The 56,375-nt window shown below is 62.4% G+C and carries 53 protein-coding genes and 1 riboswitch (2 of these 54 running past the window's edge); of the genes, 34 read left to right on the top strand and 19 right to left on the bottom strand.

Going from position 1 to position 56,375, the window contains the following annotated elements; all coding sequences use genetic code 11:
* On the top strand, window positions 1-178 hold the end of the coding sequence (locus tag D5400_RS04445; protein WP_126008053.1) for a Crp/Fnr family transcriptional regulator. 542 nt of this gene lie to the left of the window's left edge; the window shows 178 of its 720 coding nt (coding positions 543-720); its start codon lies off the left edge, out of view; the stop codon is at window positions 176-178.
* A gap of 4 nt (window positions 179-182) precedes the next feature.
* Here D5400_RS04445 and D5400_RS04450 read toward each other — a convergent pair whose 3' ends face one another.
* Both D5400_RS04450 and D5400_RS04455 read right to left on the bottom strand, forming a co-directional pair.
* Window positions 183-587: a hypothetical protein gene (locus D5400_RS04450; protein WP_126008056.1), complete on the bottom strand. Its 405-nt coding sequence runs from the start codon at window positions 585-587 to the stop codon at window positions 183-185.
* Between the two features lie 8 nt (window positions 588-595).
* Window positions 596-1,504, bottom strand: a complete 909-nt coding sequence (locus D5400_RS04455; RefSeq protein ID WP_126008058.1) for a TIGR02587 family membrane protein — start codon at window positions 1,502-1,504, stop codon at window positions 596-598.
* 263 nt (window positions 1,505-1,767) lie between these two features.
* On the opposite strand from D5400_RS04455, the gene D5400_RS04460 reads away from it, so the two are divergent.
* From D5400_RS04460 to D5400_RS04470, 3 genes are read left to right on the top strand one after another with little or no spacing between them, the layout of a single operon-like run.
* Window positions 1,768-2,718, top strand: coding sequence for a cupin domain-containing protein (locus D5400_RS04460; protein ID WP_126008060.1), 951 nt, complete (start codon window positions 1,768-1,770; stop codon window positions 2,716-2,718).
* 40 nt (window positions 2,719-2,758) lie between these two features.
* The gene (locus D5400_RS04465; RefSeq protein WP_126008062.1) at window positions 2,759-4,081 is read left to right on the top strand and encodes a lipopolysaccharide biosynthesis protein; all 1,323 of its coding nucleotides are present in this window, start codon (window positions 2,759-2,761) and stop codon (window positions 4,079-4,081) included.
* Complete coding sequence (locus D5400_RS04470) at window positions 4,078-5,253, top strand: GNAT family N-acetyltransferase (RefSeq protein WP_126008065.1); 1,176 nt, start codon at window positions 4,078-4,080, stop codon at window positions 5,251-5,253. Before D5400_RS04465 ends, D5400_RS04470 begins: the two co-directional genes overlap by 4 nt.
* Window positions 5,254-5,281: 28 nt before the next feature.
* Here the strand turns inward: D5400_RS04470 and D5400_RS04475 are convergent, their stop codons facing one another.
* The gene (locus D5400_RS04475; RefSeq protein WP_126008067.1) at window positions 5,282-6,079 is read right to left on the bottom strand and encodes a creatininase family protein; all 798 of its coding nucleotides are present in this window, start codon (window positions 6,077-6,079) and stop codon (window positions 5,282-5,284) included.
* Window positions 6,080-6,091: 12 nt separating this feature from the next.
* Window positions 6,092-6,478 carry a RidA family protein gene (locus D5400_RS04480; protein ID WP_126008069.1) on the bottom strand — a complete coding sequence of 129 codons (387 nt, stop codon included), beginning with the start codon at window positions 6,476-6,478 and terminating at the stop codon, window positions 6,092-6,094.
* Between the two features lie 201 nt (window positions 6,479-6,679).
* On the opposite strand from D5400_RS04480, the gene D5400_RS04485 reads away from it, so the two are divergent.
* The 7 genes from D5400_RS04485 to D5400_RS04515 all read left to right on the top strand — a co-directional run bounded on the left by D5400_RS04485 (window position 6,680) and on the right by D5400_RS04515 (window position 13,228).
* A complete protein-coding gene (locus D5400_RS04485; RefSeq protein ID WP_205665565.1) occupies window positions 6,680-7,711 on the top strand; it encodes an ABC transporter substrate-binding protein in 1,032 nt (343 codons plus the stop codon).
* A gap of 98 nt (window positions 7,712-7,809) precedes the next feature.
* On the top strand, window positions 7,810-8,589 hold the full coding sequence (locus D5400_RS04490) for an ABC transporter ATP-binding protein (RefSeq protein ID WP_425364909.1): 780 nt from the start codon (window positions 7,810-7,812) through the stop codon (window positions 8,587-8,589).
* Complete coding sequence (locus tag D5400_RS04495) at window positions 8,582-9,457, top strand: ABC transporter permease (RefSeq protein WP_126008074.1); 876 nt, start codon at window positions 8,582-8,584, stop codon at window positions 9,455-9,457. The genes D5400_RS04490 and D5400_RS04495 overlap by 8 nt, the downstream gene beginning before the upstream one ends.
* On the top strand, window positions 9,457-10,803 hold the full coding sequence (locus D5400_RS04500) for a cytosine deaminase (RefSeq protein ID WP_126008076.1): 1,347 nt from the start codon (window positions 9,457-9,459) through the stop codon (window positions 10,801-10,803). The genes D5400_RS04495 and D5400_RS04500 overlap by 1 nt, the downstream gene beginning before the upstream one ends.
* On the top strand, window positions 10,794-12,203 hold the full coding sequence (locus D5400_RS04505; RefSeq protein ID WP_126008078.1) for an FAD-binding oxidoreductase: 1,410 nt from the start codon (window positions 10,794-10,796) through the stop codon (window positions 12,201-12,203). The genes D5400_RS04500 and D5400_RS04505 overlap by 10 nt, the downstream gene beginning before the upstream one ends.
* Window positions 12,203-12,799, top strand: a complete 597-nt coding sequence (locus D5400_RS04510; protein WP_126008080.1) for an NAD(P)H-dependent oxidoreductase — start codon at window positions 12,203-12,205, stop codon at window positions 12,797-12,799. The genes D5400_RS04505 and D5400_RS04510 overlap by 1 nt, the downstream gene beginning before the upstream one ends.
* A gap of 30 nt (window positions 12,800-12,829) precedes the next feature.
* Window positions 12,830-13,228, top strand: coding sequence for a DUF4345 domain-containing protein (locus D5400_RS04515; RefSeq protein WP_126008082.1), 399 nt, complete (start codon window positions 12,830-12,832; stop codon window positions 13,226-13,228).
* Here the strand turns inward: D5400_RS04515 and D5400_RS04520 are convergent.
* Window positions 13,225-15,054: an ABC-F family ATP-binding cassette domain-containing protein gene (locus D5400_RS04520; RefSeq protein WP_280987954.1), complete on the bottom strand. Its 1,830-nt coding sequence runs from the start codon at window positions 15,052-15,054 to the stop codon at window positions 13,225-13,227. The two genes, D5400_RS04515 and D5400_RS04520, sit on opposite strands and share 4 nt — an antisense overlap.
* A 4-nt stretch (window positions 15,055-15,058) precedes the next feature.
* Window positions 15,059-15,733, bottom strand: coding sequence for a thiamine diphosphokinase (locus D5400_RS04525; RefSeq protein ID WP_126008085.1), 675 nt, complete (start codon window positions 15,731-15,733; stop codon window positions 15,059-15,061).
* Between the two features lie 63 nt (window positions 15,734-15,796).
* A riboswitch (TPP riboswitch) is annotated at window positions 15,797-15,903 on the top strand.
* Between the two features lie 40 nt (window positions 15,904-15,943).
* Between D5400_RS04525 and thiB the strand changes: the two genes are divergently transcribed.
* The 10 genes from thiB (at window position 15,944) to D5400_RS04575 (ending at window position 27,220) form a co-directional block, all read left to right on the top strand.
* Complete coding sequence (gene thiB / locus D5400_RS04530; protein WP_126008087.1) at window positions 15,944-16,957, top strand: thiamine ABC transporter substrate binding subunit; 1,014 nt, start codon at window positions 15,944-15,946, stop codon at window positions 16,955-16,957.
* A gap of 16 nt (window positions 16,958-16,973) precedes the next feature.
* Window positions 16,974-18,596, top strand: a complete 1,623-nt coding sequence (thiP, locus tag D5400_RS04535) for a thiamine/thiamine pyrophosphate ABC transporter permease (RefSeq protein ID WP_126008090.1) — start codon at window positions 16,974-16,976, stop codon at window positions 18,594-18,596.
* 11 nt (window positions 18,597-18,607) lie between these two features.
* Window positions 18,608-19,327, top strand: a complete 720-nt coding sequence (locus tag D5400_RS04540) for a thiamine ABC transporter ATP-binding protein (RefSeq protein ID WP_425364910.1) — start codon at window positions 18,608-18,610, stop codon at window positions 19,325-19,327.
* A 228-nt stretch (window positions 19,328-19,555) separates the two neighbouring features.
* Window positions 19,556-20,992, top strand: a complete 1,437-nt coding sequence (locus tag D5400_RS04545) for a M48 family metalloprotease (RefSeq protein ID WP_126008094.1) — start codon at window positions 19,556-19,558, stop codon at window positions 20,990-20,992.
* A gap of 193 nt (window positions 20,993-21,185) precedes the next feature.
* Complete coding sequence (gene fdxA / locus D5400_RS04550; RefSeq protein ID WP_126008096.1) at window positions 21,186-21,524, top strand: ferredoxin FdxA; 339 nt, start codon at window positions 21,186-21,188, stop codon at window positions 21,522-21,524.
* Window positions 21,525-21,919: 395 nt separating this feature from the next.
* A complete protein-coding gene (locus D5400_RS04555) occupies window positions 21,920-22,504 on the top strand; it encodes a CarD family transcriptional regulator (protein WP_126008098.1) in 585 nt (194 codons plus the stop codon).
* A 154-nt stretch (window positions 22,505-22,658) separates the two neighbouring features.
* Window positions 22,659-23,513 carry an RNA polymerase factor sigma-32 gene (locus D5400_RS04560; RefSeq protein WP_126008100.1) on the top strand — a complete coding sequence of 285 codons (855 nt, stop codon included), beginning with the start codon at window positions 22,659-22,661 and terminating at the stop codon, window positions 23,511-23,513.
* 113 nt (window positions 23,514-23,626) lie between these two features.
* Window positions 23,627-24,466 carry an AAA family ATPase gene (locus tag D5400_RS04565; RefSeq protein WP_126008102.1) on the top strand — a complete coding sequence of 280 codons (840 nt, stop codon included), beginning with the start codon at window positions 23,627-23,629 and terminating at the stop codon, window positions 24,464-24,466.
* A gap of 9 nt (window positions 24,467-24,475) precedes the next feature.
* A complete protein-coding gene (locus D5400_RS04570; RefSeq protein ID WP_126008104.1) occupies window positions 24,476-25,660 on the top strand; it encodes a vWA domain-containing protein in 1,185 nt (394 codons plus the stop codon).
* 102 nt (window positions 25,661-25,762) lie between these two features.
* Window positions 25,763-27,220 (top strand): NAD-dependent succinate-semialdehyde dehydrogenase, encoded by a 1,458-nt coding sequence (locus D5400_RS04575; protein ID WP_126008106.1) that lies wholly within the window; start codon window positions 25,763-25,765, stop codon window positions 27,218-27,220.
* Window positions 27,221-27,295: 75 nt separating this feature from the next.
* Here the strand turns inward: D5400_RS04575 and D5400_RS04580 are convergent, their stop codons facing one another.
* The 3 genes from D5400_RS04580 to D5400_RS04590 all read right to left on the bottom strand — a co-directional run bounded on the left by D5400_RS04580 (window position 27,296) and on the right by D5400_RS04590 (window position 30,723).
* Window positions 27,296-27,889, bottom strand: coding sequence for a histidine phosphatase family protein (locus D5400_RS04580; protein WP_126008108.1), 594 nt, complete (start codon window positions 27,887-27,889; stop codon window positions 27,296-27,298).
* 91 nt (window positions 27,890-27,980) lie between these two features.
* Complete coding sequence (locus D5400_RS04585) at window positions 27,981-30,257, bottom strand: xanthine dehydrogenase family protein molybdopterin-binding subunit (RefSeq protein ID WP_126008110.1); 2,277 nt, start codon at window positions 30,255-30,257, stop codon at window positions 27,981-27,983.
* A gap of 4 nt (window positions 30,258-30,261) precedes the next feature.
* Window positions 30,262-30,723 (bottom strand): (2Fe-2S)-binding protein, encoded by a 462-nt coding sequence (locus tag D5400_RS04590; protein ID WP_126008112.1) that lies wholly within the window; start codon window positions 30,721-30,723, stop codon window positions 30,262-30,264.
* 171 nt (window positions 30,724-30,894) lie between these two features.
* On the opposite strand from D5400_RS04590, the gene ispG reads away from it, so the two are divergent.
* A complete protein-coding gene (gene ispG / locus D5400_RS04595; protein ID WP_126008115.1) occupies window positions 30,895-32,157 on the top strand; it encodes a flavodoxin-dependent (E)-4-hydroxy-3-methylbut-2-enyl-diphosphate synthase in 1,263 nt (420 codons plus the stop codon).
* A gap of 33 nt (window positions 32,158-32,190) precedes the next feature.
* On the opposite strand, the gene D5400_RS04600 is transcribed toward ispG, so the two are convergent.
* Both D5400_RS04600 and D5400_RS04605 read right to left on the bottom strand, forming a co-directional pair.
* Complete coding sequence (locus D5400_RS04600; RefSeq protein WP_205665604.1) at window positions 32,191-34,668, bottom strand: hybrid sensor histidine kinase/response regulator; 2,478 nt, start codon at window positions 34,666-34,668, stop codon at window positions 32,191-32,193.
* 101 nt (window positions 34,669-34,769) lie between these two features.
* Window positions 34,770-35,690 carry a polyprenyl synthetase family protein gene (locus D5400_RS04605; RefSeq protein WP_126008117.1) on the bottom strand — a complete coding sequence of 307 codons (921 nt, stop codon included), beginning with the start codon at window positions 35,688-35,690 and terminating at the stop codon, window positions 34,770-34,772.
* Window positions 35,691-35,841: 151 nt separating this feature from the next.
* Between D5400_RS04605 and D5400_RS04610 the strand changes: the two genes are divergently transcribed.
* The 4 genes from D5400_RS04610 to D5400_RS04625 all read left to right on the top strand — a co-directional run bounded on the left by D5400_RS04610 (window position 35,842) and on the right by D5400_RS04625 (window position 38,178).
* Window positions 35,842-36,549 carry a biosynthetic peptidoglycan transglycosylase gene (locus tag D5400_RS04610; RefSeq protein WP_126008119.1) on the top strand — a complete coding sequence of 236 codons (708 nt, stop codon included), beginning with the start codon at window positions 35,842-35,844 and terminating at the stop codon, window positions 36,547-36,549.
* A 70-nt stretch (window positions 36,550-36,619) separates the two neighbouring features.
* On the top strand, window positions 36,620-37,261 hold the full coding sequence (locus D5400_RS04615; RefSeq protein WP_126008121.1) for a glutathione S-transferase family protein: 642 nt from the start codon (window positions 36,620-36,622) through the stop codon (window positions 37,259-37,261).
* A gap of 148 nt (window positions 37,262-37,409) precedes the next feature.
* Window positions 37,410-37,595, top strand: a complete 186-nt coding sequence (gene rpmF, locus D5400_RS04620) for a 50S ribosomal protein L32 (protein ID WP_126008123.1) — start codon at window positions 37,410-37,412, stop codon at window positions 37,593-37,595.
* Between the two features lie 169 nt (window positions 37,596-37,764).
* Entirely contained in the window at window positions 37,765-38,178 is a 414-nt protein-coding gene (locus D5400_RS04625) for a hypothetical protein (RefSeq protein WP_126008125.1), read from the top strand.
* A gap of 34 nt (window positions 38,179-38,212) precedes the next feature.
* Here the strand turns inward: D5400_RS04625 and D5400_RS04630 are convergent, their stop codons facing one another.
* Window positions 38,213-38,644, bottom strand: coding sequence for a GlcG/HbpS family heme-binding protein (locus tag D5400_RS04630; RefSeq protein WP_126008127.1), 432 nt, complete (start codon window positions 38,642-38,644; stop codon window positions 38,213-38,215).
* Between the two features lie 113 nt (window positions 38,645-38,757).
* Window positions 38,758-39,354, bottom strand: a complete 597-nt coding sequence (phaR, locus tag D5400_RS04635) for a polyhydroxyalkanoate synthesis repressor PhaR (protein WP_126008129.1) — start codon at window positions 39,352-39,354, stop codon at window positions 38,758-38,760.
* Between the two features lie 282 nt (window positions 39,355-39,636).
* Between phaR and D5400_RS04640 the strand changes: the two genes are divergently transcribed.
* The 4 genes from D5400_RS04640 to D5400_RS04655 all read left to right on the top strand — a co-directional run bounded on the left by D5400_RS04640 (window position 39,637) and on the right by D5400_RS04655 (window position 43,646).
* On the top strand, window positions 39,637-40,821 hold the full coding sequence (locus D5400_RS04640) for an acetyl-CoA C-acetyltransferase (RefSeq protein ID WP_126008132.1): 1,185 nt from the start codon (window positions 39,637-39,639) through the stop codon (window positions 40,819-40,821).
* 83 nt (window positions 40,822-40,904) lie between these two features.
* Window positions 40,905-41,627: a beta-ketoacyl-ACP reductase gene (gene phbB / locus D5400_RS04645; protein WP_126008134.1), complete on the top strand. Its 723-nt coding sequence runs from the start codon at window positions 40,905-40,907 to the stop codon at window positions 41,625-41,627.
* 157 nt (window positions 41,628-41,784) lie between these two features.
* Window positions 41,785-42,327 (top strand): TRAP transporter small permease, encoded by a 543-nt coding sequence (locus D5400_RS04650; protein ID WP_126008136.1) that lies wholly within the window; start codon window positions 41,785-41,787, stop codon window positions 42,325-42,327.
* Window positions 42,324-43,646 (top strand): TRAP transporter large permease, encoded by a 1,323-nt coding sequence (locus tag D5400_RS04655; RefSeq protein WP_126008138.1) that lies wholly within the window; start codon window positions 42,324-42,326, stop codon window positions 43,644-43,646. Before D5400_RS04650 ends, D5400_RS04655 begins: the two co-directional genes overlap by 4 nt.
* On the opposite strand, the gene D5400_RS04660 is transcribed toward D5400_RS04655, so the two are convergent.
* Window positions 43,640-44,536 carry a helix-turn-helix domain-containing protein gene (locus D5400_RS04660; RefSeq protein WP_126008141.1) on the bottom strand — a complete coding sequence of 299 codons (897 nt, stop codon included), beginning with the start codon at window positions 44,534-44,536 and terminating at the stop codon, window positions 43,640-43,642. The genes D5400_RS04655 and D5400_RS04660 overlap by 7 nt on opposite strands.
* 128 nt (window positions 44,537-44,664) lie before the next feature.
* Between D5400_RS04660 and pobA the strand changes: the two genes are divergently transcribed.
* Window positions 44,665-45,837: a 4-hydroxybenzoate 3-monooxygenase gene (pobA, locus tag D5400_RS04665; protein ID WP_126012736.1), complete on the top strand. Its 1,173-nt coding sequence runs from the start codon at window positions 44,665-44,667 to the stop codon at window positions 45,835-45,837.
* A 27-nt stretch (window positions 45,838-45,864) separates the two neighbouring features.
* On the opposite strand, the gene D5400_RS04670 is transcribed toward pobA, so the two are convergent.
* The 3 genes from D5400_RS04670 to D5400_RS04680 all read right to left on the bottom strand — a co-directional run bounded on the left by D5400_RS04670 (window position 45,865) and on the right by D5400_RS04680 (window position 51,454).
* On the bottom strand, window positions 45,865-47,046 hold the full coding sequence (locus D5400_RS04670; protein ID WP_126008143.1) for an MFS transporter: 1,182 nt from the start codon (window positions 47,044-47,046) through the stop codon (window positions 45,865-45,867).
* 111 nt (window positions 47,047-47,157) lie between these two features.
* The gene (gene pyc, locus D5400_RS04675; RefSeq protein WP_126008145.1) at window positions 47,158-50,622 is read right to left on the bottom strand and encodes a pyruvate carboxylase; all 3,465 of its coding nucleotides are present in this window, start codon (window positions 50,620-50,622) and stop codon (window positions 47,158-47,160) included.
* 91 nt (window positions 50,623-50,713) lie between these two features.
* Window positions 50,714-51,454, bottom strand: coding sequence for a LuxR family transcriptional regulator (locus D5400_RS04680; protein WP_245451431.1), 741 nt, complete (start codon window positions 51,452-51,454; stop codon window positions 50,714-50,716).
* A 251-nt stretch (window positions 51,455-51,705) separates the two neighbouring features.
* Here D5400_RS04680 and D5400_RS04685 point away from each other — a divergent pair, with 251 nt between their 5' ends.
* Window positions 51,706-52,272, top strand: a complete 567-nt coding sequence (locus D5400_RS04685; RefSeq protein ID WP_126008150.1) for a type 1 glutamine amidotransferase domain-containing protein — start codon at window positions 51,706-51,708, stop codon at window positions 52,270-52,272.
* Between the two features lie 58 nt (window positions 52,273-52,330).
* Here D5400_RS04685 and D5400_RS04690 read toward each other — a convergent pair whose 3' ends face one another.
* Complete coding sequence (locus tag D5400_RS04690) at window positions 52,331-54,025, bottom strand: phospholipase D-like domain-containing protein (protein WP_126008152.1); 1,695 nt, start codon at window positions 54,023-54,025, stop codon at window positions 52,331-52,333.
* A 205-nt stretch (window positions 54,026-54,230) separates the two neighbouring features.
* Between D5400_RS04690 and D5400_RS04695 the strand changes: the two genes are divergently transcribed.
* Both D5400_RS04695 and D5400_RS04700 read left to right on the top strand, forming a co-directional pair.
* The gene (locus tag D5400_RS04695; protein ID WP_126008155.1) at window positions 54,231-55,037 is read left to right on the top strand and encodes a CDP-alcohol phosphatidyltransferase family protein; all 807 of its coding nucleotides are present in this window, start codon (window positions 54,231-54,233) and stop codon (window positions 55,035-55,037) included.
* Complete coding sequence (locus D5400_RS04700; protein WP_126008157.1) at window positions 55,037-55,837, top strand: FkbM family methyltransferase; 801 nt, start codon at window positions 55,037-55,039, stop codon at window positions 55,835-55,837. The genes D5400_RS04695 and D5400_RS04700 overlap by 1 nt, the downstream gene beginning before the upstream one ends.
* On the opposite strand, the gene D5400_RS04705 is transcribed toward D5400_RS04700, so the two are convergent.
* A protein-coding gene (locus D5400_RS04705) for a lysylphosphatidylglycerol synthase transmembrane domain-containing protein (RefSeq protein WP_164527797.1) crosses the window boundary here: on the bottom strand, window positions 55,753-56,375 show its 3' portion. Its footprint extends 286 nt past the window's final position; 623 of the gene's 909 nt are visible here — the last part of the coding sequence; its start codon lies beyond the right edge, outside the window; the stop codon is at window positions 55,753-55,755. The two genes, D5400_RS04700 and D5400_RS04705, sit on opposite strands and share 85 nt — an antisense overlap.

Consider the following 56,375-nt stretch of genomic DNA (forward strand, 5'->3'; position numbering starts at 1 on the left):
ACTGAGCGACGCGCTGGGGCTCTCGACCGTTCACATGAATCGCACCATTCGGGATCTGCGTGAGCACGAGCTCGTGTCGTGGAAGGGCTCTGAGGTCACGATCCTCAACTGGGACCGGCTGGCGGAGCACGGTGACTTCGATGCGGCCTACCTCAATATTGGCCAGCAGGCGCGCTGACGCCTCACGGGTCCGCGTAACCTTCCACAAACACCTCGAATTCGACCGTGTCCTGCGGCAGAAAAAGCCCGCCGGTCTTGGTCGAGCCGGCCGAGATATGGTCGAGGTGCACCGAACGCTTTTGCATCTCGCCTGAGCCGTCATCGAAGGCAGCAGAGACGATAACATTGGCTGCGGCGCGTGTGCCATCGTTGCGAACGCTGAAGAGCAATTGGCCGGTCTCACCGAAATCGGCAGCCCGCTCGGTCGTCACGCTGAGGTTCGGTGCTCCGCCGGTGGCTGTGGCCCCACGGTGGACAAGAAATCCGACGATTGCGATGATGACAATCGCCGACACGATCCCGATGGCCCATTCGACCTGCTCGGCCCGTTTCTCGGCGCCGGTTGCTCTCTCGAACTTTTCGCGCATGAGTACCCTTACAGGATGAGGCGTGCAGCAGCAGCGCCAAGGGCCGCTGGAAACGCAAGAACGATCGTCGTCATGACGGTCGGAAGGATGGCCTCTCCGTCCAGCCGGCCGAAGCTCCACAGCACGAACAGGCTGATAAGAATGGCCAGCATGTAGCCGACGAGCGTGAAGCGCACGAAATCGCTGATCCAGGGCTCGTCGTTGGTGGGCAGCGCACTCCCCTTGAAGCCGACGGCATAGACGAAGCCGTGCATGACCAGAAGAGAAAGCGCCAGCAGCAGCACGGCATGCGTCGGCGTCATCATCTGGGCGATCATCGGCATCTCGTCGGTCGGCGCCACATTGAGACTGAGGAAAAGGGCGCCGACGGCCATGAGGAACATCTCGCCGCCATAGTCGCGCATGGGCGTGGTTGAGGACGCAGTTTCAGCGTTCTCCTTGTCCGACTCGCCACCCTCATTGCCGAGCTGGCTGCGACCAAGCAGTGCCCCGATACTGGCAGGAATTGCCTGCAGCACGATCTTACCGATCACCTCATCGAACGACATGCCAGGACCGATCACTTTGAAGACGGAAAGCACGACCGTGGCGGTGAGAAGACCGATGGCGAAGGCGACGCAGGCATCGCGCACGTCCTCCTGCCAGTCCCAGGTATCTTCGAAGCCGATCCGCCGCGCGAGGCCGACGAGCAGTGGCAATGTCACGACGACAAGCATCGCGAGGCGGAAACGGTCGAGCATGAAGCCCAGCCACCAGAGCTCCATCGTCATCAGCATCGGCAGCGAGAAGATCAGCGCGCCGCCAAAAGCACGCCCGATGCCAACGACCTTGGCGCGCAAAGGTGCGCGCTTTTCTTCGTCGTGCTGGTCATCTTTCGTACTGCCGTTGCGTGTCGACACGATTGCTTGGGTCCCCATCAGTGGCCGCGTAACAATCAGGGCCGCTTCGAGTTCCGCGAAGCTCATGTTGTGACCATTGACGACAATAGCACACGCAGCCGTAATCAGCGGTTAAGCATCAGGACGAATTGCGGCGGTGCTGCGCTATCCACACGCCCCGGTTTCAATGTCTGGTAATCGCTGACCCGTAGCGTCCCGCATGATTGACGGCATCCACTGCGGCCATCGATGCGAACCCGCGCGTCGTAACCGATCGATGTCTTGTGCTGAGGAGATGGCAGATGACGGATCTTTTCGCGAATTTCGGACCAGAAGCGCGTGCGCTTTGGGGACATCACGACGTGAAGCTGCGGCACCGGCTGCATGAACGTCCGCTGTTCGGTGACGAACAGCTCGGACGCGTTCTGGATGCAATCGAACCGCACCAGATGGCGATCAACACCATGGGCCGCGGTGGTCACGATGTGCGGACCTGGTCATACTGTCAGCGTGGCGATCTGAGCGGCAAGCAGCTGATCGACGCCGTGCGCCAGGGCCGCATCTGGATTAACGTCACCTCGGTCCACAATGTGGTGCCGGAATTCGGCGCGCTGCTCGACGAAATGTTTGCCGAGATCGGGGCGCAGGTGCCCGAGATGAAGGTCATCCGCAAGTCGATGGGCCTGTTGATTTCGTCGCCCAATGCGCAGGTTTTCTACCACGCCGACGTCCCCGGACAGTCGCTCTGGCAGATCCGCGGCGAGAAGCGGATCTACATCTATCCGAACGGCGAACCCTTCCTGAAGCCGAAGGATCTCGAAAACATTATCCGCGGGCGCACCGAGGAAGAGGTGCCGTACCAGCCCTGGTTCGATGCCCATGCGCGCATCTACGACCTCAAGCCTGGCGACATGCTGCACTGGCCGCTGAACGGGCCGCACCGCGTGCAGAATGCCGATTGCCTCAACATCTCGCTTACGACCGAACATTGGACACCGGCAATCCGCCGCCATTTCGGCGTGCAATACGGCAATGGACTGCTGCGCCAGCACGGCTATACGCCGCGTTCGGCTTCAACCGACGGCCTTGCAGCCTATGCCAAATGCGGCCTTGCGGTCGCATGGCGTCTTGCGGGCCAGCAGAAGCGGCAGAGCTTCAAGCGCGTGATGCGCTACAAGCTGGATTCGCGCGAGCCGGGCTTTCTGGTTCCGCTCGACCGCCAGCCCGAACCGATGTTGCAGGCGGCCGAGTAGGAGCACGGTCATTTCCAGACGCAGCGATATTCTGGCGCGATTGTTCGATGCCCGTCGGCGACAGGGGCTGACGGTCATCGGCGTGCGCGTGGTCGGGGCAGGGCTTGCGCTCGTCGCCCAGATCCTTGCGGCGCGCATGATCGGGCCGGAGGATTTCGGGCGGTATAGCCTGCTGCTCGTCTGGTTGCTGCTGATGGGCCATGGGGCAACGGTCGGCACCAACCAGCTTATCTGCCGCTTCCTCTCGCAGTATCTCGAGGCAGGCGAGCGGCATGCGGCTGCAGGGCTTCTGCGCGCAGTCTTCGGCGTGGTCGCCTGCCTTGCAGGCAGCCTGGCGCTCGGCGCGATCGGCATGCTTTGGCTCAACCCGTTCGGTTTCGATGGCGCCATGGTGGCGCTCGGCATGATCGCCTTCATGGCGGCGCCGCTTCTGACCCTGCAGGATTATCTCGAGGCGATCGCGCGCGGCATGGACAAGCCGACGCTCGGAATCGCGCCTGCTTATGTGATGCGGCATCTGGGCTTGATCGTCGGTCTTGTCGGTCTTCTGGCCATGGGCGAAAGTGCCGATGCCTTTACGGTGATGACGCTGACGATCGCCGGTCTCGCGGCGAGTTGCCTCCTCCAGTACGTCCTGATCCGCTCACATCTGAAAGAGGCGCTGCAAGGTGCTTCGCCTGCCTTCGGCGAACGGCGCAAATGGCTCCGCGCCGCCTTGCCGATCGCGCTCGTCGATGCGGCGGAGGTGCTGTTCCTCAATGCAGACGTTCTGATCCTCGGTCTCTTCCTGCCGCCGGAGCTCGTCGCATTCTATTTCGCCGCCACTCGTCTGGCGCAGGTGCTGGGTTACGTTCCCTATGGGGTCTCGGCGGTGACGGCACAGCGTTTCGCCGCCCTGTCCGCAAGGGGTGACCGGGCTGGATTGCAGACCATGGTCCGCCAGGCCGCTGTCATCTCCAGCACGCTGACGGCGATCGGCGCGATGGCGTTGAGCATCCTCGCGGCGCCGCTTCTCGGCCTCTTCGGGGAGGGCTTCGAGGCCGCTGCGCTCGTCGTGCCACTGCTTTGCCTCGGCACCGTCATCCGCTGCCTGCTCGGCCCCGGCGAGGACGTGCTGACGATGCTTGGCGAAGAACGCGCCTGCTCGCTCAGTTTCATGATGGCGCTTGCCCTCAACATCGCGCTGAGCTTTGCGCTCGTACCTCTGATCGGTCTCTACGGAGCGGCGATCGCCACTGCGGTGTCGATCACGATGCGCAGCGGCCTGATGGCCTATTTCGGTTACCGGCGGCTCGGCATCATTCTGCCGGTCGGTATCCCCGACAGCTTTGGCACTGCAGCCTTGAAAGGAAATCCGTCATGAGCCAGACGCAGGTCCTCGGCGGCAGCGCAACGCTCACAAACAAACGTCGCGCCCATGAGTTCGACTGGTCGATCGGCGATGCGCGCGCGCTGCTCCAGCTCGATGCGCAGGAATGGGATCATCTGTCCGAAGAGAGCCTCGTGGAGAACCCGTTTTACGCACGGTCCTACCTGCTGGCGGGTCTCGGTCGCGTGGAGCGGAAGGCGGGAAAGCGGGCGCTCGTCATGCGATCGCCCGGCGCCGGTATCGTCGGGCTCTTTCCGTTTCGGAATTTCGGCATCGCACCCTTCAACGTGGCGCGCGGTGCGGCGAATATCTATCAGGCGAGCGGAGCGCCACTCATTCACCGCCGCCACGGGGCGCGCGTGATCGCGCAGTTCGTGGACCTGCTTGCGGCCGGGCGCATCGCACCGCTTTTCATTCTTCGCCACATCGACATGAGTTCGGTCTTCGCTACGAGCCTGATGCAGGAGGCGCGCCGCGCCGGCCTGATCGTGGAGGAAACCCATCGCTACGATCGCCCGAAGCTGACCCGCATGGAGGGTGGTTTCGACAGCCATATAGATACCGTGCTCAGCCGCAGCCGCGCCAAGGACCTGCAGCGCAATCTGCGCCGATTGAAGGAAATCGGGACAGTCAGCTTCGAACGCGTGGATTGCCCCGAGGCTGTCGACCGGCGGCTTGAAGAGTTCCTGCGCATCGAGCATTCCGGCTGGAAGGGTGCGCGCCGCACGTCGTTTCTCGCCAATCCGCGCCATGCGGCATTCGCGCGGCTTGCCTATGGCGGCACGGCCGGGCTGAGCGTGATCGACAGCCTGCTGCTCGACGGCAAGCCCATTGCGGTGAGCATCAACATGGCCAGCGGCACCACGAATTTCACGCCGAAATGTGCCTATGACGAGACTTACAAGCGGTTCAGCCCTGGCCTGCTCCTGGAATACTTCGTCATCAAGGCGTTCTATGAGGACAAGCGATGGGAGCAGATGGATTCGGCGACCGGTATCCAGGACCACATCATCGGTGGCTTCTGGAACGACACGATGCCGATGGCGGATCTGGCACTTGCGCCCGACACGGTGCGCGGACGCCTGGCCGTTGCCACCCATCGCCAGACCTTGAACGGTATCTCGATTGCCAAGACTATGCGCGATCGCTACTGCCGCCGCGGCTGAAGGCCGTTCATCCAGCAGCGTGCCTTGCTCAATGGCCCGATGGGGCCGTGGGCAGGGGCCGGCGCCGGACCTCTTCGAGAAGGTCCAACATCCCCCGCACCTGATGGGCAGCGATCTGCCTGCCCTTGTCTGCCGTCGCTGCAGCGGCATTGCCCACCGCACCGGATGGCTGCACGTCGGTCGCGATCCAGGCGTAGGAGGGCATGCCGGTCGGGCGAAGATGCTTGTAGTGCGCCTCATCGGCAATGGCGACCGAGGTGAAATTCTCCGCCCGCTGCATGTCGACGAGGTGCGGCTTGAAGTGCAGCACCAGCGATGTCTCCACGTCGCCGCCATGAATCCCATGGCGCTGCTCGTCGTGGTCGATCAGCCCGTCCGGATAGCCGAAGATCCAGCCCGTTTTCACGACGAACATGCCGTGGCGCACGCGCAGTTCGCGGGCGACGATGCCCATGATGTCGACATTGCCGCCATGGGAATTGACGAAAACGAGCTTGCGGATGCCGGCGCGTGCCACGCTGTCGCCGATCTCCGTCCAAGCGTCGATCAAGGTCTTCGCCGTCTTCGTCACGGTACCCTTGGCGAAAAGGTGCTCGTTCGACTTGCCGACGGTCTGCACCGGCAGAATACGCAGATCGAGCGTTTTCGGTGTCGCGTCGATCAGTTCGTCGAGCAGGCCCTGGTTGATGATCGTGTCGGTGCCGACCGGCAGGTGCGGACCATGCTGCTCGATGGCCGCAATCGGCACAAGCGCGATCGTCGTTATCGGATCGCAATCGTCGAAGTCGCTGGCGAGAAAGTCGGTCCACCAGATCTTGCGGGCCATGCTGTGTCTCCTTCAGGCTTTGCCGGCCGCCACGAGTTCGATCTCCACGACGAATTCCGCACGGGCGAAACCAGAGACGATCATCAAAGTCGAGGCGGGATAGGGCGCAGCAAACAGTGTGTTTCGAACGCTCATATAGTCCGGCAGGTGGCTGCGATCGGTGACATAAGCGTTGATCCTGACGACGTCGGCCAAAGACAGGCCGTCTTCCCTGAGAATTGCCTCGGCGTTCGAAAAGCAAAGCCGCGTTTGGTCGGCGCAATCGCTGGGGATCGTTCCATCGGGCGCGATGCCTAATTGGCCGGAACAGAACACGATGCGGTGACCCTCGGGCACAACGACGCCGTGGCTGTAGGCGGAGAACGGTGGGTGGATGTCGGTGGGGTGGAGGCGCTTCATGCAGCGGACAATAATCGTGCCGTGTCACCATGCAATCGGGAAAAGAATGTCGACTGATTAATGTGCAGGCAAACCGGTGTTTGATGAATCTTTGGGCTTAACACCTGTTGGCGTTTCGATAGTCTCAGCGTCAAGCCGGACGGGCGAGCATGAGTGCTCTCATCGTAAGCGGCATGCCAAAAAAGGGGACGCATGATGCCAATGTTTGTGAGGTCGCTTTCGTTGAAGGGTTCTCTTGCCGCCGCGCTCGTTGCATCGACGATGCTGACGCTGCCTGCCGCCGCGCAGGACGCCGAGCTGATCGATGTCAGCTATGGCACCAACTGGCTGGCGCAGGCCGAGCATGGTGGCTTCTATCAGGCGGTCGCCGACGGCACCTATGAGGAATACGGCCTCAACGTCACCATCCGTCAGGGCGGTCCGCAGGGCGCGAACCGGGCGCTGCTCGTGGGTGGTCAGATCGATTTCTACATGGGTGGGGCAACCTCCGCGATCAACGCGGTCAAGGAAGGCATTCCGACGATCACGCTCGCGGCGATCTTCCAGAAGGACCCGCAGGTTCTGATCGCGCATCCCGACCAGGGGTTCGACACCTTCGCCGATCTTTCCGGCGCCAGCCAGCTGATCATGGGCCAGGAAGGGTTCACCACCTATTTCGAATGGATGAAGTCGAATTTCGAAGGCTTCTCGGACGAAATGTACACGCCCTACACCTTCAACCCCGCCCCCTTCATCGCGGACCCGAAAGCGGTGCAGCAGGGCTATCTGACATCGGAGCCGTTCGAGATCGAGCGTCAGGCTGGCTTCGAACCGGTCGTCTATCTGCTCGCGGACGAGGGCTTCGATCCCTATTCGACGACGATCGAGGCGATGAAGCCTTTCGTCGACGCGAACCCGGATGTCGCCAAGCGCTTCGTCGAAGCGACCGCGATCGGCTGGGCCAACTACCTGTATGGCGACAACACGGCCGCGAACGAGCTCATCAAGGCGGACAATCCTGAAATGACGGATGAGCAGCTCGCCTACTCGCTGGAGAAGATGAAGGAATACGGTATCGTCGTTTCCGGTGAGGCCGAGGAACAGGGCATCGGCTGCATGACCGACGCGCGCTGGCAGAACTTCTACGACAACATGGTCGAGGCCGGCGTGTTCGAAGCCGGGATCGATATCAGCCAGGCCTACACGACCGAATATGTCTGCCAGGGCGTCGGCGTCGATCTGATGGACCAGTAGGTCCAGGCCTGCGGGTGAGCGAAGAGGCGGGTGCCGTGAGTTTGGCGTTGAAGACACCTTCGGAACAGGTTGCTACCGGGCGTGCGGCTGCGCGCCCGGTGGTCGCTCTCACCAATGTGTCCAAGGTGTTTTCGAACGGGACGATGGCATTGTCGAACATGACGATGTCCGTGCGTCCCGGCGAGTTCGTCAGCCTGCTCGGCCCTTCGGGCTGCGGAAAGTCGACGGCGCTCCGCATCATCGCTGGCCTCGGGGCGCCGAGCAGCGGAACGATCGACTGGCCGTCGTCGCAGATCGACAGCCGCGGCCTGCCCGAGGGCGATGTCGGGTTCGTGTTCCAGGAGCCGACGCTGATGCCGTGGCAGACGGTGTTCGGCAATGTCTATCTACCGCTGAAGCTGCGCGGAAAGCCGAAGAATGCGGTGAAGGACCAGATCATGGAGACGCTGGCGCTCGTCGGCCTTCAGGATTTTGCCGATGCCTATCCGCGCGAGCTATCCGGCGGAATGAAGATGCGCGTCTCGATCGCGCGCGCCCTGGTCACCAAGCCGAAGCTCCTCTTGATGGACGAGCCCTTCGCGGCGCTCGACGAGATCACGCGGCAGAAACTCAACGACGACGTGCTCAAGCTTTGGGCACAGTCGGGTCTGACCGTCATCTTCGTGACGCACTCGGTTTTCGAGTCCGCCTATCTTTCCAGCCGCATCGTCGTGATGAAGGCAAGGCCTGGTCAGGTCTTCGCCGATATCGCGCTCGATCCGCCGCTTCAGAGGGATGACCATTTTCGAACGTCGGAAACGTATCGCGCCATTTGCGCGGAAGTGTCCGATGCGCTGCAGGCGGCGATCGTGAAGGGTGGAGGCGTGCACCATGGCTGATGCCGTCGAGCGCAATCCCGCAGCGGCGGCGCCGCTTGCCGACGAAGCTGCAACGGCGCCCGTTCCGGTGCGCCCTTCGGGTGTTCCGGACAAGGTTCTGCGCATCGTCGTGCCGCTCGGCATGTTCTGCCTCGCGATCCTTGCCTGGCATCTCTACGTCACCATCAACGAGGTTCCGCACTATATCCTGCCGAGCCCCGTACTTGTGGCGCAGGCCTTGTGGAACGACTGGGGTACGCTTGCTCCGGCTCTGTTCGTCACCATCAAGATCACCTTCACGGCGCTTTTTCTGGCGCTCGTCGGCGGGGTGGGGCTTGCGATCCTTCTCGTCCAGTCGCGCTGGATCGAGCTCGCCCTCTTTCCCTTTGCGGTCATTCTCCAGGTTACGCCGATCGTCGCGATCGCGCCGCTGCTCTTGATCTATGCGTCGGACACGCAGACGGCTTTGCTCATCTGTGCCTTCCTCGTCGCCTTCTTCCCGATCCTGTCGAACATGGTGCAGGGGCTGAAGAGCGTCGACCACAACCTGATCAACCTCTTCGAGCTCTATGGCGCCAGCCGCTGGCAGACATTGATCCATTTGAAGATCCCGGCATCTCTGCCCTATTTCATGGCGGGCCTGCGCATTGGTGGTGGGCTGGCGCTGATCGCCGCCGTTGTTGCCGAATTTGCAGCCGGCTCCGCCGGTGCCGGTTCCGGGCTCGCCTTCCGGCTGCTTGAAAGCCAGTATCGCCTCAATATTCCGCGCCTCTTTGCTGCGCTTGTCCTATTGACGGCCACGGGCGTCGCGATTTTTGCCTTGACCTCCTTCATCTCCTGGCTCTCGCTACGGCGTTGGCACGAGAGTGCAATCCGCCGGGAGAATTGATGACCGCCACGACTGCAACCGGGGCAAGCCGTCTTGTCCTGAGAAACGCGCGTCTGCCGGATGCGCTTGCCGGAAAACCGACATCCGGCGCAGTGCCGCGCGTCGACATCACCATCGCGGGTGGTCTTGTCACTGCCATCGAGCCCTCGCCAAAGGATGGTGCCGACGGGCTTAATGAAGCGGGCGCCGAAATCCACGACATGCGCGACGGGCTCGTGCTGCCTGCTTTCGTCGACATCCACACCCATCTCGACAAGGGCCATATCTGGCCCCGCAAGCCAAACCCCGATGGGACATGGATGAACGCGCTGCTTTCGGTCGCCGAAGATCGCGAGCGGCACTGGTCTGCGTCCGATGTCGAGCGGCGCATGGAATTCTCGCTTGCTGCGGCTTACGCGCATGGCACCGCGGCGATCCGAACCCATCTCGATAGCGCCCCGCCGCAGCACGGCATCACCTGGGACGTGTTCGAGAAGGTGCGCGAGCGCTGGGCCGACCGCATCGAGCTGCAGGGTGTGTCACTGCTCGGGCCGGACCATCTGCTCGACAAGGCTATCGTGACGGAGGTTGCCCGCCGCACCAAAGCCGGCAAAGGCGTCATGGGCGGCGCGATCGCCGATCATCCCGAGACGCGTCAGGCAATGCGCAACGTCGTGGAAGCGGCCGGCGAGGCTGGGCTTGATCTCGACATCCATTGCGACGAGACCGGAAGCCCGGACGCGTCCGCGCTCTACTGGCTTGCCGATGCGGTGATCGAACTTGGCTACACGGGCCGTGTCGCCGCAGGTCACTGCTGCGCGCTCGCCGTGCAGGACGAGACGACGTTCAACAAAACGGTCGAGCGCGTTGCAAAGGCCGGGGTCGCTGTCATCTCGCTGCCGATGTGCAACATGTATCTCCAGGATCGCGGCGAGAGCGGCGGGCGCAAGACGCCCCGCTGGCGCGGTGTCGCGCCGTTGCGCGAGCTGGCGGAAGCCGGCGTGCCTGTCGCCATTGCGTCCGACAACACGCGCGACCCGTTCTATGCCTATGGCGACCTCGACGGCATCGAGGTGCTGCGGGAGGGCGCGCGCATCCTCCATTTCGATCATCCGGCCGATGAAGCCTGGGCCTGGACCCAGAGCATGGGTGCCTGGCCTGCACGTTTCGCCGGCATGGCGACGCGCGCCGAAGTCGTCGTCGGCGCACCGGCCGATCTCGTTCTTCTTTCCGCGCGCAGCTGGTCGGAGATGATGGCGCGCCCGCAGTCCGATCGAAAGATCATGCGGGCCGGCCGTATCATTGATGCAAAATTGCCCGACTACCGCGACCTCGACGATCTCATGGGAGACACATCATGGACCTGACCGGCTTTCGTGCGGCGCTTGGCGATATCCCGATCGAAGATCACCCGAAGCTCGTGCAGCAGAAGAGCCGCGATCACTATTGGTATTCGCCAATCCTGAAGGCGCAGCTCGACCAGGTTACGGCCGATCTCGTCGTCATGCCGCGCAGTGTCGAGGATGTCGTGACGGTCCTTGCCGCTGCTTACAAGTTCGATGTTCCGATCACGCCGCGGGGCGCCGGCACCGGCAATTACGGCCAGGCCATGCCGCTTGCGGGCGGGGCCATGCTTGATCTGAAGAACATGGACAAGGTGCTGGAGATCAAGCCGGATCGCGTGCGGGCCGAAGCCGGTGCGATCATGGTGAAGATGGACGAGGAGACGAAGGCTGCCGTTGGGGCCGAGCTGCGGTTCCACCCCTCCACCTATCGCATGGCGACGATCGGCGGGTTCATCGCGGGCGGCTCGGGCGGCATCGGATCGGTGCGCTGGGGCGGCCTGCGCAATCTCGGAAACATCCTTGGCCTGAAGATCGTCACCTGCGAGGAAACTCCGCGCGTGCTGGACATCGCCGGCGCGGACATCATGAAGCTTGCCCATGCCTACGGCACCAATGGCATCATCGTGGAAGCGGAGATGCCGCTGGCGCCGGCCTATGACTGGGTGGAAGTCGTCGTCGGCTTCGACGAGTTCCTCGATTCCTGCCGCTATGCCGAGGCGCTTGCCGGTCAGGATGGCATCCTGCTCAAGGAAATCTCGCCGGTCGCCGCGCCGGTGCCCTACGACTATTTCGGCCGCTACCGGGATTTTCTGAGACAAGACCAGTCGGTGGTTTTGATCATGGTCGCGCCGAATTCCGTCGATGCGCTGACCCTCTTTACCTCTCACCATGGTGGCGAGATCCTGCACCGCAGTGACGTGAACGATCTCGATGCGGCGGGGCGCAAGCTGCCGCCGATCTATGAGTTCACCTGGAACCACACGACGTTGCGCGGCCTGAAGATCGATTCGACGATCACCTATCTCCAGACGCAGTATCCGACGCTGGAGCATCTTGAGAAAATCCATCGGATGCTCGGCGACGAGATGCCGATGCATATCGAGATGACGCGCTTCGACGGGCGCATTGTCTTCTCCGGCCTGCCGATCGTGCGCTACACCGGCGAAGAGCGGCTCGAGGAGATCATCCGCCTGCATGAGGAGAATGGTTGTCTCGTCTTCAATCCGCATCGCTACACGCTGGAAGAAGGCGGAATGAAGCAAACGGATCGCGCCCAACTTGCCTTCAAGAAGGAGGCCGATCCGAAAGGTCTTCTCAATCCCGGCAAGATGATCGCCTGGGACGACCCGGATTTCGATTTCGATTCCGGCCGCGTGTGGCTTTTCGCAGGATTGGCAGAACAGGCGCGAGGCGCTGCCTGATGCGCGTTCATGTCGTGCATGCCCATCCGGTCGAGACGAGCTTCAACCGGACGCTGTTCAATACCGTTTGTGAAACATTGCGGGGTGCCGGCCACGATGTGGACCCGCTCAGCCTCTATGACGAAGGTTTCGAGGCTGCGCTCTCGCGCGAAGAGCGGCTGAACTACCATGAGGTGCCGGGAAACGTGACGGACACGATCCGGCCCTATGTGGAGCGGCTCAACGCTGCCGACGCGATGGTGTTCGTCCATCCCGTGTGGAATTTCGGGTATCCGGCCATCCTCAAGGGCTATTTCGACCGCATCTTCGTACCGGGCGTCTCCTTCACCATGTCGGCTGGGGCCGATCGGGGTCGGCTGGTGCCGAACCTCACCCATATCCAGAAGGTCGTGTTCGTGGCGACCTATGGCGGCGACCGCTGGCGTGCCATGTTGATGGGGGATCCGCCGCGCAAGATGGCGCGCCGCTGGGCGTGGGCCACCTTCCGTGGCAAGCGTCCCCCGGACTATCTTGCGCTCTACGACATGAACAACAACGAAGCGCCCGAGCTCAATGGCTTCATCGAGCGCGTGCGGAAGCACTTCGAGCGGTTCTGATATCCAACTGAGCACTCATCAGGAGACGAGGTGACACAACGGCGTCTTCTGCAGCTGATTATCGCGGTCCTTGCGCTCGTGCCGATCAGCGCTGGTCTGGCAGGCGTCCTCACCGGACCGGGCTTCCTGACGACTTCGCCGCCCTGGTCGAACGATCTCGACAGTCATGTCCGCTTTCTGTCCGGCGTCTTTCTCGTGCTGGGCCTGGCGTGGTGGAGCTGTATTCCGCATATCGAGACGAAGACTGAGCGGATCAGGTTGCTGGGCGCTGCTACATTCGTTGGCGGATTGGCGCGCCTTTATTCGCTCATCCTCGTCGGCGCGCCAACGGCCGGTCATCTGGTCGGTCTCGGCCTCGAACTCGTCGCAGTGCCGCTCATCCTTCTCTGGCATTCGAGGCTAAGCACAGACCCAAGACGAGAGGCCTAGCCCTCGATTTCCTCGCGCAGAACTTCGAGCTCCAGCCATTCCTCTTCCATGCGATCGACATCGCCGCGCAGTGTTTCAAGCGCCTTGGCATCGCGGGCGAAGGCTTCGGCCTGCTTGGTGAAGTAATCGGGCTTTGCCATGCGCGCCTCGATCGCTGCGATCTCGGCCTGTTTCGTCTCGATTTCCTTCGGCAGTGTTTCGAGTGCGAACTTCTGCTTGTAGGAGAGCTTCCGGCTGGACGCCGCCGCGGGCTGCGCCTTGTCCCGGTTGCCTGCCGTAGCTGCTTTCTTTTCGGCGGTCGCCTTCTTGGCCGCGTCTGCGGACAATTTGCGCTGCGCCATCATGTCGGAGAATCCGCCGGCAAAGACCGTCCAGCGGCCATCCGGTGCGGAAAGATCGGCTGGCGCAATCACAGACGATACGGTGCGGTCCAGAAAATCGCGATCGTGGCTGACGAGGATCACGGTGCCTTCATAGCCCGCGACGAGCTCCTGCAGCAGATCGAGCGTTTCCATATCCAGGTCGTTGGTGGGCTCGTCGAGGACCAGCAGGTTCGACGGCCGCGAGAGGATGCGCGCCAGCATAAGGCGCGCGCGCTCGCCCCCTGACAATTCGCGGATGGGGGTGCGCGACTGTTCCGGCTGGAACAAAAAGTCCTTCATATAGCCGGTCACGTGCTTCTGCACGCCGTTGACGAGGAGCGTGTCGCCCCGTCCGTCGGTCAAATAGTGGGCAAGCGTGTCGTTCTCGTCGAGATCGTCGCGGCGCTGGTCGAGAACCGCGATATCGAGATTGGTGCCAAGGCGGACGAAGCCCGTGTCGGGTTCGAGCCGTCCCGTCAGCATGTTGAGCAACGTGGTCTTGCCCGCGCCGTTCGGGCCGACGAGACCGATGCGATCACCGCGATGGACCCGCAGAGAAAAGTTGGCGACGGCTGGCGTTTCGCCATAGGACTTGCCGATGGCTTCGGCCTCGATGACGAGCTTGCCCGATTGGGCGACGTCGCTTGCCTGGGCCTCGACACGGCCGGTCGGCCCGCGATGCGTGCGATATTCCTGGCGCATCGACTGGAGTTCGCCGAGCCTTCGCACATTGCGCTTGCGCCTCGCCGTCACGCCGTAGCGCAGCCAGTGCTCTTCACGCTCGATCGCGCGGCCGAGCTTGTGGAGGTTGCGCTCTTCCTCCTCCATCACCTGGTCGCGCCAGTCCTCGAAATGGGCAAAGCCGCGGTCGAGCCGGCGGGTCGTGCCGCGATCGAGCCAGACGGTGGCGCGCGAAACCTTTTCCAGGAACCGGCGGTCGTGCGAGATCGTGATTATGGCGCCGCGGAAACCGGAGAGCTCCGATTCCAGCCACTCGATGGTCGGCAGGTCCAGATGGTTGGTCGGCTCATCCAGAAGCAGGAGATCGGGCGCGGGAGCCAGTACACGGGCGAGCGCCGCGCGCCTGGCCTCGCCGCCTGAAAGGCGGGCCGGCTCTTCTTCGCCGGTCAAGCCGAGATGCTCGAGCAAATAGGTCACGCGATGGGGATCGTCGCCCGGTGCAAGGCCTGCCTCGGCATAGGACCGCACATCCGCAAAGCCGCCGAAATCCGGAGCCTGGAAGAGATAGCGGATCGTGGTCGAAGGATGGCGAAACACCTCGCCCGATTGCGGCTCGGCGAGGCCGGCGGCGATCTTCATCAGTGTCGACTTGCCCGATCCGTTGCGGCCCACGAGGCAGATGCGGTCGCCGGGCTCGACCTGCAGGTCGGCGCCATTCAGCAGCGGCGTCCCGCCAAAGGTCAGGTGGATGTCGTCGAGCTTCAGGATGGGTGGTGATGCCAAGGGGTCAGGCTCCAGAAAAGTCGTTCGGGCGGGCAAGCAGCAGGGCCGGGCCGCCCGTATGCCGGATCGTCACCGGCCCTTCCGCCACGTTGGATATGGTGCGTGTCGTGCCGAATGTGCAGTCGAAATCGTGGAGCGGATAGCGCGCGCCCTCGATCGTCAGGCGTGCGATATCGGCAAACGCCAGCACCGAGAAGAGGCTGCCTTTCGGCAGGTCGAAGGTCAGCGGGGCGCCGGGAAGGGGATACCCTTCCTCCTCGCCTGATGTCAGCGTGACATCGATGCCGCGTTCCTTGAGTTTTACCGCCAGCGCCATGTGCGCGAAGGCGTGGTCGGATCGTTCGCCGCCCAGCGCGCCGACGAGCAGGATCCGGCGCGCGCCACGCTCGATCGCCGTCTCGATTGCGATCTCACCATCGGTCGCGTTCTTTGCCGGTGGGTAGGGCTCCCGCCTGACATCCGGCCAGCTCTCGATCAGGCCCGCATCGGCCGAATCGAAGTCGCCGACCCAAAGTTCGGGTGTGACGCCGAGTGCCGCTGCATGGCGCATGCCGCTATCGGCTGCGATCACGCGGGCACCGTGAATCTGAGACTTCAGCCGTTCCGTCACGGTCACCTCACCGCTCAGGAGAACGGCAAAATGGGCATTTGCGTCGGTCGGGGTCGGTGTGGCCTGCATCGCCCGCTGCTCTAGCAGCTTTCACGCGCCTTGCCAGTGCTGCCGGCGGCGATTACACATGGAGTTGCTCTAACGGGGTGTTGTCCGGAAACGGACGGCTGAGAGGCGCATGCCAACCCGAAGAACCTGATCCGGCTCATACCGGCGGAGGGATTAGACGCGTCACAAAACGCCTATTCCCCTGACATTGCAAAAACGGAGGAGGCGTTGATGACGCTGAAGACATTCTTTCCCATCTTGCTTGCTACAAGTTTCCTGGCGCCCGTGTCGGCCGGAGCGCAGGAGGCGACGCGGTTGCTCACCGTCTACACCTACGACAGCTTCGTCGCGGAGTGGGGCCCAGGCCCGCTGATCGAAGAAGCGTTCGAGGCGACATGCGACTGCGATCTCATCTGGGTCGGCGCAGCGGACGGCGTGGCGCTTTTGAACCGGCTGCGGCTTGAGGGCGACCGGGCGGAAGCGGGCGTCGTGCTCGGGCTCGACACCAATCTCGTCGCGGAAGCCAAGGAAACCGGCCTCTTCGCTCCCCATGACATCGACACGAGTGCGATCGACGTGCCCGGCGGCTTCGAGGACGACGTCTTCGTGCCCTACGATTATGGCCACTTCGCCGTGGTCTACGACACCGAAGCGATCGACACGCCGCCGACGAGCCTGAAGGAACTGGTCGAGGGCGATCCGAACCAGAAGATCGTCATCCAGGATCCGCGCACATCGACGCCGGGGCTCGGGCTTCTTCTCTGGATCAAGTCGGTTTACGGCGACGATGCGCCTGCAGCCTGGGCCGAGCTCAAGGACCGCGTTCTGACGGTGGCGCCGGGTTGGTCGGAATCTTATGGCCTCTTCACCGATGGCGAAGCGCCGATGGTGCTCTCCTATACGACGTCGCCGGCCTACCACATGGTTTCGGAGGATACGGACCGCTATCAGGCGGCTGCGTTCTCCGAAGGGCATTATCTGCAGATCGAAGTCGCCGGCGTGCTCGCCTCTGCCCCCGATATCGAGCTTGCGCGCGAATTCATGAGCTTCATGACCGGCGAAGGGTTCCAGGATGCCATTCCGACCTACAACTGGATGATGCCTGCGGGCCCCACCAGTGAAGACCTGCCGGAAGCATTCTCGCGCCTGGTTCAGCCGGAAGAAAGCCTGCTCTTCTCGCCGGAAGAGGTTGCCGCCAACCGTCGCGCCTGGGTCGATGAGTGGTTGTCGGTGATGGCCGAATAGTCAAAGAGCAGCCGCGATGCGTGCCTACAGGGCCGATCCTCTGGATATCGCTTTCGGCATCGCGGCTCTTGCCATCATTCTCGGCATCGTTGCCTTTGCCGTCGCCGGACTTCTGGTGGCGGCAGGGACCGATGCGTCGCGGTCGACGGCATTCGATGCCTATACGGTGCGCGTCGTACGCTTCACGCTGTGGCAGGCGGGACTTTCGACGCTTCTCTCGCTGGCTTTTGCCTTGCCATTGGCGCGGGCGCTGGCGCGGCGACCGCATTTTACCGGCCGTGCCTGGATCCTGCGGCTCTTCGCCGTGCCGCTCGGCCTGCCGGCCATCGTCGCGGCCCTTGGCATCATCGCCATCTGGGGACGCCAGGGGGTCGTCAATGACGCCTATCGCTGGCTGGGAGCGGAGCAGCCGATTTCCGTCTACGGGCTCCCCGGTATTCTGATCGCCCATGTGTTCTTCAACATGCCGCTCGTCACGAGATTGCTGCTTGCAGCGCTGGAGCGCGTGTCGGCGGAATATTGGCGCAATGCCGCGCAATTGGGCCTTTCAGCGGGCACGGTGTTCAGATTGATCGAGTGGCCGGCCATGGCGCGGGTCATCCCGGGCATCGCGGGCCTCGTCTTCATGCTGTGCGCCACGAGCTTCACGCTGGTGCTTCTGCTGGGTGGCGGACCGGCAGCGACGACGATCGAGGTCGCGATCTACCAGGCGCTGCGGTTCGACTTCGATCCTCCGCGCGCGGTTACCCTGGCGCTGATCCAGATCGCGCTGACCGGTGCCCTTCTCGGCGTGCTCGCGCTTCTGCCCCGGCCCGAGGAGGGGCGCGGCGATGGCGCCTTGCCGCGCAGGTTCGATGCGAGATCACCACGTGCGCTGGCTCTCGACGTGCTGGTGATCGGTCTTGGCCTCGTCTTCGTCGTGGCACCGCTCGCCGCAACTCTTATTTCTGGGATTGCTGCCGATCTGATCGCGCTTCTGCGTGAAGCCTTGGTCCAGCGCGCGCTGGTGACGAGTCTCCTCATAGCGGGCGCTGCCGCATGTCTGTCTGTGGTGATGGCCGGCATGATTGCCCGGGCGCGCCACGCCGCCGGCGGCGCCCGTCGCCACCACTTGGCGGCCCGCGGGCTCCGAACGTCGCTTGCCGGGGCGGGATCGCTGATCCTTTTAGTGCCGCCGGTCGTGCTGGGCGCCGGCTGGTTTCTCGTCTTGCGGGATCATGTCGATCCGCTCGCTGCGGCGCCGGTCATCGTGGTGGTCGTCAACGCATTGATGGCGCTGCCCTTCGCGCTCAGGCTCCTGGAGCCGGCCTATGCCGGCCACATGGTGCGGACGGAGCGGCTCAGTCTCTCGCTGGGGCTTTCGAGAATGCGCCGGCTGTTGCGGGTCGACCTACCGGCGCTGGCCCCGACCATCGGCGCAGCGTTTGCGTTTTCCATGGCCCTGTCGCTCGGCGATCTCGGCGCGATCGCGCTCTTCGGAAGCCAGGATCTGGTTACGCTGCCCTATCTGCTGCTGCAACGGATGGGCAGTTATCGCACCGATGATGCGGCCGGGCTGGCGCTCATTCTCGGTTTTCTTTGCCTGCTGTTCATGATCGCCGGGACCCGCTATGGCGGCGGCAGTGTGCGGGAAAGATGAGCATGAGCGGAATGACGTCACCGGCGATCGAATTCGACGATGTCCGCTTCCGCTACGACCGGGGCGCGCCGGAGATGGCTTTCGACGCGATGATCCCGGCGGGCAGCATCACGGCCGTCATGGGTCCGTCCGGATCGGGCAAGTCCACGCTCTTTGCGCTTCTGGCGGGGTTCGAGCAGCCGCAGCGGGGTGAAATCCGCATCGGGACGATCGACATCACGCGGCTGGCGCCGGCCGAACGGCCGATTTCCGTGGTGTTTCAGGACAACAATCTCTTTGCACATCTCGATGTCGCCGCGAACATCGCGCTCGGACAGGGCGCACGCGAGGCCAAAACCACTGCCGGCAAGGAGCAGGTGTCCGATGCGCTGGCGCGCGTCGGCCTCGGTGGGTTCGAGCGGCGGCGGCCTGCGTCTCTTTCGGGTGGCGAGCGGCAGCGCGTCGCGATGGCGCGTGCACTGGTCCGAGCAAAGCCTGTGCTGTTGCTGGACGAACCTTTTGCCGCGCTCGGACCCGGTCTGCGCGAGGACATGCGGGCGCTGATCGCGAATCTTCACGTCCAGAATGCGCTGACGACGCTGATCATCACCCATCAACCGGAAGATTCGCGCGCCATCTGCGACCGCATTCTCTATGTCGAACAAGGCTCGATCCGAGCGAACGAACCGACTGAATCGATGTTCAGACGCGCTGATCTCGCCGGATGGCGGGACTATCTTGGTACAAATTAAGGGGTGCGATCGCCGATCCGGACAAAAATGTCACAGGTCGACCCGCGTCCTTGCGATGGAGCCAAGGTGGGCAAGATCGGCCTTTGAACCGACCTTTTGCTGTTGTAATGCTCCAGTCATCGGCTGGCATCCTGCGGGGCGACGAACCTGTTTCAATCGATTGCACATGGCTGGGGACCGCGTCGGCGGGGTGTAACGACTGCGAGCGGCAAGGCCGTTGCAGCGGCGATGCTGCTTGTCGGACTGGTCGTGCTGTCGGGATGCCAAAGCGTCATCAGCGAGCAGGATACCGTCGTTCTTGCGCCTTCCCAGAACCCGCAGACCGTGGAGCGCCTCGCGCGCAATGATCCACGGGCGCAGCTAGGTGCGCGTGAGCATCCACGTATCGTCGCGAGCTATGGTGGCGAATATCGCGACCAGCGCACCGAACTTCTGCTGGCACGAATCGTCGGGAAACTGACCGAAGTCTCCGAAAATCCGAGCCAGACCTATCGGATCACGGTACTGAACTCGCCGGCGATCAACGCCTTCGCCCTTCCGGGCGGCTATCTGTACATCACACGCGGCCTTCTGGCTCTTGCCAATGATGCGGCCGAAGTCGCTGCCGTTCTGTCGCACGAGATGGCGCATGTGACGGCCAATCACGGCATCGAGCGGCAGCAACGCGAAGAGGCCGAGGCGATTGCAGGCCGCGTGGTCTCGGAAGTGTTGTCGGGGGATATTGCCGGGCGCCAGGCGCTTGCGCGCGGCCAGTTGCGATTGGCCGCCTTTTCCCGCAACCAAGAACTCCAGGCGGACGTGATTGGTATCCGGATGCTCGGTGAGGCCGGCTACGATCCGTACGCGGCGGCACGTTTCCTGGAATCCATGGCGTCCTATTCGCGTTTTCGCTCGGCGGAACCGAACGACGACCCGCAGATGGACTTCCTTGCGAGCCACCCCACGGCGCCCCAGCGCATCGAACTCGCCCGTCGTCACGCGCGCGCATTCGGTCCAGAAGGCGTTGGCACGGCGGACCGGGATCTTTTTCTTGATGGCATTTCCGGTCTTCTCTTCGGCGACAGTCCGGAGGAAGGCTATGTCCGTGGGCGAAGCTTCCTGCATCCGAACCTGCGTATTCGTTTCGACGTCCCACAAGGCTTCGAAATCGACAACACGGCTGAAGCAGTGCTGGCGACGGGGCCGAACGACCTCGCGATCCGCTTCGACGGTGTCGACGATCCGGGCACGCCGCTTGCCGAATACATGCGCAGCGGCTGGGTCACCGGCCTCGACGAAGCATCGCTCAGGCCGCTCACGATCAACGGATTGGAAGCGCTCAGCGCGCGGGCAGCTGCGGATCGCTGGTCGTTCGACGTCACGATCGTCAAGGTCGACGACCAGATCTATCGTTTCCTGACGGCGGCGCCCCGTGGCAGCCGGGAGCTGGACAGTGCCGCAGACGTGCTGAAAACGACGTTCCGTCGCATGACGGCAGGGGAGGCGGTTGCCCTGCAGCCGCTCCGCCTGCGCGTCGTGACAGCTGGCGCCTCCGATACGGTCGCGTCGCTCTCCGCACGCATGGAAGGCGACGAACGCCGCGAGGAACTGTTCCGCCTGATCAACGCGCTTGGACCTACCGGTCAGGTGGCGTCAGGCATGCGGGTCAAGCTCATCACCCAGTAATGCGGGCGACGGCGCCGGTTGGGAGCGGGTATATGCTTTTGCATGGACGGCGCCCAAGAGCATGATTTTGCTCATCTCGGACCTGTCGTAACGCCACGCTTGCAATGGTGGCCGCGTGGCAAAGCGGCATCTTGCAATGGGGCTTCAAAGCCGCTACCCCACCACCACTCACGAAGGACGGCGTGGAGCACGCATGACGTATCTGGTCACCGACAACTGCATCAAATGCAAATATATGGACTGCGTGGAAGTCTGCCCCGTGGACTGTTTCTACGAGGGCGAGAACATGCTCGTCATCCATCCGGACGAGTGCATCGATTGCGGCGTCTGCGAGCCCGAATGCCCGGCTGATGCCATTAAGCCGGACACCGAGCCGGGTCTCGACAAGTGGCTTCAGGTGAACACCGAATTCGCTGAGAAATGGCCGAACATCACCGTCAAGCGCGACTCGCCCGCCGATGCTGCCGAGTTCGACGGCGTGGAAGGCAAATTCGAGAAATACTTCTCCGAAGCGCCTGGCGAGGGCGACTGAGACAATCTGCCGCGCATATTGGCTGTGGATGGCGATTCGCCCGCGCCGGCGATTCGATGTTGGCGCGCCGAGCGATCTGTCGTGCATGACGGATCGAGCAAATATTTGATTTCGGGTGATTTTTGTGTTAGATAAGCACAATTGTCGTCATGTGGCGGCAATGCGTCGACCGCAACGACACCACGAAAGAACGTTCCCTGTCTTTTCAGCTGTATAAGATGGCGACCCCGAGTTGGCCAGTGCCAACCTTGTTTCGCGGCGTGGCTGCGTCTCGCAGGTACTCACGACGAAATGAAACGGGATGGACATGATCGTCCATTTCACTGTCCGGCTCGACCGGGCCTCATGCTTGTCCCGGCCAGGCCGGGGCGCGTAACAGGGAGTCTCGAGAACGAATGACAATGCAGAATAAGAAATCCAATCAGCGTCAGGGCTTCAAGACAGGCGAAGCCATCGTCTATCCCGCTCATGGCGTCGGTACGATCGTCGCTATCGAAGAGCAGGAAGTAGCCGGTCACAAGCTCGAGCTTTTCGTCATCGACTTCGAGAAGGACAAGATGCGCCTGAAGGTGCCGGTCGCCAAGGCCATGAGCATCGGCATGCGCAAGCTGTCGGAAACAGATTTCGTCGAGCGCGCTCTCAAGGTCGTGCAGGGCCGTGCGCGCGTCAAGCGCACCATGTGGTCGCGCCGTGCGCAGGAATACGATGCGAAGATCAACTCCGGTGATCTGATCTCGATCGCTGAGGTCGTTCGCGATCTCTATCGTGCCGAGAACCAGCCCGAGCAGTCTTATTCGGAGCGCCAGCTTTATGAGGCGGCACTCGACCGGATGGCCCGCGAGATCGGCGCCGTCAACAAGATGTCCGACACCGAAGCCGTGCGCTTGATCGAGGTCAACCTCAACAAGGGTCCAAAGCGCGGCAAGGCCGTCGACGAGGACGAAGCTACGGACGAGGCTTCCCAGGACGAAGCAGCCTGATCGGCTTCATCGTTTGTTAGATTTCAGAAAAAGCTCGGGTTGCGGCCCGGGCTTTTTTTGTCGCATTCGATCAAATCGCACGAAACATTTGAATGATCCGCAACCTTTGGCTCTGCGTATTGTTTGCAGATAAGCCGACAAAGAGGGTCCGCTGATGGATAGTGCAGCCCGCAGGCATATGGTGAAGGCGGCTATGGCCGCGCCTTATCTCGAACGTGACGAAGAGCACCAGCTCGCCGTTCGATGGAAAGAGAAGCAAGACCAGGATGCTTTGCATCGCATTACGACCGCGCATATGCGGCTCGTGATCTCGATGGCCTCCAAGTTTCGCAACTTCGGCTTGCCCATGGGCGACCTGATCCAAGAAGGCCATGTGGGCCTTCTGGAGGCTGCGGCACGGTTCGAACCGGACCGTGAGGTGCGCTTCTCGACCTATGCAACCTGGTGGATCCGTGCGTCCATTCAGGACTATATCCTCCGCAACTGGTCGATCGTTCGCGGCGGTACCAGCTCTGCCCAGAAGGCACTCTTCTTCAATCTTCGACGTCTACGCGCGCGGCTGTCCCAGGGCAGCGAAATGTTGACCGAGAGCGCGATACACCAGGAGATCGCGACGGCACTCGGCGTTCAGGTCAAAGACGTCGCGGTCATGGATGCCCGCCTTTCGGGCTCCGATACGTCGCTCAACGCACCCGTCGGCGACGGCGATTCCGGCAGCGCCGATCGTGTGGATTTTCTGCGCTGCGACGCGCCGCTGCCGGACGAGCAGGTCTTGCAGTCGATCGACGACGAGCGACGCTCAGCTTGGCTGAAAGGTGCGCTGACGACGCTCAACGCGCGCGAATTGCGCATCATCCGCGAGAGGCGGCTGGCGGAAGAGGGGGCGACATTGGAGTCGCTCGGCTCAGAACTCGGCATTTCCAAGGAGCGCGTGCGGCAGATCGAAAGCCGTGCGCTCGAAAAGCTGCGTCAGGCTTTGTCCCACCAGTTGCCCGCGCTTCAGGCTTAAAGGAAGGCGTTTCGTCCGCAGGTCTCCCGACGCAATTGCGGCGGCAAGCTTGACGTCGTGGCTGCCACCGGGGCACTTACCGGCCCTTGAACGAGCCATGGAGTGGACTTGCGATGCGGTTTGACGGCACAGACGCCTATATTGCGGAAAAGGATCTGACGGTCGCTATCAATGCGGCGATCGCTCTGCAGAAGCCGCTGCTGGTAAAAGGCGAGCCGGGCACCGGAAAAACCGAACTCGCTCGCCAACTGGCCTCCGCACTCGGTCTCGATCTACTCGAATGGCATGTGAAGTCGACCACAAAGGCCCAGCAGGGTCTCTACGAGTACGATGCCGTATCGCGGCTGCGCGATAGCCAGCTCGGCGACGACCGCTTCAACGACATCGGTAATTATATTCGCCGAGGCAAGCTCTGGGATGCCTTCGATGCCGACAAGCGCGTCGTGCTTCTGATCGACGAGATCGATAAGGCCGACATCGAGTTTCCCAACGACCTTCTTCAGGAACTCGACCGGATGGAGTTCCACGTCTATGAAACGGGAGAGACGATCCGCGCGCGCCATCGTCCGATCGTCATCATCACGTCCAACAACGAGAAGGAATTGCCGGACGCCTTCCTGCGCCGTTGCTTCTTCCACTTCATCCGCTTTCCCGACATCGAGACGCTGCATCGGATCGTCGAGGTCCATTATCCGGGAATCAAGCAAAATCTTGTGCGCGCGGCGCTGACGCAGTTCTACGAGATCCGCGACGTTCCAGGCCTGAAGAAGAAGCCGTCCACATCGGAAGCGCTCGATTGGATCCGTCTGCTGGTTGCCGACGACGTGGCACCGGAAGATTTGCGCGGCGACGCCAAGAACGCACTTCCGCGCCTGCACGGCGCGCTCCTCAAGAACGAGCAGGACGTCCACCTCTTCGAACGCCTCGCCTTCATGGCGCGGCGTCAGGGTTAGCGCCCGGCCATGTTCCTCCCCTTCTTCCTCGAACTGAAAGCGGCGGGTGTGCCGGTTTCGCTGCGCGAGTATCTTGCGCTGCTCGAAGGGCTGGAGGCGGAGCTCGTCACCTATGACGTCGAGGGCTTCTACTACCTTGCCCGGGCGACGCTGGTGAAGGACGAGCGGTTCATCGATCGGTTCGACCGGGTGTTTGCCCACGCGTTTCGCGGGGTCGAGGCAGTTGCGGGCGAAGAGGGGCCTTCAAGCGTTGCCTTGCCCGAGGAGTGGCTGCGGCGGCTTGCCGAAAAACATCTGAGCGAAGACGAAAAGAAGCTCGTCGAGGCGCTGGGCGGTTTCGAAAAGCTGATGGAGACGCTGAAGCAGCGGCTCGAAGAGCAGAAGGGCCGTCACCAGGGCGGCTCGAAATGGATCGGCACGGCCGGCACCTCACCCTTTGGCGCCTATGGCTACAACCCCGAAGGTGTGCGTATCGGGCAGGATGGCAGCCGGCACCGTCGCGCGGTCAAGGTTTGGGACAAGCGCGATTTTCGCGATCTCGACGACCGGGTGGAGCTCGGCACGCGCAACATCAAGATCGCGCTGAAGCGCCTGCGCCGCTGGGTGCGGGCAGGCGCGGCCGAGGAGCTGGATCTCGGTGGCACCATCAAGTCGACCGCCGAACACGGCTATCTCGATGTGCGCACCCGGCCCGAACGGCGCAATGCGATCAAGCTTTTGATGTTCTTCGATGTCGGCGGGTCGATGGATGATCACATCAAGACCGTGGAAGAGCTCTTTTCCGCGGTGCGCGCCGAGTTTCGCCATATGGATTACTTCTATTTTCACAACTGCCTCTATGAGGGCGTGTGGAAGGACAACCGCCGGCGCCACGAGGCCGTGCTGCCCACCTATGATCTGATCCGCACCTATGGTTCCGACTATCGGGTGATCTTCGTCGGCGATGCGGCGATGAGCCCCTACGAGATCGTCTATCCGGGCGGGTCGGTCGAGCACTGGAACAAGGAAGCCGGGCAGGTCTGGCTGGAGCGGGTGCTTGCCCATTTCCCGAAGGCTGCATGGTTAAACCCCACCCCGCAGGCGCATTGGGGTTATACCCAGTCGATCGGGCTGATCCGGCAGATCGTCAACGACCGAATGTTTCCGTTGACGCTCGGCGGGCTTGAAGCCGCGACGCGGGAATTGACGCGCTGAGCCTAAAGTCGTTTGCTTGACGGAACGTGCCTGCTGCTATCCCCGTTTGAGGGACAACAGCCATCACCGAAAATCCACTTAAGAACGGACAGGGAGAGCGTCATGCTGACACGCACGAGCCAGTATCTGAAAGAAGCCAATCTCATCGATGGCGCGTGGGTCGGTGCCGACAGCGGCGAAACTATCGATGTGGTCAATCCGGCGACAGGCCAGCGGATCGGTTCGGTGCCGAAATCGGGCAAGGCTGAAACGCGCCGCGCCATCGACGCTGCGCATACGGCGTTTCTCGAATACCGCAAGACCTCGGCTGCCGAACGCGCCAAGCTGATGCGCGCGCTTCACGATGCCATCATGGACAACCAGGACGCGCTCGCCGAACTGCTCACCATGGAGCAGGGCAAGCCACTGGCCGAGGCCAAGGGCGAGGTCGGCATGTCGGCCAGCTACATCCTCTGGTACGCGGAAGAGGCGCGCCGGGTCTATGGCGACACGATCCCATCTTCATGGGCGGACCGTCGCATGATGGTCATCAAGCAGCCTGTCGGCGTCGTTGCGGCCATCACGCCGTGGAACTTCCCGTCCTCGATGCTGGCCCGCAAGATCGGGCCGGCGCTGGCGACGGGCTGCACGAGCGTCGTTAAGCCGGCGACCGCGACGCCCTATTCGGGCATTGCCTGGGGTGTTCTTGCGGAAGAAGCCGGCTTCCCGAAAGGCGTGATCAACGTGGTCACCGGCGGCTCGGGCGACATCGGCGGCGAGCTGACGTCGAACGAGAAGGTGCGCAAGATCACGTTCACCGGCTCGACCGAAGTCGGCCGCAAGCTGCTCGCGCAATCGGCGGAAACGGTGAAGAAGGTGTCGATGGAGCTTGGCGGCAACGCGCCGTTCCTCGTCTTCGACGATGCCGATCTCGACCGTGCCGTTGAGGGGGCCATCGCAGCGAAGTTCCGAAACACGGGCCAGACCTGCGTGTGCACTAATCGCTTCATCGTCCAGTCGGGCATCCATGACCGCTTCGTCGAGAAGCTGGCGGAGAAGGCGGCTGCGCTGAAGGTAGGCAACGGTCTCGATGACGGCACCACCCAAGGACCGCTGATCGACAAGGACCAGCTTGAAACGGTCGAAAAGTTCGTTGCCGACGCCAGGGAAAAGGGCGGCAAAATCCTGACCGGTGGCGAACGCCATGAACTCGGCGGCAATTTCTACAAGCCGACCGTGATTTCAGGCGCGACGAAGGAAATGCGCTTCACCAAGGAAGAGATCTTCGGCCCCGTCGCACCCGTCTACAAGTTCGAGACGGAGGAAGAAGGGGTCGCCTTGGCCAACGACACGATCTTCGGCCTTGCCGCCTATTTCTACACGCAGGATCTCGGCCGCACGTTTCGTGTCATGGAAGGGCTGGAATACGGCCTGGTCGGCGTGAATGAAGGGGTCATCACAGCCGTGGAAGCACCCTTCGGCGGGGTCAAGCAGTCAGGCCTCGGCAAGGAAGGCGGGCATCAGGGCATCGAGGAATATCTCGAGAGCAAATATGTCTGCCTGGGCGGTCTCGGCTTCTAAAAGCGTCTCCAGGTGAAGTGGACACCGGTTCACCGTCAGGAAGCGCGCAAGATCAAAATCTGAGGGCCGAAAGCGTCAGTTCAGAAGAATGCGTCCTACCACGGCCGGCTTGTCCGACCCTTCGGGAACCGGACCGACGATCACTGCCTCGCCGTCGCGCGGGGTGGTGCCCGTCAGGGCCTGCACAACGCCGCTGTGGGTGATGAAAAGCTGGTTGCCGGGGCCCCTGAAACCGTTGATGCGAGCGATGATGGCATCAAGCTGCTCTTCTTCGCTCATCTCGGTCTGGCCCAGAGGATCCAGTTCCTCGAGCACCTCGACGCTGTATGAGCCGAAGGCGAGATCGGCGGTCTCCTGGGTGCGGCAGTACTCGCTGCTATAGATGCCGTTGATCGTCACGGCGCGTGCGGCAAAGCGTGTTCCTTGACGCCGTGCCTGGGTGCGGCCCCTATCGGACAAAACTGCCTGCGTCGCGCAATCCTGAGGATCGACTTCGGACGCGTCTCCGCCAAGCGTCTGCGCGTGCTGGAGCAAGATCGTGTAGCCGCCGTTGGACAAGCGCACCCAAGCCGCTTCAGTGGCGAGTGCCGGGCCGGGAGCGATTGCCGATCCGGTGACCACGGCTATGGCTACTGCGGAGCCGGCGATAACGTTTCTGAGCTTTTTCATCCTGAACTATATCTAGGTGTAACGCCCCGGGATGTCAGCCCTTGATGTCGTGTATGAGCCGGCATGCGCCGAAATGCGCCATCTTGTCTTCTCAGACGAATGTCACGTCATGTGTGAAGGGCATGCGTCGAAGGCGCTCACCCGTCAGCGCAAAGATGGCGTTGCCCAGTGCGGCGGCCACGGGTGGTGTGCTCGGTTCGCCTGCGCCTCCCATGCGCGGGGCGTTCTGCAGGATCTCGACATGAATGGCCGGGCAGCGATCGATGCGCAGCGCATCGAAATCGTGGAAGTTGCTCTGCTGCACGCGGCCTTCGCTGAGCGTGATCTCCTGGCCGAGAGCGGCCGAGAGGCCGAAGACGATGCCGGACATCATCTGCGCTTCGAAGATCCCCGGATCCAGCACCGTGCCGGGATCTGCAGCGCACCAGACGTTTTCCACGCGGATGCCGCGATCATCGCGCGAGATTTCAACCACCTCGGCGACCCAGGTGCCGAAGGACAGCGTGAAGGCAAGGCCGCGCGCCCGTCCTTCCGCCGGCTGCGATCGCCAATCGGACATGTCGGCGACCTTCTCGAGAAGCGCGGTCGCGACCGGGTAGGACGCCATTAGCTTCAAGCGGTATTCGAGCGGATCCATGCCGCTTGAGGCTGCCAGTTCGTCCATGAAGCACTCATGGAAAAAGCCGTTGATGGAATTGCCGACCGAACGCCAGATACCCACCGGCACGCCGATATCGGCCTTGACGCCGGCGACGCGGTAATTGGCGATGGCATAGGGCTGGTTGAAGGCTCCGTCGACGATGCTCTTGTCCGGTCCCGGCAAGCTGATCGACGGATAGAAGCGTGATGCCATGGGCGAAAAGATCGGCGGGGCAGCCACCACGATGTCCAGGGCCTCCGGCAGACCATCGGCGCCGAGTGCCGCGCGCAGCCGTCCCGTCGCGGCCGGGCGATAATAGTCGTGGGCGATGTCTTCCTCGCGCGTCCAGATCACTTTGACCGGCCGACCGCCTGTTTCGCGCGCAATCAGGGCCGCATAGACGGCGACATCCGGCTCGACGCGGCGGCCGAAGCCCCCTCCGAGCGAGGTCGTGTTGACCGTGCAGTCGGCGGTCGGGATGTCCAGCGCCGCCGCTGCGACGGCCTGAATGAGATTCGGCGCCTGGTTCGGAAGCCAGAGGTCGAGCTTGCCGTCCGCAAAGCGCGCTGTGGCATTCATGGGCTCCATAGCGGCATGGGCGAGATAGGGCACATGGTATTCCGCCTCGACGATGCGGTCGCGGGCATGGTCGGCGAACACAATGTCCGTATCGCCATCGTCGCGCATCACATCGCGTGATCCGGCGCCGACGGCCGCCGCCAGAAGTTCGCTGACAGCCGCATCATCCAGGGTCGAGTTCGGCTTTTCCCATTCCACCGCAACGGCATCGGCCGCCATGAAGGCGCGCCAGGTGTTGTCGGCAATCACTGCGAAACCGCGTCCGAGTCGGTGATCGATCTCGATAATAGAATGGACGCCGCGGATCTGCCGGGCAGCCTCGGTGTCGAGCGCGAGCACGCCGCCGCCGAAATGAGGATTGATGCGCACCGTGGCGTGAAGCATGTCGGGCTGGGCGACATCGACGCCAAAAATCGGCGCGCCGATGACCTTGGCGCGCATATCGGTGCGCGGCTGCGACTTGCCGAGCAATTTCCAGTCCTCAGGCCCGCGCAGCGGGATGTCGCGCGAGACAGGTGCCTCAGCCGCTTCAGCGGCGAGTGTGCCGTAGGACAAGGTTTCGCCAGTGGAGGGATTGCGCACCGATCCGGCATTCGTCTCGAGATCCGCCGGCTGGACGCCCCAGCGGGTCGCTGCAGCCTGTTTCAAAGCCTCACGCGCGGTGGCACCGCCTTGGCGCATCTTCTCGAACGCATCGACGGTGGATGACGAGCCGCCCGTCACGTGGAGCGCCAGGAACTTGCCGGCAATCCCGACGCCGGAGCGGGCGATGGTCGCGATCGTCGACTCGTCATAGGTCGGGAATGGCAGGCCGTCTTCCAGCATCGCGATATTGGCATAGGCCTCGGACGCCGGCCCATGCTCGACCACGACACTCTCCAGCGAGACGTCGAGTTCTTCGGCCACCAGCGCCGCAAGTGTGGTGCTGACGCCCTGGCCCATTTCCGCGCGTGGCACGAAGATGGTGATCGTCTCATCCGGTGCGATGGTCAGATAGGGATTGAAGACGGCTTCTCCGTCATCGGCGCGCGCCGCCAGCGGATTGTCGGGCGGGCGCCGGTAGGCGTATGCGCCCACCGCGAGCCCGCCGGCGATCGCGGCCGTGCCGATGAGGAAAGTGCGCCGTGCAATTTTGCCGACCGATGCCATGGGCTCAGCTCCGCGCCGACTGTGTGGATGCCGCTCGCTTGATGGCGGTCCGGATGCGCGGATAGGTGCCGCAGCGGCAGAGGTTGCCGGACATCGCTTCGTCGATGTCCGCATCACTCGGCGCGGGATTGGACGCGAGCAGCGCTGTGGCCGACATGATCTGCCCGGCCTGGCAATAGCCGCATTGGGCGACCTGCTCTGCGATCCAGGCTTCCTGCACGGCCGTCAGGACGCCGTCACCCGAAAGCCCGTCGATGGTCGTGACTGCGCCTTCGACATATTGCACAGGCAGGGCGCAGGACCGTTCCGGCACGCCATCGATCAGCACCGTACAGGCGCCGCAGGCGCCGATGCCGCAGCCGAATTTCGGGCCCATCATGCCCAGTTCATCGCGCAGCACCCAGAGCAGCGGCATGTCGCTTTCGATGTCGAGCGAATGGCGTTGGCCGTTGACCGTCAATTCCATGGGAGTTCTCCGTCGCGGCTTGAAGCCTTGTCACAGGTAACGTCGGGTCGTGACGTTCACAAGGCAAGTGCGGCTTTCCAGCGCGAAGTGACGTTGACAATGAAGCGGTGCTATATCACCTGAAGCCAGCCGGTGGGCTCGCCTATCGGTCCATCGTTTGAAGGACGCGCCATGCTCGATCGCAGCCCGAATTCGGCTCAATCCTACCTGACGGCCCCACTCTCCCGGCGCGCTTCGATCGCGGTGGATGTCGGCGGCGTCATCGTCGGTGGCGGCGCGCCGGTGGTTGTCCAGTCCATGACGAACACCGATACGGCCGATATCGACGCAACGGTCGCCCAAGTCGCCGCGCTGAACCGCGCGGGATCGGAGATCGTTCGAATCACGGTCGACCGGCCGGAAAGTGCTGCCGCCGTGCCGCGCATTCGCGAGCGTCTCGATCGCCTCGGCATCGACGTGCCGCTCGTCGGCGACTTCCATTATATCGGCCACACGCTTCTCGCCGATCATCCCGATTGCGCCGCGGCGCTCGCCAAGTATCGCATCAATCCCGGCAATGTCGGTTTCAAGGACAAGCGCGACCGGCAATTCACGCAGATCATCGAGCAGGCGATCCGTTACGACAAGCCGGTGCGCATCGGTGTGAACTGGGGCTCGCTCGATCAGGAACTGCTGACGCGCCTGATGGACGAGAACCAGGCCAAGGGCTCGCCCATGACGGCGCGCGAAGTGACGCGCGAGGCGATCATCCAGTCGGCGCTTCTGTCGGCGGAGCTCGCCGAGGAAATCGGCCTGCCGCGCAACCGCATCATCCTGTCGGCAAAGGTCAGCCAGGTGCAGGATCTGATCGCCGTCAATCTCGAGCTTGCGCTGCGCACGAACCATGCGCTGCATCTCGGACTGACGGAAGCGGGCATGGGGTCCAAGGGTATCGTCGCCTCGTCGGCTGCCATGGGCATCGTGCTTCAGCAGGGTGTGGGCGACACGATCCGCATTTCGCTGACGCCGGAGCCGAATGGCGATCGCACCCGCGAGGTAATCGTCGCGCAGGAACTGCTGCAGACCATGGGCTTCCGCCAGTTCCTGCCTGTAGTCGCCGCATGCCCGGGCTGCGGGCGGACGACATCGACCGTGTTCCAGGAGCTTGCCCAGACGATCGAGGGCGATCTCAGACGCAACATGCCGGTCTGGCGGGACCGTTATCCGGGGGTCGAGAACCTGCAAGTCGCGGTCATGGGGTGCATCGTCAACGGCCCGGGTGAGTCCAAGCACGCCGATATCGGCATCTCCTTGCCGGGAACGGGCGAAAGCCCCGCTGCGCCGGTCTTCATCGACGGCAAGAAGGCCAAGACGCTGCGCGGTCCGAACATTGCCCAGGATTTCCAGGCGTTGGTCGCAGATTATATCGAGCAGCGCTTCGGTCGTTCAGCCTGAGCACGTTATCTCGGCTTAGTCGAGAGCGGCTGATCAGGCGCGCCGCAGTTCGCTCAGCTCTGCGAGCCAGTGATTGACCTTGGCGGCCAGCATGTCCGGTGAAATCGGCTTCGACATGTAGTCGTCCATGCCAACTTCCAGGCACTTCTCCCGGTCGCCTTTCAGCGCATGCGCCGTGATGCCGACGATCGGCGTGCGCGACAGGCCCAGCTGCAATTCGCGTCGGCGGATCGCTGCGGTCGCCTCGTGGCCGTTCATTTCCGGCATGGATACATCCATCAGGATCAGCGAGGGACGCAACGCTTCCCACTGCATCAGCGCCAGGCGGCCGTTGCCCACGATCTTGAAGGCGTAGGGCAATTCCTGCAGCGCCTGCGTGAAGACGATCTGGTTCACCTCGTTGTCTTCGGCGACGAGAATGTCGATTTGGTCCGTGTTGTTACGCGGGGCTTTCTGCCGCGTCTCCGGCATGGACTGCGAAGCTTGTTGCACGGGTTTCGGTGCCGGTATCTTGGGCTCGACTTGTGTCTGTCTCAAGCACACCACGGGCGTTGGCCTGGCAACGCCGCTGCGCGCGGCCTGGATGACGCTGGTCGCCGTTTCGAGCAGCAGCGAGGAGCGGGTCGGCTTGTTCAGATGCGCCTCGATGCCGAGTTCGCGCACGAAACGCATCTGCGTGTGCTGGTCCACAGACGAGAGCACGAGGATAGGAATATCGGCCAAATGCGTGTCGCCCCGCAGGTGGCGGGCGACATCGCCACCATTCATCTCAGGCATCTGATAGTCAAGCACGATCAGGTCGACCTTGGCACCGAGCGATCGGGCCTCCTGCAGGAACGCGATACCGGCCGGGCCGCTTTCGACCGCCACGCAGTCGAAATGCCAGCTCTGGAACTGCTCGATCAGGATGTCCCGGTTGATCGCGTTGTCCTCAATGATCAAAACGCCCGCGCCGCTCAGGTCCGTGGGCAGGATGCGCTGCGGCTTGGCGCCCTCCGCTTCGTGGATCGGTAACTCGATGGCAAAGGAGAAGCTCGATCCACGGCCGTAGGTGGACGCCACCGCAATGTCGCCGCCCATGAGGTTGATAAGGCGGCGCGCGATCGCGAGGCCTAGGCCCGTGCCTTCGTGCCGGCGCGTCGAGGATGCGTCGACTTGACTGAACTTGTCGAAGATCGTGTCGAGCTTGTCGGCTGGGATGCCGATGCCCGTATCTTCGATCGTGAAGGCGATTTTGACATTGCCTTCACCCACCGTGCCGGAGACGTCGACGAGGACATGGCCCGCTTCGGTGAACTTGACAGCATTGCCGACGAGGTTGGTCAGCACCTGACGCAGACGGCCGACATCGCCGACAAGCATGGCCGGAAGATCGGGCTGCACCCGCACGATCAATTCGAGGTCTTTTTCGGAAACGCGGCCGGAAACCAGCGTCGCCACGTCTTCGACCGTTTCGGCCAGGCTGAAGGGCGCAGGGTCGAGCTCGATCTGGTTCGCGTCGATTTTCGAGAAATCCAGAATGTCGTTGATGATCGTCAGCAATGCGTTGCCGGATTTGACGATGACATCGGTGAAGGTGCGTTGCTTCGCCGTGAGGTCCGTCTTAGCCAGAAGCTCCGCCATCCCGAGAACGCCGTTCATCGGCGTGCGAATTTCGTGGCTCATATTGGCGAGAAACTCCGACTTCGCGCGGTCTGCGGCAAGCGCCTGGACCATGGCGCGATCGGTTTCCTTCTGCTTCGCCGAAAGCCGCTTGACGATGCGCTGCACGGCAAAATCCATCGGGATGAAGACGAGGAACAGCAGAGCCAGCAGCGCCGCGATGGTGATCAACAGGAATTGCTGCAGCGTATTGCCCTGATGACGCGACAATCGCTCGAGATAGGAGCGGACTTCGATCTGCGCCTTCAGATTGGTGACGGAGACATTGTTGTCGTAGAGCGAGAAAATTTCGCGCGCGGTCCAGTGCATGTCGAATTTCGAACGGGCGCTCTCCACCCGCACGCGATCCAGCATCAGCCGGTAGTGCTGAAACGGGTCGCGGGCCGACATATAGGGTGATGCGTTGATGATCCGCGTCTGCAGGGTGGCTGGCGCAGCACTCCAATAGGCTTCCAGGCCGCGCATTTCAGCCTCGGCCTTATCGAGCCGAAAGCGCAACGCAGCCTTCACCGGCTGGACATCGGGATCGACCGGCTGTGCGGCCAGTCGTTCGCGTCGCTCGGCAAGCGTCATGGCCCGAAGCGCGGGTGACAGGCGGGGGCGTTCGGACGGAAAGCGCTGCGCGACGGTCTCAGAATAGGTGGCAAGATCTGCCATCTCCACATCGAGCTGGGCAAATTGTTCGCCGAGCGCGCCGATGCGGTTGATGTCGATCACCTGCTCGCGCTGCTGCAGAAAGAAATAGAAGCAGATGACGCCGATCAGCACCAGTGAGAGGACGTAGCAGCACCGCAGGCTCCAGGCCCAGCGGTTGCTTCCGAAGATGCCGATCGAACTGATCTTCGCCATTGATGTCTTTGTGCCCAGCCCGTTGTTGCCCCGCAGCAAACATCGTCGGTCAGGGTTAAGAAAGCGTGCGTTAACCGTTGGCAAGCCGGAAGGCGGCGGTCTCAGTTCCGGCGGTTGGCGATGAAACCGGCCGCCTGGCGCAGCGGCTCGGCGCGGTCGCCGAAGGGTTCCAGCAGTTCCACTGCCGCGTCGACAAGACCCCGGAGCTGGGTATGTGCCCATTCTGCCCCATGCAGGCTGACGAGCGTCGCCTTGCCCCGATCGGCGTCCTTGCCCGTTGCCTTGCCCATGACGGCTTCGTCGGCCGTCAGGTCGAGAAGATCGTCGGCGAGCTGGAAGGCAAGCCCGATCGCTTCCCCGAACCGCGACAGCCGTTCGCGGTCGTCCGGCGTGGCTCCGCACACGATGGCGCCGGCCTCGCAGGCGAAGCGCAGCAACGCACCGGTCTTCATGGCCTGGAGCGTGACGATCTCTTCTTCCGAAAGGTGTCTGTTCTCTGATGCGAGATCGATCATCTGTCCGCCGACCATGCCGCCGAAGCCGGCGGCTCGGGAAAGCGCGCTGACAAGCGCCACCCGGCGTTCGGGCGCAAGGCTGGTCGAGGGGTCCGTGACCATGTCGAAGGCCAGCGTCAGCAGTGCATCGCCGGCGAGAATCGCTGTCGCTTCGTCATAGGCGATATGAAGCGTGGGTCGTCCGCGCCGCAGCGCATCGTCGTCCATGGCGGGCAAGTCGTCATGCACGAGCGAATAGGTGTGGATGCACTCGAGCGCCGCCGCCACGTCCAGCGCAGCCGCCTCGGTGTCGGCATCGGGCATGAAAAGAGCGGCTGCTTCCATGAGGAGGAACGGCCGGATGCGCTTTCCACCACCGAGCAGTGCATAGCGCATGGCCGAGAGGATGCGCGGTGGCAGCACGATCTCTCCCGGACGCGGTGTGCCGTCCAGTCGATCGGCCAGTCGTCGCTCGACGAGCGTTGCGCGGGCGGCCAGTTGGCTTTCGAAATCGAAGGGCAGATCCATGGCGCCCTCTTGGCATGGGCCGGGCCTCATCGGCAACGATTTCCTGAAAGCAGTGGCAATGCTCCGGCTGCGAAGCTATGGAGAAATCGAGACGGCAGAAGGATAGGCGGCCTTGTCGCAGCGACACCGGCATTTCGGTGAGAATTTTGAAATGAAACCACGCGGCCGCCGCAAACGGGCGGGCATTGGCCGCTGGATCGGGCGGCTGTTCCTCCTTGGCGTCTTCCTTCTCATCCTGCCCTATCTCCTGATCCTGCTTTACCGCATCGAGATCGTTCGACCCTGGTCGACGCTGATGGCCTATGGCCTCGTCACGGGCCAGGGCGTCGAGCGCACTTGGGTGCCTTTCGAAGATGTGGCGCCGGTGCTCGTCCAATCGGTGATGATGTCGGAAGACGGCCAGTTCTGCGCCCATGACGGCATCGACTGGGAGGCGCTCAACTCGGTGATCGACGGCGCGCTGGAAGGGGAATCGACCCGCGGCGCGAGCACGATCCCAATGCAGACGGCGAAAAACCTCTTCCTGTGGCCGGGGCGTTCCTTCGTGCGCAAGGCGCTCGAAGTGCCGCTCGCCATGGCTTCGGATTACATTTGGCCGAAGCAGCGAATGATGGAAATCTATCTCAACATCGCCGAATGGGCGCCGGGGGTTTATGGCATCGAGGCGGCGGCACAGCACCATTTCGGCGTGTCGGCCGCCAATCTGAACGCCAGCCAATCCGCGCTCTTGGCCGTATCTCTGCCCAATCCCCACCAGCGCAATGCCGGTTCTCCGGGCGATGGATTGCGGCGGCTGGCCGGCAACATCGAGGGGCGCGCCCGGCAATCCGGCGCCTACATCACCTGTCTTTATGGATAGATGACGCGATCTGACTGGTGCGACCGAACCTCAACGCTATAGGTTCGCCACCAATCGTCGGAGAGCTCCCATGTCCCGCCTCACCCTGTTCATCGCCAACAAGACCTATTCATCCTGGTCGTTTCGCCCATGGCTTGCGATGCGCATGGCTGGGATCGAGTTCGACGAAGAACTGGTTCCATTCAGCGACGGCGGCTCCAACCCAGCGTTTCTGGCGTTCTCTCCGACAGGGAAGGTGCCTGTGTTGCGTGACGGCGACCTCGTCATCTGGGAAACATTGGCGATCCTCGAATATCTGGCGGAAACGCACCCGGCGCTCTGGCCTGCGGACATGTCAGCTCGCGCCCGGGCACGGGCAATTTCCTCGGAAATGCATGCGGGTTTCCAGGCGCTGCGCAGCGAATGCCCGATGAACATGCGGCGTCCGCGGCGCGCCATTCCCGTGAGCGCTGCGGCGCAAGCGGATGTCGCGCGTATCACTGAGATTTGGACTTCGGCGCTGGCGCAATCCGGGGGGCCGTTTCTTTACGGCGAATTTTCTGCGGCAGACGCGATGTTCGCGCCGGTGGTCAACCGCTTCGACGTGTATGCATTGACCGAGGATGCCGAAATTCTGGCCTACATGGAGCGGATGAAGGCGCTGCCTCCCTACCAGGAGTGGGCGGATGCGAGCCGCCAAGAGCCGTGGGTGGTGGCAGAAGAAGAACACTGAGGCGTTTCGTCAAAAAAATGCCGTGGCCGCTGGTCAAACGCCTGCCGACACTGTATGAACCCGCCAAATTTCCGAATTCGGCAACGTCTGTCTTCGACGATCAGTCGAGCAATCAGGCGTTTCTTGTCGCCCGCGAATGGAGTGAACCATGGCTGTACCTAAAAGAAAAACGACGCCGTCCAAGCGCGGCATGCGTCGTTCGGCAGATGCTATCAAGGCCCCGACCTATGTCGAGGACAAGAATTCCGGCGAACTGCGCCGCCCACACCACGTCGACCTCAAGACCGGCATGTATCGCGGTCGCCAGGTCCTGACGCCGAAGGAAAGCGCATAAGCGCTTGTCCGGCGGTCACAAAGGACCGCCGTTTCGATCAGGTTTTGCGAAAGGCTGGCTTGCGCCGGCCTTTTTCTGTTGCGTATACGTGTATCGCGCTCATCATGAGGTGACGAATCCGCTGCCAAGGCGCAGGATCGCCTGCCGATAGACTTGGACGGAGACCGCCGTGCTGACTGCATTCCCCCTGATGATCGTTCCGTTTGTCCTCTACAACATCGCGATGTTCGGTATCGTCGGCTTTGGAGGGCCGGAATGGCTGGCCAGCGAGGTGACGAGCCTGCAGATGGTATCGGGTGCGGTCTGGACGCTCAGCTTCGGCGATCTGATCATCGTCATCGCGCTGGTGATGCTGTTTGCCGAAATCGTCAAGGCAACGCGCACCGGGCCGTTTCAGATCGTCGACCACCTCTTGTCGCTGGTCGTCTTCCTCGTTTTCCTGATCGAATTTCTGCTGTTTCAGAGCGCTGCGACGGATGTGTTCTTCATCCTGACCGCGATTGCCTTTGTTGACGTGGCGGCCGGCTTCACCGTCGCGCTGCGCAGCGCATCACGCGACGTGTCGATCGGTCTCGGCCGCTAGACGGACCAGCGGCCGAAGAGGCGATCTTGGCGCGCTAGTCCTTCTGGGCGATGAGGCCAGCGGCCTCGATGCCGGCAACGGCTACCGTCTCGTCGTTGTCAGCGGTATCGCCGGAAATGCCGACTGCGCCGAGGATGGTGCCTTTCTTGTCTTTGATCAGCACGCCACCAGGCACCGGCAGGATCTTGCCGTTGGAAATACCGACCATGCCCGTCAGGAAGTGCGGCCGGGTGGCGGCCTGGTCATGCAGCCAGCGCGAGCCTGAGCCGACCGACAGCGCGCCATAGGCCTTGCCGGCACCCATCTCGAAACGCAGCATAGACGCGCCGTCCTGGCGCTGAAACGCCTTCACATGGCCGCCCGCATCCAGAACCACGACGCCGAGCGGTTTTAGACCCATTTCCTTGGCCTGTGCGAGCGCGCCGGTGATGATGCGATTGGCCTTGGCCAGCGGTAGGTCGGTCATCGGTAAGTGTTCACTTTCATTTCAATTGGGTTCGCCTCAGTGGATGCCATAGCACTTGGGAATGCCAAGCCTCCCGCAGGCGAAACAGTTGTTCCATGAAGCGCTAAAGCGGCTCACTCGCCCATGCGGTCGAGCTTCTCCTGAAGGGCGCGCAGCTGATCCTTGAGCTCGTTGAGGTCGCGATTGTCGCCGGTCTTCTTGCGTTCGCCTTCCGCGCTCGCTTCCTTCGCCGTGGCGTTGAAGGGCGAGAACATGCGCATCGCCTGCTGGAAGATCTCGGTGTTGCGGCGAACCTGCTCCTCGGCCATCTGCATGGGGATCTGCATGTTGCGCGCCATCGGATTGTCGCCGAACGCCTTCGTCATCTGCTCGCGCATCTGGCCCTGCTGCGACGTGAAGGCCTGCATGGTCTGCTCGAGATAGGTCGGCACGACCATCTGCATCTGATCGCCGTAAAACCCGATGAGCTGGCGCAGGAAAGAAACGGGAAGCAAGGTGTTCCCGGTCTTTGATTCCTGCTCGAAGATGATTTGCGTGAGGACTGAATGGGTGATGTCGTCGCCGGATTTGGCGTCTTGGACGATGAAATCCTCGCCATTCTTCACCATGACCGCGAGATCATCGAGCGTGACATAGGTGCTTGTGCCGGTGTTGTAGAGACGCCGGTTCGCATATTTCTTGATGATGATGTCACCGTCTTTTTTGGCCATGCTCTCCCCTTACAACCAAAATCGAACCGGCAGCCATACTGCTGGATGCAAACTGTAGGCGATATGCCGCGCCGTTGACAAATGCTTTGTGCGATGCGGCGAACCTTCTTCTGCTGCACCGCAGCACGGTGTGCGTCTCGCTCTCCGATGCTGGCCGAGAGAGGCCAAGACGCATTTGACTTGAGGCGGGAGGTCGGTCAGTTTCTCTGGCAAAGGACGCTGCGGCAGCCAGGTTGGCTGTGCGGTTAAGAAAAGCACTCGCAAAACGGGATTTTCATCATCATGGCTTCCGCACAATCGATCGTCATCGCCAGCGCCGCGCGAACGGCAGTCGGCTCTTTCAATGGTTCATTCGCCTCGGTGCCTGCCCATGAACTGGGCGCGGTTGCCATCAAGGGCGCACTGGAGCGCGCGGGCGTCGATCCGAAGGAAGTGAACGAGGTCATCCTCGGCCAGATCTTGACGGCGGGGCAGGGCCAGAACCCGGCACGCCAGGCCGCCATGGGCGCCGGCATTCCGCAGGAAGCGACTGCCTGGGGCCTCAACCAGCTGTGCGGCTCCGGCTTGCGCGCGGTTGCGATCGGCATGCAGCAGATCGCCACCGGCGATGCCGACATCATCGTTGCCGGCGGGCAGGAATCCATGTCGATGGCACCGCACTGCGCGCATTTGCGTGGCGGCGTGAAGATGGGCGACTTCAAGATGGTCGATACCATGATCAAGGACGGCCTGATGGATGCCTTCTACGGCTACCATATGGGCAATACGGCCGAGAACGTCGCCCGGCAGTGGCAGCTTTCGCGTGACGATCAGGATGCCTTTGCCGTCGCGTCGCAGAACAAGGCGGAAGCTGCGCAGCAGGCCGGCCGCTTCAAGGACGAGATCGTGCCGTTCACCGTCAAGGGCCGCAAGGGCGATACCGTCGTTGATCAGGACGAGTATATCCGCGCCGGCGCCACGCTGGAAGGAATGCAGAAATTGAAGCCGGCTTTCGACAAGGAAGGCACGGTCACGGCCGGCAACGCGTCCGGCATCAATGATGGCGCCGCCGCTGCGGTGTTGATGAGCGAAGCCGAGGCGTCCCGGCGCGGCATCACGCCGATGGCGCGGATCGTTTCCTGGGCCACAGCCGGCGTCGATCCACAGATCATGGGCACCGGCCCGATCCCTGCTTCCCGCAAGGCACTGGAGCGTGCCGGCTGGAAGATCGACGATCTCGATCTCGTGGAAGCCAACGAGGCGTTCGCGGCCCAGGCCTGCGCGGTCAACAAGGATCTTGGCTGGAACCCGGAGATCGTCAACGTCAATGGCGGTGCGATCGCCATCGGTCACCCGGTCGGCGCATCGGGCGCACGCATCCTCAACACGCTGCTGTTCGAGATGGCACGGCGCGACGCCAAGAAGGGCCTCGCCACGCTCTGCATCGGCGGCGGCATGGGTGTCGCCATGTGCCTCGAGCGCCTTTGATACCGCAAGTTTGATTTGAGCGAGGGGGCCGAAAGAGCCCCCGGCTCCCATGAATCTTCAGTGCATCGGGAGGATGGCAGAGAATGGCACGAGTAGCATTGGTGACGGGTGGTTCGCGCGGAATCGGCGCGGCGATTTCCAAGGCATTGAAGGATGCCGGCTATACGGTCGCCGCGACCTATGCCGGCAATGACGAGAAGGCTGCGGCCTTCAAGGAAGAGACTGGCATCGCCGTCTTCAAGTGGGACGTATCGAGCTACGACGCGTGCAAGGAAGGCATCGCCAAGGTCGAGGCCGAAGTGGGCCCAATCGACGTGCTCGTCAACAATGCCGGCATCACCCGTGATGCCATGTTCCACAAGATGACGCCTGACATGTGGAACGAGGTGATCAACACCAACCTGACCGGCCTGTTCAACATGACCCATCCAGTTTGGACGGGCATGCGCGACCGCAAGTTCGGCCGCGTGATCAACATCTCGTCGATCAACGGCCAGAAGGGCCAGATGGGCCAGGCGAATTATTCCGCAGCGAAGGCCGGCGATCTCGGCTTCACCAAGGCCCTTGCGCAGGAGGGCGCGCGCGCCGGCATCACCGTCAACGCCATCTGCCCCGGCTATATCGCCACCGAAATGGTCATGGCCGTGCCGGAAAAGGTGCGCGAATCGATCATCGCCCAGATCCCGGCCGGACGGCTCGGCGAGCCTGAGGAGATCGCGCGCTGCGTCGTCTTCCTGGCATCGGACGAGGCCGGTTTCCTCAACGGCTCCACCATTTCCGCCAATGGCGGTCAGTTCTTCGTCTGATCGGGCTCTGCAGCCAATTTTCGACCTCCGTGGTGAAATAATCCATCCGAAACGGGCAAGTCTGGCACATTGCCGGACTTGCCCTTTCTCGTTGCGTCGCAATAGATAGGGCCGCAGACACCAGGGCGGATGGTGACGGTAGGAGGATCTGCACAGGATGGCGACGCTTGAGAAAGCCGTGCGATATCTGGCGCTGACGCTTGCGATCGCCGGCGGACTGGCCCTGATTTTCATAACCTTGATGACCATCGTCTCGATTTCAGGTCGGGCGTTGGTTTCCGTTGGTCTCCGGCCGGTCCCGGGCGACTTCGAGCTTGTCGAAGCGGCCACCGGCTTTGCGGTGTTCAGCTTCCTCGCCTGGTGTCAGCTCAACCGCGAGCATGCCTCCGTCGAAATTCTGACGATGCGTTTCCCTCCGGTCCTCAATCGCGTCATCGACGTCGTGGTCGATGCGTTGATGCTGCTCGTCGCCGGTGTCCTCACCTATCAGCATTGGCTCGGTACGCTCGACAAGCTCGCCTATGGCGAGACATCCTTCATCCTGCGCTATCCCGTATGGTGGGCCTATGCGCTAGGGCTCGTTGGCGCCATCGGCTTTGTCATCGTTGCCGCCTATTGCCTCATCGCCAGCATAAGGGCGCTTGTGCGGCCTGATGATGCGCCTTCCGCTATTTCGCAGTCTCAAGGTCCGATCGCGTGACGAATTTCGAAATCGGCCTCTGGTCGTTCCCGGTCCTGCTGGTCCTGATCTTCCTCAGAATTCCGATCGGCCTCGCGATGCTGCTCGTCGGGATCGGCGGCAGCTTTGCGATCAACGGCTCGTTCCTGATGATCATGGCGCAGCTGAAGAACCTGACCTACGGCACGTTCTCCTCCTACTCGCTGTCGATCATTCCGCTGTTTCTGCTCATGGGGCAGTTCGCGGCGCTTGGCGGCATGTCACAGGCCCTCTTCCGGGCGGCGGAAACGTGGCTCGGCCACCGCAAGGGTGGTGTCGCTATGGCTGCCATCGGCGCCTGCGCCGGCTTCGGGGCCATCTGTGGATCGTCGCTGGCGACTGCTGCCACCATGGGCAAGGTCGCGCTGCCGGAGCTCAAGCGCTACGGCTATGCGGGCGGTATCTCCACCGCAACGCTTGCCGCAGGCGGGACGCTCGGCATTCTCATTCCGCCATCGGTCATCCTGGTGATCTATGCCATCCTGACCGAGCAGAACATTGCGAAGCTCTTTGCTGCTGCGTTCATTCCCGGCATCCTCGCTGCGATCGGCTATATCATCGTGATCGCCATCTATGCGCGGGTGAAGCCCGAGGCGGTGGGCAAACGCGAGCGCGCACCGTATTCGGAGCGATTCCGTGCGCTTCTCGGCATCTGGCCCGTTCTCATCGTCTTTATCGCGGTGATCGGCGGCATCTATACCGGCGTCTTCACACCAACGGAGGCCGCAGCCGTGGGCGCGTTCGGCACCGGCGTGATCGCCCTTGTCAATCGCGGTCTCAACTGGACGACGCTGAAAGAGGCGATCGTCTCGACTGCCGGCGCCACAGGCATGATCTTCTTCATCGTGCTGGGTGCCGCGGTCTTCAACAGTTTCCTCGCGCTTTCGCAACTGCCGCAGACGATGGCCGCCTTCGTGACCGAACAGGGGTTCAGTCCCTGGATGGTGCTGACGATCATCCTCGTTCTTTACCTCGTTATGGGCTGCTTCATGGATTCGCTCTCCATGATACTTTTGACCGTGCCGATCTTCTTCCCGATCGTTTCGGTGCTGGATTTCGGCCTCACGGCTGAGGAATTCGCGCTGTGGTTCGGCATCCTCATCCTGATCGTCGTGGAGGTGGGGCTGATCACGCCTCCCGTGGGAATGAACCTCTTCGTCATCAACTCGATGTCCAAGGAAACACGCATTTCGGCGACCTACGCCGCAGTCATGCCCTTCGTCGCCTCGGACATCATCCGCACGGCGATTCTCGTGATCTTCCCAGGGATCACGCTCGCTTTGGTGCGACTTCTCTACTGAGGCTGCCGGTCCTGGTTCTTCAGCCGATAGGCGGTTGGCTGAAGTCCCGTTTCGCGCTGGAAAAAGCGGGTGAAATAGGCCGTGTCGGTGAAGCCTAGCCCCAGAGCGATTGTCTTGATCGGCTGAACGCTAAAGATGAGGCTTCGCTTGGCGTCGTCGATCAGCCGGTCTGCCAGCAGCCGCTGCACAGTGCGATTTTCGGCACTTTTCAAAATACGGTTCAGATGTGTCGGCGAAAGGCCAAGCTCACGGGCGTAGAAGCCGACCGGGCGATGTTCGCGATAGTGGCGCTCGACCAGCTGCGTCAGCCGATCCAGCCGCAAGCGATCCTTGTCGCGCTGTTCCGGGGCGTCTGTATCCATCGTGCGCTGCCGTATGGTGCGGATCAGCGATGCGGTGAGAAGACTTTCGATGAGCGCAGCATAGCCCGGCCGCCGAGCCGCGTATTCCGCCTGGATTTCCAAAAGCATGGCGTGGACGGCCGCATGCGCGGGCGAGCCGTCATCCAGCGCCTCGACCTGAACGGACGGGGTGCTCAATGCCGGCAAGAGATCCACGGCGAGCAATGTCGCTAGCCGTGATGCGGCGATGGTGAGCACGAAGCCTTCGACGTCGTTCGAGAAGCGAAAGCCGTGCACAGTGCCGACCGGCACCATGACGAGGCATGGCAGTGCCAGCCGGTGATGCGAGTGTCCGTCGCTGAGTTCAGCAGTACCGGATCGAATGTGCAGAATTTGAAAGTAGCTGCGGTGACGGTGCGGCTTGATCTCCCAGCCATGCATGCGCGAGCGCTCGTAGATATCCTCGCAATGCAACAGAAACTCCGGTGCACCGGAGGATTGGTCCGATCGGCTCTCGCCATAGAGATCATAGGTCGGGATGATGCGCATGGGCCTACTTGGATCGAGATGGCGGAAAAGTCCACATCAATGCCAGCTCCGTCCATTTGCCGCGAGAGGCGCAAAAGACATTTTGCAGCGAGGTACAGATCGAATGGGAGGAGCACTCGGTGTCCGTCATCCGCACGCAGGTCGCGATTATCGGCTCGGGGCCTTCAGGGCTGCTGCTCGGCCGGCTGCTCACCCAGGCGGGCATCGACAGCATCATCCTCGACCGGGTCGACGCGGCCTACATCCTCGAACGCGTGCGTGCCGGTGTCCTGGAAGAGGGCACGGTGCGGATGCTGGAGGAAGCGGGCGTTGCCGAGCGCATGCGCCGCGAAGGCTTGCCGCATTCGGGCTTCGACCTCACCTTCGACGGGCGGCGCCACCGCATCGATCTCGAGAGCCTGACCGGCGGCAAAAAGGTCATGGTCTACGGCCAGACCGAGGTGACGCACGATCTTCTCGACCAGCGCGCGCGAGATGGCGCGACCTCGATCTATAACGCCGAGGACGTGCAGCCGCATGATTTCGATGGCGAGAAACCCTATGTCACCTACCGCACGGACGGCGTGACGCATCGGATCGACTGCGACTTCATCATCGGGTGCGATGGCTATCACGGGCCAAGCCGCAAGGCGGTACCGGAGAATGCGATCAAGCTTTTCGAGAAGGTCTATCCGTTCGGCTGGCTCGGCATCCTGGCCGATGTGAAGCCGGTCAGCCACGAGCTGATCTATGCGAACCATCCGCGCGGCTTCGCGCTCTGCTCCATGCGATCGCTGACGCGCAGCCGCTACTACGTGCAGTGTTCGCTCGACGACAAGGTGGAAGACTGGTCGGACGAGCGCTTCTGGGACGAACTGCGCCGCCGGCTGCCGCAGGAGGTTGCGGATGGGCTGACGACGGGGCCTTCATTCGAGAAATCGATCGCGCCGCTGCGCTCCTTCGTCGCCGAGCCGATGCGCTTCGGGCGACTGTTCCTGGTCGGCGATGCCGCGCACATCGTTCCGCCGACGGGGGCAAAGGGCCTGAACCTCGCCGTGTCGGACGTGCACTACGTGATGGAGGGGCTGCGCGAGCACTATCTGGAAAAATCAGAAGCCGCGCTCGATGCCTATTCGACCCGGGCGCTCGCCCGCGTCTGGAAGGCCGTACGGTTCTCCTGGTGGATGACGACGATGATGCACCGCTTCGACGATACGGGTCCGTTCGGCCAGCGCATTCAGGAGGCCGAGCTCGACTATCTCGTGCATTCGCAAGCTGCCTCCGCCTCGCTTGCGGAGAACTATGTCGGCTTGCCTTATTGATCCGGGCCGACCGGGCCAGCGTCCGCGTCAGTCCTTCTGCATGTCTCCGTGGCGGGCGAGCGATGACAGCGCCAGCACGACGATGAACAGGATCGGCAGGGCGGTGAAGACGGCGGCAAAGCCCGTGTGCTCGGCGATGAAGCCGATGACGGACGGCGCCACCAGGATGCCCGAATAGCCCATGAAGGTGACGACCGACAGCGCGATGCCCTGCGCGAAGCCCGGCAAGTTGCCGGCAGCCGAGAAGGCGATCGGCACCATGTTGGAAATGCCGATGCCGGCAATGGCGAAGCCGATGATGGCGACCGTCGCATTGGGTGCCTGACCGGCGACGAGCATGCCCACAATGGCGAACATCGTGCAGATCCGCAGCGTCAGCACTGCGCCAAGCCGGTCACGGATCGGATCGCCTGCAAATCGCATGACGGCCATGGCTGCCGAGAAGGCGCCGAACGCCATGCCGGAGAGAGCCAGCGTCGCGTCGAGTTCCTGGCGCAGATAGAGTGCGCCCCAATCGAGAATTGCGCCTTCGGGGGTCATGGAGAAGAGTGCCATGATGCCGATGAGGTAGGGCAGCACGCTTTTCGGCAGGCGGAGCGGCTGCTTTTCCGCAGTTTCCGGCTGGGCATCGCCGCTGACGAAGCGCAGTGCGATAAAGACGACGGCTGCAAGCACGAGCGTGACGATGATGACGTGGTTCATCGTGCCAACCGCTGCGATCAACACGCCACCGAGCGCTGCGCCGACGAGACCGCCCAGGCTCCAGAAGCCATGGCAGGACGACATAATCGCGCGCCGCATGGACTTTTCGACATGAACGGCGTTTGCGTTCATCGCAACGTCCATTGCGCCGAGGAGGCCGCCAAAGAAGAAGATGACGACGACGGCTGCGGGAACCGTTGGCGCCAGCGTCAGAAGAAGCAGGGCCGGGATGCAGGCGATCGCGGTGATGCGCGTGACGAATGCGGATCCGAGACGCGCAACCATGGCGCCGCCGACTGGCATCATCACGAGCGAACCGAGGCCGAAAACGAGGATCATTAGGCCGAGCTGGCTTTCGCTCAGGCCCAGGCGTCCGGCAAAATCCGGGATCTTCGGGGCCCAGCTTCCGACAATGAACCCATTGGCGAAGAAGAGAGCGGAGATGGCCGCGCGCTGGCTTGGAAAAAAGCCGGTCGCGGCGCTTGAGTGTCCTGTCGTGCCGTGCATGTCACATATCCCGGGCCGGAGCTCTGCGGGTTCCATTAAATCGATTTGATCGCGTTGAAAATGGGGAAGGCGCGCGTTTTCGCACGCCCCCACTTCACGATTGATGGCAGATCATTCCGGTGTGTAGGTTGCGAGAAGATCCTTGGCGTCGATCTGGTCGCCGGCTTTCACCAGCACTTCGCCGATGACACCATCGCGGTCGGCGTGGATTGCCGTCTCCATCTTCATGGCCTCAATGGAGAGGATCACGTCGCCGGAAGCCACCTTCTGGCCGGCGGAGACAGCGATGGTCGAAACGACGCCCGGCATCGGCGCGCCGATGTGGTGGTCGTTGCCGGCTTCCGCCTTGCGTTTGACGCCGCTGCCGCCTGCTCCGTGGGCGCGGTCGGGCACTTTCACGCGGCGAGGCTGGCCATTGAGCTCGAAGAAGACGGTGATCATGCCCTTGTCGTTGGTCTCGCCGATCGCCTGGTTGCGCACGACGAGCGTCTTGCCTTTTTCGAGATCGACGAACAGTTCTTCGCCGACATCGAGGCCGTAGAAATAGGCCGGCGTCGGCAACACGCTGACCGGGCCGTAGGTTTCTGCGGCAAGTGCAAAATCCGTGAAGACCTTGGGATACATGAGGTACGAGGCGAATTCGAACTCGTCGACCTCACGTTCCAGCGTCTCTTCGATCGACTTGCGTTCAGCGGCGAGATCGGCGGGCTCCAGAAGCGCGCCGGGGCGTTCGGTGAACGGCTTCTCGTCCTTCAGGATTTTCTTCTGCAGGGCCGCAGGCCAGCCTGACGGCGGCTGCCCGAGATCGCCGCGCATCATCGATACGACGGAGTCCGGGAAGGAGATGTCCTTTGCCGGGTTCTCCACATCAGCGACGGACAGATCCTGCGAAACCATCATCAGCGCCATGTCGCCGACCACCTTGGAGGACGGCGTCACCTTCACGATATCGCCGAACATGCGGTTGGCGTCCGCATAGGCCTGGGCGACTTCGTGCCAGCGGGTCTCAAGCCCGAGCGAGCGGGCCTGTTCCTTGAGGTTGGTGAACTGGCCGCCCGGCATTTCGTGCAGGTACACCTCCGAGGCAGGCCCGCGCAGGTCGCTTTCAAAAGCCGCATACTGGTTGCGCACGGCTTCCCAGTAGAAGGAAATCCGGCGGATCCATTCCGGGTCGAGACCGGGATCGCGCTCGGTGTTGCGCAAGGCTTCCACGATCGAGCCGAGGCAGGGCTGCGAGGTGTTGCCGGACAGTGCATCCATCGCCGCATCGATGACATCCACGCCGGCATCGACGGCTGCAAGCACCGTGGCGCCCGCGATGCCCGACGTGTCGTGTGTGTGGAAGTGGATCGGCAGATCGGTCGTGTCACGCAGCGCCTTGAAGAGCACGCGAGTGGCGGCAGGCTTCAGGAGCCCCGCCATGTCCTTCAGCGCGATGATGTTGGCGCCGGCGGCCTCAAGGTCCTTTGCGAGGTTGGTGTAATAGGCGAGATCGTATTTGGCGCGCTCCGGATCGAGAATGTTGCCGGTGTAGCAGATCGCTGCTTCGCAAAGCCGCCCTGTCTCGCGCACCGCATCCATCGCGACGCGCATGTTGTCGACCCAGTTCAGGCAGTCGAAGACACGGAAAACGTCGATCCCGCCCCTTGCCGCTTGTTCGACGAAATGGCGCACGACGTTGTCGGGGTAATTCTTGTAGCCGACGCCGTTGGCGCCGCGCAGCAGCATCTGCAGCAGGATGTTTGGCGCGCCCTTGCGCACGAGATCGAGGCGCTCCCAGGGGTCTTCCGTCAGGAAGCGCATGGACACGTCAAATGTCGCGCCGCCCCAGCATTCGAGCGAGAAGAGCTCGGGGAGCGCGCGGGCGTAGGTGTCGGAGATGCGCGCGATGTCGTAGGTGCGCATCCGGGTTGCCAGAAGCGACTGATGGCCATCGCGCATGGTCGTGTCGGTCAAGAGTACGCGGGTCTCACCGCGCATCCATTCGGCGAATTTTTCCGGGCCGAGTGTGTCGAGCCGCTGCTTGGTCCCGTCGGGGATTTCCTTCTTGCCCACATGGGGAATGCGCGGCGCTGCCGCTTCCGCCGGCACCGGACGACCCTTCACTTCGGGGTGGCCGTTGACGGTCACGTCGGCAAGGTAGGTCAGAAGCTTGGTGGCGCGGTCCTGGCGCCCGACCTGTGCAAACAATTCGGGCGTCTCATCGATGAAACGGGTCGTGTAGCTGTTGTCGCGGAATTTCGGGTGGCCGATGATCGCTTCGAGGAATGTGAGGTTGGTGGCGATGCCGCGGATACGGAATTCGCGCAGAGCACGGTCCATGCGCAGGATCGCTTCTTCCGCCGTCGGCGCCCAGGCGGTGACTTTCTCCAGAAGCGGATCGTAGAAGCGCGTGATGACGGCGCCCGAATACGCTGTGCCGCCATCGAGGCGGATGCCGAAGCCGGTCGCGCCGCGATAGGCGGTGATGCGGCCATAATCGGGAATGAAGTTCTGTTCCGGATCCTCGGTCGTGATGCGGCACTGCAGGGCGTGGCCGTTGAGCTTGATGTCTTCCTGGCGCGGGACGCCTGATTCCGGCGTGCCGATCTTCTTGCCTTCGAGGATGCGGATCTGCGCCTTGACGATGTCGATGCCGGTCACTTCCTCGGTGACCGTATGCTCCACCTGAATGCGCGGATTGACCTCGATGAAATAGAATTCCTCGGTATCGGCATCCATCAGGAATTCGACGGTGCCAGCGCCGACATAACACGTGGCTTCCGCGATCTTGCGGGAGTATCCCGCAATTTCGGCTCGCTTCTCGGCGGAGAGATAAGGCGCGGGCGCGCGCTCGACCACCTTCTGGTTGCGGCGCTGGATGGAGCAGTCTCGCTCGAAAAGATCGACCACTATGCCATGGGTGTCGCCGAGGATCTGGCTTTCCACGTGGCGGGCGCGCTCGACGAGCTTTTCGAGATAGACCTCGTCCTTGCCGAAGGCCGCTTTCGCCTCGCGCTTGCCTTCCGTCACCTCACGCGCAAGATCTGAGGCCTGGCGGATAACGCGCATGCCGCGGCCGCCACCACCCCAGGATGCCTTCAGCATGAGCGGGTAGCCAATGGCGTCCGCCATTCTGGCCACTTCGTCCATGTCGTCCGGCAAAGGCTCGGTGGCCGGCACAACCGGGACCCCGACCTCGATGGCGAGATTGCGGGCGGCAACCTTGTTGCCCAGGCGACGCATCGTATCGGGGCTCGGGCCGATGAAGATGATGCCGTGCTCGGCGCAGGCGTCGGCGAATTCCGGGCTTTCGGACAGCAGGCCGTAGCCCGGGTGGATTGCATCGGCGCCTGAGAGCTTTGCGACGCGGATTACCTCGTCGATCGACAGATAGCTCTCGATGGGTCCGAGATCACGCTCCAGATGCGGACCGCGCCCGACCTGGTAGCTCTCATCGGCCTTGAAGCGGTGAAGGGCGAGCTTGTCCTCTTCCGCCCAGATGGCGACAGTCTTGATGCCGAGCTCGTTGGCGGCGCGGAAGACGCGGATGGCGATTTCGGAACGGTTGGCGACGAGAATCTTCGAAATCGGCACAGCGCAACACTCCTTTACGGCACAGGCCCGTGCCGGTCCTCACTTTGGAATGTCTAGCGCAGAATTGCTGCGGTGCAAACCGATTGAAAGCTCAGGAAACAAGTCCGAGCCGAAAGGCGAGCGCGACCGCATGGTGGCGGTTCTTGGCTTTCAGTTTCTGCTGAATGCCGTTCATGTACCAATCGACCGTGTGGTTGGAGATTTCGAGAACTGCAGCGATCTCCGGGGATGTCATGCCGTCGGCGAGATAATGCAACGACTCCATTTCTCGATGGGTCAGCTTGATGTCATCGAGAGCATCGAGCGGGTGCGTCTGACCCAGGCCTTTCAGATCAGCCATTCGCCAATAGGCTTTGCTTGCCAAAGCTCCGATCAGCGCAAGATCGGCACTTTGAAGATCGACGGGGTCTCCGCCGATGCTGAGATGCGCCAGAAGCCCCCGGCGTCCATGCACCGGGAAGCTGTAGCCATCCTTCAGACCGGCCTTGCTGGCATCCGCCATCATCCGGTCCATTCGCTTTCCGTGCTTGCCGTTCGCATGGAGTTCGGCCGCGGTCTGCCAGCGAAAGCCGGAGCGTGATTGGCCGAGATGGCGCACCACGGGGTCGATCAGCAGGTACTTACGCTTCACATAGGTTTCCGCCCATCCGTCGGGCAGGATGCCCGAGAGCAGAGCATCGCCCAACGGCTCGTGTGGCAACTGGGCGCGGACCAGGCCGTGATAGGCCACACCATAGGATGCGAGCGCCTGCTGCAGGATTTCCGTCACTTCCTCCGACGTCTCGGCATTGTCGGTTCGATCGATGGCGGCAAGAACGGCGCTGACAGTCACCTGGGAGCTCCTTGAAAGTCGAGAGAATGAAGGGTTCTCGGCGAGGCGCCCAGGGCGCCCCACAAACTTATGGGATTCGCTGCATGATGCAACGAGACGATGCATTTTAGGATGTTCGACGATGTGCGCATGTCGCGCAGGTTGCAGACGCCAGGCCCCCCGGATTTCTTCGAAACAGAGCGGAACGGTCGCCGTGCGCGATGCGTTTGGCAGGGGAGACGGGGGGAGGCTCATAATCAAAGGAGACGAGCATGCCCAAAATCGAATCTGCAAAAATCGCGATCCTGGCAACCGACGGCTACGAACGTTCAGAACTGCGCGAGCCGCTGGACTTCCTGAAATCCAAGGGTGCCAAGGTGGATGTCGTTTCGTTGAAGTCCGGCGAGATCAAGAGCTGGGACGAAGACAACTGGGGTGACAGCGTCACCGTCGACAAGACCTTGGATGAAGTCAGCGTCAGCGACTACGACGCGCTCGTTCTCCCGGGCGGCCAGATCAATCCGGACCTGCTGCGCGTCGAAGAAAAAGCCGTCAGCTTCGTTCGCGAATTCGCCGAATCCGGCAAGACGCTGGCTGCGATCTGCCACGGCCCATGGCTTCTGGTGGAAGCTGACGTGGTGCGTGGCCGCAACGTCACGTCCTACGGCTCGATCAAGACGGACTTGATCAATGCCGGAGCAAACTGGAGCGATCAGGAAGTGGTGACCGACGAGGCCGTGATCACCTCGCGCAACCCGAAGGACCTGCCGGCGTTCAACGCCAAGATCGTCGAGGAGATCGAAGAAGGCCGTCACGAGCGTCAGATCGCTGCCGAGTAAGCCTTCGGCACACTGAAGATTGAAAGAGCGGCCTTGGTGGCCGCTCTTTTTTTTGACCTCAGACGAGTTCGTCAGGCACCAGCCACGACTTCTTGGCGTGCGCGTCGAGGTGATGACGTGGCAGCGGGACGATGAAGCCCTGGCGTTCTTCGGCCGTACCCTTGGCATTCTTCAACGCGATGCCATTCCAGCGCTTGAGATGCTCGGACGTCCATTTCGACGTGTTCATGTCCAGAGCGTGCTCCCAAAGCCGCACGCGGAACTTTTTCACGGAATCCCCGCCGCGCCATGCGATCGCGGTTTCCGTGTCCGTCACGAGGCTGCGGTCATTCAGGTTGGCAGAGCCGATGATCGCGATCTTGTCGTCGCAGACCATTGTCTTGGCATGAATGTAGATCGTGTTCTTGATGATCTCGTCGGGATCGTCCTCTTCCGGATCCGGAAGCTTGTCGTCTCGCGGCATCTGCATGCAGTAGATGCCCAGCCGATCACCGAAGGCGTCGTAGAGCATGTCGGTGTTCTTCTCGCGCAGATACTGCCCATGGCGCGTGGCGATGTTGGGCTCGTCTTCGACGAAGGCATCTTCGGGAATGAGGGGCAACACCATCAGCAGCTCGAGCTGCTTTTTCTGTTTGGCACGCTTTGACAGCGCCTCGGCGATCGCCGTCGAGCGGATGTACTGGTTCTCGATGTAGATGAAGTCCTCGGCCTTCGAAATGATGTCGAGATAGGTTTCACGGATCTCGGTGATCTGGGTGGTCGGCGATCGCGAGAGCCACGACCTGCTCTGCTTGGAGATCGTGCGCATCGGCTTCACTTCGACGCCGCCCTTGATGGGCTTCGTTTCGGGTACTTCCGTGGCCAGCTCGGGGATAGTGATGCCGTTGGGCATTTGCTTGATCCCATCCGGCGCTTTCAGCGATTTCAGGAACTCGATGCTGTCCTCGCGTTCCTCGTTCCACCGGCTTCGAAAATGGCGGGCAAAGAACTTGGCGACCGGGCCTTCCAGTCTGCAGGCCACGTCATGCCACGGAAAGGCGTTGTCGTGTTCCCAGTCGTCCTTGCGCTTGGTGGTGATATCCAGGCCGCCGAGAAAGACGATCTCGTCGTCGATGACGCACAATTTTTCGTGATGGGCCGCCGGATAGAATCCGGGGAATGCCGTCGGTTTGATCGAACATGTCTTTCCGTCGAAATTGACGAAAGGCCACAGGCCAGGTGCCGCTTCGAGATAGGCTACCTTTTCCTTCTTGGTCTTGAAGGCATTGATGGTGTTGACCTTCTCCGCGAGCTTCCAGCGCAGGATAGGCTGGGCCGCGGTTCGGGCTGCCGGGCCCCAGCGCGTGTCGTGGCGCGAGCACATGATAGAGAGATGGCGCTTCTTATCTTCCGGCAGCGCGTCGGCGACGGCATGCAGCTTCCGGTAGGCTTTCCACGCATCGAGATGATAAACGGTGCCGATCACGGGATCGAAATCAGCCACCACGATGCGCAGGTCGACGCCACGTTCCACGACATCCTGCAGGAGGCCGCTGAGTGTTTTGGCCTTCACCTTGCCCGTGGTCTTGATGGATGGCTCCAGCGTCCAATAGGCCATGTGGACAGATGATTTCGCCCCATCGATCGCTTCTTCAAGCGCCGCATACGTTTCCATGCCGCCGATAAGCGGCTCTACCTTGTGTCCGGGAGTGAAATCCATCCCGTCGGGATGGGTCGCGAAAAGGTCGCCATCGTACTTCACGCTCTTCGCCATCGCGTTGCTCCGGATCGGTTGGGATTTGAGAGTCGCAGCCGGAGCAGACCGTGATCACGGCCAACTCTTGCAGGTAATGAAACGCTAAAACACATGGGCACGGATGCGGTTCCGGAGAACCAGCCGGGAGCTTGTGCGAACGCCGATCGAATCAGATATTTGCGCCAAGTGATCCGGCAATTGTGACAGTTGCGTAAAGGCACATATGAAAAAGAAGAATCCGGGCGTCAAAACCGCCGTATCGTCAGAACTGCCTACCCGCAATCTTTATCGTCAGACCGTCGTCGCCCTGGTGGGCGCCGGCGTTGCGCTGGTGGTCACCAATGCGTTCGTGTTCAGTGGGGCCACGCTCGGGCTCATCAGCGCCATGACGTCTCTCGCAATTTACGTCACGGTGGGGGCGATTGTCCTTTCCCGCATTCTCGCGCATCATCCGTATCGCGTTTTCGGCTGGCCCAATACGGTGACGCTGGGGCGGACGGTGCTCGCGGCACTTGTTGCCGGCTACACCGCAGAAATTTCGCTGTGGACGCTGCAGCCGAGCCCGCAGCTTGCCTGGTTCTTCGCTGGCATCGCCACACTCGCCGTCGTGCTCGACGGTGTCGATGGCTGGCTGGCGCGGCGTTTCGGCCCCCGGTCGGACTTTGGCGCACGTTTCGACATGGAAAGCGACGCACTCCTTATCCTCATCCTGTCGGTGCTGGCGTTGGTGCTCGATAAAGTCGGAGGCTGGGTGCTGCTGATCGGCGCAATGCGCTATCTCTTCGTCGGCGCGTCCTACCTGCTGCCATGGCTCGATGGTCCGTTGCCGCCGTCGATGCGCCGCAAGACCGTGTGCGTTATCCAGGGCGCGGCGCTTTGCCTGCTCGCGATGCCCCCGGTTGCAGACGTGGCCGCCACGGGCATCGCCGGCTTCGCGGTTGCCGCCATCATCGCTTCGTTCGCCGTCGATATCGTCTGGCTGTTCAGGCATCGCCAGCAGGTGGGCGGACCGCAGGAGGGCACGGCCTGATGGATATCCGCACATTGGCCGGCCTTGTCCGCTCGCTCGTCATCTACCGCGGCCAGCCTTGGAAGCAGCGACGGCTCGCTGCCTTTTACGGCGAGCTCCTGACGCCGGGGGATCTGTGCTTCGACGTCGGGGCCCATGTCGGCAGTCGCTCGCGGGCGATGGTGAAGGCTGGAGCACGCGTCGTCGCACTCGAGCCGCAGCCGGCCTTCCTCGATTTTCTGCGCCGCTTCGTGCGCTCACCCGACATCGAGATCGTCGGCGCTGCGGCTGGCTCCGAAAGCGGACGGCTGACGCTTCACATTTCAAGGCGCCACCCCACGGTCACCACCATGTCGCGCGACTGGATCGATACCGTAGGCAAGACCAAGGCATTCTCCTCCGTCGACTGGGATGAGGCGGTCGAAGTGCCGGTGACGACGCTCGATGCGCTGATCGAAGCCCATGGCCTGCCGCGCTTTTGCAAGATCGACGTTGAGGGTCTCGAGCCCGATATCCTCGCCGGGCTAAGCCAGCCGATCCCGATCGTCGCGTTCGAATATATTCCAGAGGCGCTCGATGGTGCGCGTGCCTGCATCGACAGGCTCGAAGCGCTTGGTCGTTACCGCTTCAACTGGGTTGTTGGCGAACGCCACAAGTTTGCTGAGCCGCATTGGCTTTCGGCCGCCGACATGCAGGTCGCGCTGACGCGTGCATCTGCAAACGGGTCCGGCGATATCTATGCCCGGCTGGAGGCTGCCGACGATCGCTTGAGCAGCAAGAGCGCGCCGGGCAGGGCGCCCACGATGCTGACCACGCCGTAAAGCAGCGCTGCCGCCAATCCATCTGATCCCGCAAATCCGGCGAGTGGCCACAGCGCGGCGGCGGCACCTTCGCGCAGACCGAAGCCGCCGATCGAAATCGGCACCAGCATCGTCAAAAGCACTAGCGGAATGAGTGCGGCAGCCGCGAGCAGGCCGAGCGGCGCGCCGATGGCGGCCGAGGCGAGCGCGAAAACGGCGATATAGAGAAGCGCGATCGCAAAGCTCAGCGCGCCTTGGATGAGCCACGCTCCATCCGTCAGCCACGCCTTTCTGATGGATGGGCCGAGTGTTTTCAGCCAGTTCGCAAGTGGGCGCGGTGCCAGTCGCGTGCCGACCCAGGCAAGCAGCGCGAGCGCGCCGAGGATCAGAGGCGGTGCGGCAAGCAGCCATCCGGTTCCGACCGGCAACGTGTCTTCCAACAGCAGAGGCCAGCAGGCAATGCCGACGGCGGCGACCATGAAAAACGCCACCTGGCCGGCCAGTCGCTCCAGGATGACGGCGCTTGCTGCAACGCCATAAGCCTTGTCGGCTGCACCTT

The organism is Georhizobium profundi (assembly GCF_003952725.1).
In the GTDB taxonomy this organism is placed as follows: Bacteria; Pseudomonadota; Alphaproteobacteria; order Rhizobiales; family Rhizobiaceae; genus Georhizobium; species Georhizobium profundi.

Excerpts from the sequence above, each read along its gene's own strand:
- D5400_RS04455 (WP_126008058.1), bottom strand. The coding sequence starts at position 1,504 with ATGGGGACCCAAGCAATCGTGTCGACACGCAACGGCAGTACGAAAGAT.
- D5400_RS04575 (WP_126008106.1), top strand. The coding sequence starts at position 25,763 with ATGCTGACACGCACGAGCCAGTATCTGAAAGAAGCCAATCTCATCGAT.
- fdxA (WP_126008096.1), top strand. The coding sequence starts at position 21,186 with ATGACGTATCTGGTCACCGACAACTGCATCAAATGCAAATATATGGAC.
- D5400_RS04545 (WP_126008094.1), top strand. The coding sequence starts at position 19,556 with ATGCTGCTTGTCGGACTGGTCGTGCTGTCGGGATGCCAAAGCGTCATC.
- D5400_RS04450 (WP_126008056.1), bottom strand. The coding sequence starts at position 587 with ATGCGCGAAAAGTTCGAGAGAGCAACCGGCGCCGAGAAACGGGCCGAG.
- D5400_RS04555 (WP_126008098.1), top strand. The coding sequence starts at position 21,920 with ATGACAATGCAGAATAAGAAATCCAATCAGCGTCAGGGCTTCAAGACA.
- D5400_RS04610 (WP_126008119.1), top strand. The coding sequence starts at position 35,842 with ATGAAACCACGCGGCCGCCGCAAACGGGCGGGCATTGGCCGCTGGATC.
- D5400_RS04565 (WP_126008102.1), top strand. The coding sequence starts at position 23,627 with ATGCGGTTTGACGGCACAGACGCCTATATTGCGGAAAAGGATCTGACG.
- D5400_RS04670 (WP_126008143.1), bottom strand. The coding sequence starts at position 47,046 with ATGCACGGCACGACAGGACACTCAAGCGCCGCGACCGGCTTTTTTCCA.
- D5400_RS04630 (WP_126008127.1), bottom strand. The coding sequence starts at position 38,644 with ATGACCGACCTACCGCTGGCCAAGGCCAATCGCATCATCACCGGCGCG.
- D5400_RS04695 (WP_126008155.1), top strand. The coding sequence starts at position 54,231 with ATGAAAAAGAAGAATCCGGGCGTCAAAACCGCCGTATCGTCAGAACTG.
- D5400_RS04690 (WP_126008152.1), bottom strand. The coding sequence starts at position 54,025 with ATGGCGAAGAGCGTGAAGTACGATGGCGACCTTTTCGCGACCCATCCC.
- D5400_RS04700 (WP_126008157.1), top strand. The coding sequence starts at position 55,037 with ATGGATATCCGCACATTGGCCGGCCTTGTCCGCTCGCTCGTCATCTAC.
- ispG (WP_126008115.1), top strand. The coding sequence starts at position 30,895 with ATGCTCGATCGCAGCCCGAATTCGGCTCAATCCTACCTGACGGCCCCA.
- phbB (WP_126008134.1), top strand. The coding sequence starts at position 40,905 with ATGGCACGAGTAGCATTGGTGACGGGTGGTTCGCGCGGAATCGGCGCG.
- D5400_RS04540 (WP_425364910.1), top strand. The coding sequence starts at position 18,608 with ATGACGTCACCGGCGATCGAATTCGACGATGTCCGCTTCCGCTACGAC.
- D5400_RS04525 (WP_126008085.1), bottom strand. The coding sequence starts at position 15,733 with ATGCAGGCCACACCGACCCCGACCGACGCAAATGCCCATTTTGCCGTT.
- D5400_RS04580 (WP_126008108.1), bottom strand. The coding sequence starts at position 27,889 with ATGAAAAAGCTCAGAAACGTTATCGCCGGCTCCGCAGTAGCCATAGCC.
- D5400_RS04495 (WP_126008074.1), top strand. The coding sequence starts at position 8,582 with ATGGCTGATGCCGTCGAGCGCAATCCCGCAGCGGCGGCGCCGCTTGCC.
- D5400_RS04475 (WP_126008067.1), bottom strand. The coding sequence starts at position 6,079 with ATGGCCCGCAAGATCTGGTGGACCGACTTTCTCGCCAGCGACTTCGAC.
- D5400_RS04510 (WP_126008080.1), top strand. The coding sequence starts at position 12,203 with ATGCGCGTTCATGTCGTGCATGCCCATCCGGTCGAGACGAGCTTCAAC.
- D5400_RS04660 (WP_126008141.1), bottom strand. The coding sequence starts at position 44,536 with ATGCGCATCATCCCGACCTATGATCTCTATGGCGAGAGCCGATCGGAC.
- D5400_RS04590 (WP_126008112.1), bottom strand. The coding sequence starts at position 30,723 with ATGGAATTGACGGTCAACGGCCAACGCCATTCGCTCGACATCGAAAGC.
- D5400_RS04640 (WP_126008132.1), top strand. The coding sequence starts at position 39,637 with ATGGCTTCCGCACAATCGATCGTCATCGCCAGCGCCGCGCGAACGGCA.
- D5400_RS04615 (WP_126008121.1), top strand. The coding sequence starts at position 36,620 with ATGTCCCGCCTCACCCTGTTCATCGCCAACAAGACCTATTCATCCTGG.
- D5400_RS04505 (WP_126008078.1), top strand. The coding sequence starts at position 10,794 with ATGGACCTGACCGGCTTTCGTGCGGCGCTTGGCGATATCCCGATCGAA.
- D5400_RS04585 (WP_126008110.1), bottom strand. The coding sequence starts at position 30,257 with ATGGCATCGGTCGGCAAAATTGCACGGCGCACTTTCCTCATCGGCACG.
- D5400_RS04500 (WP_126008076.1), top strand. The coding sequence starts at position 9,457 with ATGACCGCCACGACTGCAACCGGGGCAAGCCGTCTTGTCCTGAGAAAC.
- phaR (WP_126008129.1), bottom strand. The coding sequence starts at position 39,354 with ATGGCCAAAAAAGACGGTGACATCATCATCAAGAAATATGCGAACCGG.
- D5400_RS04480 (WP_126008069.1), bottom strand. The coding sequence starts at position 6,478 with ATGAAGCGCCTCCACCCCACCGACATCCACCCACCGTTCTCCGCCTAC.
- rpmF (WP_126008123.1), top strand. The coding sequence starts at position 37,410 with ATGGCTGTACCTAAAAGAAAAACGACGCCGTCCAAGCGCGGCATGCGT.
- D5400_RS04600 (WP_205665604.1), bottom strand. The coding sequence starts at position 34,668 with ATGGCGAAGATCAGTTCGATCGGCATCTTCGGAAGCAACCGCTGGGCC.
- D5400_RS04650 (WP_126008136.1), top strand. The coding sequence starts at position 41,785 with ATGGCGACGCTTGAGAAAGCCGTGCGATATCTGGCGCTGACGCTTGCG.
- D5400_RS04605 (WP_126008117.1), bottom strand. The coding sequence starts at position 35,690 with ATGGATCTGCCCTTCGATTTCGAAAGCCAACTGGCCGCCCGCGCAACG.
- D5400_RS04560 (WP_126008100.1), top strand. The coding sequence starts at position 22,659 with ATGGATAGTGCAGCCCGCAGGCATATGGTGAAGGCGGCTATGGCCGCG.
- D5400_RS04485 (WP_205665565.1), top strand. The coding sequence starts at position 6,680 with ATGTTTGTGAGGTCGCTTTCGTTGAAGGGTTCTCTTGCCGCCGCGCTC.
- D5400_RS04570 (WP_126008104.1), top strand. The coding sequence starts at position 24,476 with ATGTTCCTCCCCTTCTTCCTCGAACTGAAAGCGGCGGGTGTGCCGGTT.
- D5400_RS04470 (WP_126008065.1), top strand. The coding sequence starts at position 4,078 with ATGAGCCAGACGCAGGTCCTCGGCGGCAGCGCAACGCTCACAAACAAA.
- thiB (WP_126008087.1), top strand. The coding sequence starts at position 15,944 with ATGACGCTGAAGACATTCTTTCCCATCTTGCTTGCTACAAGTTTCCTG.
- D5400_RS04460 (WP_126008060.1), top strand. The coding sequence starts at position 1,768 with ATGACGGATCTTTTCGCGAATTTCGGACCAGAAGCGCGTGCGCTTTGG.
- thiP (WP_126008090.1), top strand. The coding sequence starts at position 16,974 with ATGCGTGCCTACAGGGCCGATCCTCTGGATATCGCTTTCGGCATCGCG.
- D5400_RS04685 (WP_126008150.1), top strand. The coding sequence starts at position 51,706 with ATGCCCAAAATCGAATCTGCAAAAATCGCGATCCTGGCAACCGACGGC.